General features: G+C 38.2%; 56 protein-coding genes, 3 tRNA genes and 2 other annotated features (1 of these 61 running past the window's edge). Of the genes, 23 read left to right on the top strand and 36 right to left on the bottom strand.

The window, feature by feature from the left end:
• From dnaB to mscS, 10 genes are all read right to left on the bottom strand, one after another.
• Window positions 1-597: the 5' end (the start) of a replicative DNA helicase gene (dnaB, locus tag EV203_RS07065; protein WP_011026743.1), read on the bottom strand. The gene continues 738 nt to the left of window position 1, outside the view; only the first 597 of its 1,335 coding nucleotides appear in the window; its start codon is at window positions 595-597; its stop codon lies beyond the left edge, outside the window.
• A gap of 19 nt (window positions 598-616) precedes the next feature.
• Window positions 617-1,060 (bottom strand): 50S ribosomal protein L9, encoded by a 444-nt coding sequence (gene rplI / locus EV203_RS07060; protein ID WP_011026744.1) that lies wholly within the window; start codon window positions 1,058-1,060, stop codon window positions 617-619.
• Window positions 1,057-3,024, bottom strand: a complete 1,968-nt coding sequence (locus EV203_RS07055) for a DHH family phosphoesterase (protein WP_011026745.1) — start codon at window positions 3,022-3,024, stop codon at window positions 1,057-1,059. The genes rplI and EV203_RS07055 overlap by 4 nt, the downstream gene beginning before the upstream one ends.
• 12 nt (window positions 3,025-3,036) lie before the next feature.
• Window positions 3,037-3,945, bottom strand: a complete 909-nt coding sequence (locus EV203_RS07050) for a YybS family protein (protein WP_011026746.1) — start codon at window positions 3,943-3,945, stop codon at window positions 3,037-3,039.
• Window positions 3,946-3,949: 4 nt separating this feature from the next.
• Window positions 3,950-4,258, bottom strand: a complete 309-nt coding sequence (locus EV203_RS07045; protein WP_132039773.1) for a MazG-like family protein — start codon at window positions 4,256-4,258, stop codon at window positions 3,950-3,952.
• A 59-nt stretch (window positions 4,259-4,317) separates the two neighbouring features.
• Window positions 4,318-4,587: a 30S ribosomal protein S18 gene (gene rpsR, locus EV203_RS07040; RefSeq protein WP_011026748.1), complete on the bottom strand. Its 270-nt coding sequence runs from the start codon at window positions 4,585-4,587 to the stop codon at window positions 4,318-4,320.
• A 21-nt stretch (window positions 4,588-4,608) separates the two neighbouring features.
• A complete protein-coding gene (locus tag EV203_RS07035) occupies window positions 4,609-5,061 on the bottom strand; it encodes a single-stranded DNA-binding protein (protein WP_011026749.1) in 453 nt (150 codons plus the stop codon).
• A 30-nt stretch (window positions 5,062-5,091) separates the two neighbouring features.
• Window positions 5,092-5,379 (bottom strand): 30S ribosomal protein S6, encoded by a 288-nt coding sequence (gene rpsF / locus EV203_RS07030; protein ID WP_011026750.1) that lies wholly within the window; start codon window positions 5,377-5,379, stop codon window positions 5,092-5,094.
• 74 nt (window positions 5,380-5,453) lie between these two features.
• Entirely contained in the window at window positions 5,454-5,660 is a 207-nt protein-coding gene (locus tag EV203_RS07025; RefSeq protein ID WP_031314159.1) for a DUF951 domain-containing protein, read from the bottom strand.
• 10 nt (window positions 5,661-5,670) lie between these two features.
• Window positions 5,671-6,519, bottom strand: a complete 849-nt coding sequence (mscS, locus tag EV203_RS07020; protein ID WP_011026752.1) for a small-conductance mechanosensitive channel MscS — start codon at window positions 6,517-6,519, stop codon at window positions 5,671-5,673.
• Window positions 6,520-6,670: 151 nt separating this feature from the next.
• Between mscS and yyaC the strand changes: the two genes are divergently transcribed.
• On the top strand, window positions 6,671-7,231 hold the full coding sequence (yyaC, locus tag EV203_RS07015; RefSeq protein WP_011026753.1) for a spore protease YyaC: 561 nt from the start codon (window positions 6,671-6,673) through the stop codon (window positions 7,229-7,231).
• Here yyaC and cphA read toward each other — a convergent pair.
• The 17 genes from cphA to rpmH all read right to left on the bottom strand — a co-directional run bounded on the left by cphA (window position 7,228) and on the right by rpmH (window position 23,057).
• Window positions 7,228-9,867, bottom strand: a complete 2,640-nt coding sequence (gene cphA, locus EV203_RS07010; RefSeq protein ID WP_132039771.1) for a cyanophycin synthetase — start codon at window positions 9,865-9,867, stop codon at window positions 7,228-7,230. The genes yyaC and cphA overlap by 4 nt on opposite strands.
• Window positions 9,864-10,697 carry a cyanophycinase gene (locus tag EV203_RS07005; protein ID WP_132039769.1) on the bottom strand — a complete coding sequence of 278 codons (834 nt, stop codon included), beginning with the start codon at window positions 10,695-10,697 and terminating at the stop codon, window positions 9,864-9,866. The genes cphA and EV203_RS07005 overlap by 4 nt, the downstream gene beginning before the upstream one ends.
• 68 nt (window positions 10,698-10,765) lie before the next feature.
• Window positions 10,766-11,641: a YegS/Rv2252/BmrU family lipid kinase gene (locus tag EV203_RS07000; protein ID WP_132039791.1), complete on the bottom strand. Its 876-nt coding sequence runs from the start codon at window positions 11,639-11,641 to the stop codon at window positions 10,766-10,768.
• A 17-nt stretch (window positions 11,642-11,658) separates the two neighbouring features.
• On the bottom strand, window positions 11,659-12,162 hold the full coding sequence (locus EV203_RS06995; protein ID WP_022588267.1) for a DUF4446 family protein: 504 nt from the start codon (window positions 12,160-12,162) through the stop codon (window positions 11,659-11,661).
• A gap of 18 nt (window positions 12,163-12,180) precedes the next feature.
• Window positions 12,181-13,323 carry a cysteine desulfurase family protein gene (locus tag EV203_RS06990; protein WP_022588266.1) on the bottom strand — a complete coding sequence of 381 codons (1,143 nt, stop codon included), beginning with the start codon at window positions 13,321-13,323 and terminating at the stop codon, window positions 12,181-12,183.
• 178 nt (window positions 13,324-13,501) lie between these two features.
• The gene (locus tag EV203_RS06985; protein WP_132039767.1) at window positions 13,502-14,365 is read right to left on the bottom strand and encodes a ParB/RepB/Spo0J family partition protein; all 864 of its coding nucleotides are present in this window, start codon (window positions 14,363-14,365) and stop codon (window positions 13,502-13,504) included.
• A gap of 22 nt (window positions 14,366-14,387) precedes the next feature.
• Window positions 14,388-15,155, bottom strand: a complete 768-nt coding sequence (locus EV203_RS06980) for a ParA family protein (protein WP_022588263.1) — start codon at window positions 15,153-15,155, stop codon at window positions 14,388-14,390.
• 101 nt (window positions 15,156-15,256) lie between these two features.
• Window positions 15,257-16,063: a nucleoid occlusion protein gene (gene noc / locus EV203_RS06975; RefSeq protein WP_022588262.1), complete on the bottom strand. Its 807-nt coding sequence runs from the start codon at window positions 16,061-16,063 to the stop codon at window positions 15,257-15,259.
• Between the two features lie 74 nt (window positions 16,064-16,137).
• The gene (locus tag EV203_RS06970; protein WP_043884193.1) at window positions 16,138-16,584 is read right to left on the bottom strand and encodes an NUDIX domain-containing protein; all 447 of its coding nucleotides are present in this window, start codon (window positions 16,582-16,584) and stop codon (window positions 16,138-16,140) included.
• A 389-nt stretch (window positions 16,585-16,973) separates the two neighbouring features.
• Window positions 16,974-17,693, bottom strand: a complete 720-nt coding sequence (rsmG, locus tag EV203_RS06965) for a 16S rRNA (guanine(527)-N(7))-methyltransferase RsmG (RefSeq protein WP_009610967.1) — start codon at window positions 17,691-17,693, stop codon at window positions 16,974-16,976.
• The gene (mnmG, locus tag EV203_RS06960) at window positions 17,674-19,575 is read right to left on the bottom strand and encodes a tRNA uridine-5-carboxymethylaminomethyl(34) synthesis enzyme MnmG (RefSeq protein WP_009610971.1); all 1,902 of its coding nucleotides are present in this window, start codon (window positions 19,573-19,575) and stop codon (window positions 17,674-17,676) included. The genes rsmG and mnmG overlap by 20 nt, the downstream gene beginning before the upstream one ends.
• Before the next feature lie 8 nt (window positions 19,576-19,583).
• Window positions 19,584-20,966, bottom strand: coding sequence for a tRNA uridine-5-carboxymethylaminomethyl(34) synthesis GTPase MnmE (gene mnmE / locus EV203_RS06955; RefSeq protein ID WP_011026758.1), 1,383 nt, complete (start codon window positions 20,964-20,966; stop codon window positions 19,584-19,586).
• Window positions 20,967-21,068: 102 nt separating this feature from the next.
• A complete protein-coding gene (gene jag, locus EV203_RS06950) occupies window positions 21,069-21,689 on the bottom strand; it encodes an RNA-binding cell elongation regulator Jag/EloR (RefSeq protein ID WP_011026759.1) in 621 nt (206 codons plus the stop codon).
• Window position 21,690: 1 nt separating this feature from the next.
• Window positions 21,691-22,311 (bottom strand): YidC/Oxa1 family membrane protein insertase, encoded by a 621-nt coding sequence (locus EV203_RS06945; protein WP_011026760.1) that lies wholly within the window; start codon window positions 22,309-22,311, stop codon window positions 21,691-21,693.
• Between the two features lie 18 nt (window positions 22,312-22,329).
• Complete coding sequence (yidD, locus tag EV203_RS06940; protein WP_011026761.1) at window positions 22,330-22,539, bottom strand: membrane protein insertion efficiency factor YidD; 210 nt, start codon at window positions 22,537-22,539, stop codon at window positions 22,330-22,332.
• A complete protein-coding gene (rnpA, locus tag EV203_RS06935; RefSeq protein ID WP_011026762.1) occupies window positions 22,536-22,886 on the bottom strand; it encodes a ribonuclease P protein component in 351 nt (116 codons plus the stop codon). Before rnpA ends, yidD begins: the two co-directional genes overlap by 4 nt.
• 36 nt (window positions 22,887-22,922) lie before the next feature.
• Complete coding sequence (rpmH, locus tag EV203_RS06930) at window positions 22,923-23,057, bottom strand: 50S ribosomal protein L34 (protein ID WP_011026763.1); 135 nt, start codon at window positions 23,055-23,057, stop codon at window positions 22,923-22,925.
• Window positions 23,058-23,541: 484 nt separating this feature from the next.
• On the opposite strand from rpmH, the gene dnaA reads away from it, so the two are divergent.
• The 6 genes from dnaA to EV203_RS06900 all read left to right on the top strand — a co-directional run bounded on the left by dnaA (window position 23,542) and on the right by EV203_RS06900 (window position 30,085).
• On the top strand, window positions 23,542-24,873 hold the full coding sequence (dnaA, locus tag EV203_RS06925; protein WP_011024539.1) for a chromosomal replication initiator protein DnaA: 1,332 nt from the start codon (window positions 23,542-23,544) through the stop codon (window positions 24,871-24,873).
• A gap of 237 nt (window positions 24,874-25,110) precedes the next feature.
• On the top strand, window positions 25,111-26,223 hold the full coding sequence (gene dnaN, locus EV203_RS06920; RefSeq protein WP_132039765.1) for a DNA polymerase III subunit beta: 1,113 nt from the start codon (window positions 25,111-25,113) through the stop codon (window positions 26,221-26,223).
• 13 nt (window positions 26,224-26,236) lie between these two features.
• Window positions 26,237-26,443 (top strand): S4 domain-containing protein YaaA, encoded by a 207-nt coding sequence (gene yaaA, locus EV203_RS06915; RefSeq protein WP_011024541.1) that lies wholly within the window; start codon window positions 26,237-26,239, stop codon window positions 26,441-26,443.
• A gap of 10 nt (window positions 26,444-26,453) precedes the next feature.
• The gene (gene recF, locus EV203_RS06910) at window positions 26,454-27,548 is read left to right on the top strand and encodes a DNA replication/repair protein RecF (RefSeq protein ID WP_009610502.1); all 1,095 of its coding nucleotides are present in this window, start codon (window positions 26,454-26,456) and stop codon (window positions 27,546-27,548) included.
• 12 nt (window positions 27,549-27,560) lie between these two features.
• Entirely contained in the window at window positions 27,561-27,818 is a 258-nt protein-coding gene (gene remB / locus EV203_RS06905; protein WP_011024542.1) for an extracellular matrix regulator RemB, read from the top strand.
• Between the two features lie 11 nt (window positions 27,819-27,829).
• Window positions 27,830-30,085, top strand: coding sequence for a glycoside hydrolase family 31 protein (locus EV203_RS06900; RefSeq protein WP_132039763.1), 2,256 nt, complete (start codon window positions 27,830-27,832; stop codon window positions 30,083-30,085).
• Window positions 30,086-30,375: 290 nt separating this feature from the next.
• On the opposite strand, the gene EV203_RS06895 is transcribed toward EV203_RS06900, so the two are convergent.
• From EV203_RS06895 to EV203_RS06885, 3 genes are read right to left on the bottom strand one after another with little or no spacing between them, the layout of a single operon-like run.
• On the bottom strand, window positions 30,376-31,104 hold the full coding sequence (locus tag EV203_RS06895) for a type 1 glutamine amidotransferase (protein WP_009610492.1): 729 nt from the start codon (window positions 31,102-31,104) through the stop codon (window positions 30,376-30,378).
• Window positions 31,101-32,453 carry a Mur ligase family protein gene (locus EV203_RS06890; protein ID WP_009610495.1) on the bottom strand — a complete coding sequence of 451 codons (1,353 nt, stop codon included), beginning with the start codon at window positions 32,451-32,453 and terminating at the stop codon, window positions 31,101-31,103. The genes EV203_RS06895 and EV203_RS06890 overlap by 4 nt, the downstream gene beginning before the upstream one ends.
• A gap of 13 nt (window positions 32,454-32,466) precedes the next feature.
• Window positions 32,467-32,796 (bottom strand): tRNA-binding protein, encoded by a 330-nt coding sequence (locus tag EV203_RS06885; RefSeq protein ID WP_011024545.1) that lies wholly within the window; start codon window positions 32,794-32,796, stop codon window positions 32,467-32,469.
• A 169-nt stretch (window positions 32,797-32,965) separates the two neighbouring features.
• Between EV203_RS06885 and gyrB the strand changes: the two genes are divergently transcribed.
• Window positions 32,966-34,867 carry a DNA topoisomerase (ATP-hydrolyzing) subunit B gene (gene gyrB, locus EV203_RS06880; RefSeq protein WP_043884037.1) on the top strand — a complete coding sequence of 634 codons (1,902 nt, stop codon included), beginning with the start codon at window positions 32,966-32,968 and terminating at the stop codon, window positions 34,865-34,867.
• 13 nt (window positions 34,868-34,880) lie between these two features.
• On the top strand, window positions 34,881-37,304 hold the full coding sequence (gene gyrA / locus EV203_RS06875; protein ID WP_132039761.1) for a DNA gyrase subunit A: 2,424 nt from the start codon (window positions 34,881-34,883) through the stop codon (window positions 37,302-37,304).
• A 25-nt stretch (window positions 37,305-37,329) separates the two neighbouring features.
• Here gyrA and namA read toward each other — a convergent pair whose 3' ends face one another.
• Window positions 37,330-38,343: an NADPH dehydrogenase NamA gene (namA, locus tag EV203_RS06870; RefSeq protein ID WP_009610488.1), complete on the bottom strand. Its 1,014-nt coding sequence runs from the start codon at window positions 38,341-38,343 to the stop codon at window positions 37,330-37,332.
• Window positions 38,344-38,619: 276 nt separating this feature from the next.
• Window positions 38,620-38,870 (top strand) — a binding site (T-box leader).
• Between the two features lie 38 nt (window positions 38,871-38,908).
• Here namA and ilvN point away from each other — a divergent pair.
• From ilvN to ilvB, 8 genes are read left to right on the top strand one after another with little or no spacing between them, the layout of a single operon-like run.
• Window positions 38,909-39,412 (top strand): acetolactate synthase small subunit, encoded by a 504-nt coding sequence (ilvN, locus tag EV203_RS06865; protein WP_011024549.1) that lies wholly within the window; start codon window positions 38,909-38,911, stop codon window positions 39,410-39,412.
• Window position 39,413: 1 nt separating this feature from the next.
• The gene (gene ilvC, locus EV203_RS06860; protein WP_009610487.1) at window positions 39,414-40,409 is read left to right on the top strand and encodes a ketol-acid reductoisomerase; all 996 of its coding nucleotides are present in this window, start codon (window positions 39,414-39,416) and stop codon (window positions 40,407-40,409) included.
• A gap of 18 nt (window positions 40,410-40,427) precedes the next feature.
• Window positions 40,428-41,621 (top strand): 2-isopropylmalate synthase, encoded by a 1,194-nt coding sequence (locus EV203_RS06855; RefSeq protein ID WP_132039759.1) that lies wholly within the window; start codon window positions 40,428-40,430, stop codon window positions 41,619-41,621.
• Window positions 41,612-42,868: a 3-isopropylmalate dehydratase large subunit gene (leuC, locus tag EV203_RS06850; RefSeq protein ID WP_011024551.1), complete on the top strand. Its 1,257-nt coding sequence runs from the start codon at window positions 41,612-41,614 to the stop codon at window positions 42,866-42,868. The genes EV203_RS06855 and leuC overlap by 10 nt, the downstream gene beginning before the upstream one ends.
• Entirely contained in the window at window positions 42,868-43,353 is a 486-nt protein-coding gene (leuD, locus tag EV203_RS06845) for a 3-isopropylmalate dehydratase small subunit (RefSeq protein WP_011024552.1), read from the top strand. Before leuC ends, leuD begins: the two co-directional genes overlap by 1 nt.
• Window positions 43,353-44,420 carry a 3-isopropylmalate dehydrogenase gene (gene leuB, locus EV203_RS06840; protein WP_009610489.1) on the top strand — a complete coding sequence of 356 codons (1,068 nt, stop codon included), beginning with the start codon at window positions 43,353-43,355 and terminating at the stop codon, window positions 44,418-44,420. The genes leuD and leuB overlap by 1 nt, the downstream gene beginning before the upstream one ends.
• 4 nt (window positions 44,421-44,424) lie before the next feature.
• Window positions 44,425-46,095 (top strand): dihydroxy-acid dehydratase, encoded by a 1,671-nt coding sequence (gene ilvD, locus EV203_RS06835; protein ID WP_011024553.1) that lies wholly within the window; start codon window positions 44,425-44,427, stop codon window positions 46,093-46,095.
• On the top strand, window positions 46,092-47,750 hold the full coding sequence (ilvB, locus tag EV203_RS06830; protein ID WP_011024554.1) for a biosynthetic-type acetolactate synthase large subunit: 1,659 nt from the start codon (window positions 46,092-46,094) through the stop codon (window positions 47,748-47,750). Before ilvD ends, ilvB begins: the two co-directional genes overlap by 4 nt.
• A gap of 27 nt (window positions 47,751-47,777) precedes the next feature.
• Here ilvB and ytvI read toward each other — a convergent pair whose 3' ends face one another.
• On the bottom strand, window positions 47,778-48,842 hold the full coding sequence (gene ytvI, locus EV203_RS06825; protein WP_011024555.1) for a sporulation integral membrane protein YtvI: 1,065 nt from the start codon (window positions 48,840-48,842) through the stop codon (window positions 47,778-47,780).
• Between the two features lie 102 nt (window positions 48,843-48,944).
• Complete coding sequence (locus EV203_RS13390) at window positions 48,945-49,115, bottom strand: hypothetical protein (protein WP_022588566.1); 171 nt, start codon at window positions 49,113-49,115, stop codon at window positions 48,945-48,947.
• 129 nt (window positions 49,116-49,244) lie between these two features.
• Between EV203_RS13390 and lepB the strand changes: the two genes are divergently transcribed.
• The 4 genes from lepB to EV203_RS06805 all read left to right on the top strand — a co-directional run bounded on the left by lepB (window position 49,245) and on the right by EV203_RS06805 (window position 51,606).
• Entirely contained in the window at window positions 49,245-49,775 is a 531-nt protein-coding gene (gene lepB / locus EV203_RS06820; RefSeq protein WP_011024556.1) for a signal peptidase I, read from the top strand.
• A gap of 50 nt (window positions 49,776-49,825) precedes the next feature.
• Window positions 49,826-50,019 (top strand) — a binding site (T-box leader).
• 39 nt (window positions 50,020-50,058) lie between these two features.
• A complete protein-coding gene (gene serS, locus EV203_RS06815; protein WP_009609894.1) occupies window positions 50,059-51,336 on the top strand; it encodes a serine--tRNA ligase in 1,278 nt (425 codons plus the stop codon).
• 74 nt (window positions 51,337-51,410) lie between these two features.
• Window positions 51,411-51,499: transfer RNA gene (locus EV203_RS06810), tRNA-Ser, on the top strand.
• A 12-nt stretch (window positions 51,500-51,511) separates the two neighbouring features.
• Window positions 51,512-51,606, top strand: a tRNA-Ser gene (locus EV203_RS06805).
• A 53-nt stretch (window positions 51,607-51,659) separates the two neighbouring features.
• On the opposite strand, the gene EV203_RS06800 is transcribed toward EV203_RS06805, so the two are convergent.
• Window positions 51,660-52,874 (bottom strand): LCP family protein, encoded by a 1,215-nt coding sequence (locus tag EV203_RS06800; RefSeq protein WP_009609883.1) that lies wholly within the window; start codon window positions 52,872-52,874, stop codon window positions 51,660-51,662.
• Window positions 52,875-53,066: 192 nt separating this feature from the next.
• Between EV203_RS06800 and EV203_RS06795 the strand changes: the two genes are divergently transcribed.
• Together EV203_RS06795 and EV203_RS06790 are read left to right on the top strand one after the other, a co-directional pair.
• On the top strand, window positions 53,067-55,805 hold the full coding sequence (locus EV203_RS06795; protein ID WP_009609912.1) for a UPF0182 family membrane protein: 2,739 nt from the start codon (window positions 53,067-53,069) through the stop codon (window positions 55,803-55,805).
• A gap of 53 nt (window positions 55,806-55,858) precedes the next feature.
• Window positions 55,859-55,935 (top strand) — tRNA-Arg (locus EV203_RS06790).
• Window positions 55,936-56,019: 84 nt separating this feature from the next.
• Here EV203_RS06790 and EV203_RS06785 read toward each other — a convergent pair.
• Together EV203_RS06785 and EV203_RS13780 are read right to left on the bottom strand one after the other, a co-directional pair.
• Window positions 56,020-57,141: a site-specific integrase gene (locus EV203_RS06785; protein WP_132039757.1), complete on the bottom strand. Its 1,122-nt coding sequence runs from the start codon at window positions 57,139-57,141 to the stop codon at window positions 56,020-56,022.
• A 63-nt stretch (window positions 57,142-57,204) separates the two neighbouring features.
• Window positions 57,205-57,450 (bottom strand): phospholipase D family protein, encoded by a 246-nt coding sequence (locus tag EV203_RS13780; protein WP_279432256.1) that lies wholly within the window; start codon window positions 57,448-57,450, stop codon window positions 57,205-57,207.
• Between the last annotated feature and the right edge of the window lie 221 nt (window positions 57,451-57,671).

Here is a 57,671-nt window from a genome sequence, read left to right as displayed (position 1 = left end):
AGAAGGCTGAAATCCCGCTGTCTTGGCATCTAAATCTGGAAAACCCGAAGGTATACCTGTAAGCTTTCCTTTGTTTTTATAAAGCTCTTCAATTTTATAAAAAGTATCCATTAAAATGTCTTTCATTGAAGAAAAAGTAGTGGTATTCCTTCCCTGGGCTATGTCGAATATTTTCTGTTCGGCAATATCTAAAACAGTTTCCACGTCGTCTTCCTGATAGCTTAGTTCCATAATCTCTGAAGATGCCTCAATAAGCCGCCTTAAAGTAGCTTTTTCTTTTATAAGTTTAGCGTAATAGGAGACATTGGCTGTGGTAATTACGCTGGAAGTGAGGCTTGCAAGGTATTCTATTCCGCCCACTACTTCCAGCATGTCCCTTTTCCTTAGCTCATCCACTACTGTAACAAGGTCGACTGGTATGTCCTTTTCAAACATTTCCATTATTACGTCAAAAAGTTTCTTGTGGGATTCTTTATAAAAATCCTCTGCTCTTAATATCTCAGACACTTCTATTATGGCTTCTCTGGACAAGAGCATTGAACCTAAAACCGATTGTTCTGCCTCTATGTTTTGGGGAGGGATGCGCGTCCTGTCCATTCATATTCCCCCTCACTTTTCACTCGGCTACCACATCCACCTGCACTTTTGCTGTAACTCCCTGATACAATTTTATCTCGGCATAGTAAGTGCCAGTTGTCTTTATATTTTCAGGAAGGACTATTTTCTTTTTGTCAATTTCAAATCCCTTTTCTTTTAAGGCTTCTTCTACATCTTTTGAAGTAACAGAACCAAAGAGTTTGCCATTTTCTCCTGCTTTTACTTTCAATGTCACTCCCACTTTAGAAAGTTTTTGAGCCAGTTCCTTTGCCTGCTCTAATTCCTGCTGCCTCTTTCTCTCTTCTGCCTTTTTCTTTTCATTTAACATTTTTAAATTTGACTCTGTAGCTTCAATTGCAAGTCCCTTAGGAATCAGATAATTCCTTCCATATCCGTCGCTTACATTTACAACCTCTCCTGCCTTACCCACATTTTTTACATCTTTTACCAATATAACTTTCATCTATCTTCACCTTCCTCTTCAAAGTATTCTTTTATAGCCTGTTTCAATTCATTTAACACTTCCTCCATAGGCTTTTTAACCTGTGCACCGGCGACAGTCAAATGTCCTCCTCCACCCAATTTTTCTAGTATTATTTGTACATTTACATCTCCCATGGAACGGCCGCTTATGGCGACATCCTCTTCCCTCTGCAGAAGGACAAAAGAAGCTTTTACTCCTTTTATTGTCAAAAGTTCATCAGCCGCCTGTGCGATTATTAAATTGTTGGCAGCAGGAGGGCTTATAGCTATTGCAATGCCATTGTCAAGTATTTCTGCATTTTTTACTATAGTCGCTTTTATGATGTAGGAAGCCAAATCGTTCTGGAAAAGCTGTTTCACAGAAGTTGTATCTGCTCCTTTTTTTCTCAGGAAAGAAGCCGCTTCAAAAGTCCTGGAACCTGTTCTAAAAGTGAAGTTTTTAGTGTCAACAGCTATTCCAGCAAGAAGAGCTTCTGCCTCAATCGGTTTTAAATCGACTTTTTCTACAATATACTGGAGTATTTCAGTCACAAGCTCACTGGCAGAAGAAGCATATGGCTCTAAGTAGACTAACACAGCTTTGTCAATGAATTCTTTACCTCTTCTGTGGTGGTCAATTACAACAATTCTATCAATCAATTCTACAATTTCGGGGTAGCTGAGATAACTTGGCCTGTGTGTATCCACCACTATTAATAAGCTGTTTTCATCTATCATGTTTTTCACTTCTGAACTTTTTATAAACAGGTCTTGATACCCATCTGTTGCCTTTATTTTCTTCACAAGCTCATCTATAGCCACATTGGATTTGTCCAGGATTATATAAGCTTTTTTACCCAAATCCGCACAAGCTCTGTACATCCCAATAGCCGCACCTAAAGAGTCAAAGTCCATAAAATTGTGCCCCATTATAAAAATGGTAGAAGATTCTTTAATAAGTTCTCTTAAGGCGTGGGCTATAACTCTTGCTTTTACTCTTGTCCTTTTTTCTACAGCCTGTGTCCTTCCGCCGTAAAAAGATATTTTGTCTCCTCTTTTTACAACAGCCTGGTCTCCTCCCCTCCCCAGCGCAAGGTCTAAAGCAGAAGAAGCGTACTCGTTTAAAGTGAGAAAATCGTCAGCTTCTGCCCCTACGCCTATGCTCAAGGTGAGAAGGACTCTCATTTCCTCTCCAGTTTCTCTTATTTTGTCTAATATGTCAAATCTATTTTCTTCCAGTTTTTTTAATTCTCCTTCTTTAAAAATTGCAAAGTATTTGTCGTCATCATATTTTTTCAAAAAGGCTTTTATAGAAGAAGCCCATTCTGAGAGTTTTTTCTCTATTTCAGAAGAGATGACGGCTCTTTTTACATCTTCCACGCTCATCAATGCTTCTTCGTAATTGTCAATCATTATATGAGCTACAACAGGCCTTGAAGTTGCCAAGCTCTTTTTCAATTGTACATAGTCTGTATCGTCAAAAAAGAGCAAGGTAGCACTTGTATCTCCCTCTCTTTTTTTCTTGAAAGAGGATTCTATTTTCAAGACAGAATAGTATCTGCCATTGAATTCTATCTGCCCTTTTAATTCTTCTGTTTTTGCTGTGACATACTTTTTTATGAGCTTTTTTATCTCTTCATTTTCATTAAAGGTTTGAGAATAATGGGTGTTATACCATATAATTTCTCCTCTGTCATTTAAAATAACAGCAGGAAGCGGAATCTTTGCCAAGACAGTTTTTGAAGCCTTGTCCACACTGAAAAATATATCCTCTATGTACCTGTCAAGCTCTATCTTTTTCCTCTTTACCCCATAGTATTCTGCCAAAAGTATGTATAAAAGGATGATAAAAGAAATAGAAGCGATTATTTTGTTGTAATAAAATAAAAACCCTATTAAGAAAGCAGATAGCAAGAGGTTTAAGATGTTTATGGAAGATATTATCCTATAAAATTTTTTATCCACAAAGACACCTCTTTACCTTAAATATTTCCTAAGGTCAAGGCTCGTATCAGCTATCCCCACAACCGCCAAAAGCCAGGAGGTCAAAGGGAAAAAGAGCAAAAACACCAGCAACAAGTTCGCTCCCCACGAGTTCATGTTTAATTTTCGGGTGAGATAAAATTTTATTAACGCCAGTCCCCCTACAGTAAAGCCAAAAGATAAAAGAACTACTATATTGGTAATTATCAAATTAGGTTCTTTTGTAAAATACTGATACAGCAAGGCTACGATAAAAATCCAGCCAGTGATATAAGGCATTTTCCACTCATCAAAAGGAGGCAATGGCTCTATATTAAAGTGCTGCGTTTTCAATATCCTGTAAACTAATAAATAGTTTAGCCAAACCATGAGCAAAACAGCAATTATTAAAGAAGCAGGTATTGTCATCTCCAGCATCTGCTTTATAGAAAGCAGGTTAGACTGTATCATGGAAAAATTAGGATGACCCTTGTAAGATGATGATATATTCGCAACTGCGGCATCGATGGCTTTAAAAAAGTGCGCCATTATGTCTACATTAAATGCCAGTTTGAGTAAATAAAATATCCCGACCATGCCAACAATTGAAAGGGCAGTGACATCAAGAAGCACCTCACTAGCTTTTCTCTTTTTAGAGATGAGGTAGCCCATTAGAAATCCCTGTAGCGCGAAAAAAAGAGCAGTAAAAGCAGTCCCCAAGTCTATAAAAATGACATCTGCTGTAAAGACTATAAAAGAAGCGGCAATAGCGTAAGATTCAGAACCGCGAATACAGGCTATAGCAATGGGGGCCGGAATCAGGAAAAAGAGCAAAAAAAGTGGTGGAAAGTATGCCCCTAAAAGGCTCAATACTACTGCCAAAGCCGCCATCATTGCCGCATTTGTGAGTTTTCTAGTATCCATTAAATCACTCCCGCTTTCGACTTTTAACATACTTCAAGAGCTCAGAAAAATTATATTCTACATCAAAGTTTTTATCAACAATTAAAGATTTCAATTTTTTTGTAAATGCCTCATCTATCTCTTCAAACCTGTAACCTATTTTATCCCCCAAAAGATAAGTGTAAATTAAAATATCTACAATCCCGTCTAAAAGGGCATCTCCTTCTTCTGCATCAATAAAAGACTTTAGCAGATTATAGATTTTCCCCAAAATTTCTACTTTTAAGTTCTCTATCTCCCTTATATTTTTAGCAATTTCCAAATCGCTTTTCATCTTTCCTCCGCCCTTTTTAGTAAACTAAAAGAGGGCATAGCCCTCTTATAATTATACCATTATTCTACTGTATATGGTAGCAGTGCAATTTGCCTTGCTCTTTTGATCGCTTTAGTGAGCTGCCTCTGATGTCTTGCGCAATTTCCTGTTATTCTCCTCGGCAAAATTTTGCCTCTTTCTGTGATATATTTGCGAAGTCTTGCTACGTCTTTGTAGTCAATTCTATCTATGTTATCTGCGCAAAAGGCGCATACTCTCTTTTTCTTTTTGTTTCTTCTATTTTTAGCAGCTGCAGCTGCCGCAGTTTCATTGGTATTTGCCGTCGTCACTTTCAAACCTCCTTTCTTCCTTTAAAAAGGCAAGTCATCTTCGCTCTCTATAGGCGTAAACCCATCAAAATCGTCGGGGATGTCTTCGAATAGCTTATCAAAATCTTCATCCAATTCTTTCTCCTCTTCTGGAGCGCTGCCACTACCAAAGCCAGATTTAGGCTCTAAGAATCTCACATCATCTGCTACCACTTCAGTGACCCAATGGCGGTTACCACTGCTGTCATCCCATGTCCTTGTCTGTATACTCCCTGTAACCGCTACTAGTCTCCCTTTTTTTAGATTGTTAGCACAGATTTCCGCCAGCTTTCTCCACGTGACGATGGGTATAAAATCTGTAGGCCTTTCCCCGCTCTGGCTCACATAGTTCCTGTTAACCGCCAGTGTAAAGGTAGTAACAGGAACCATGTCAGAGGTATACCTCATGACAGGGTCTTTTGTCAAGCGGCCTATCAGAATTACTTTATTTAACATTTTTAACCCACCTTTTTATATTAATAAAAATTAATCGTCTGTCCTTATTATAAGGTAGCGCAAGACTCCATCAGTAATCCTATATACTCTCTCCAATTCGCGTGAAACATCTGGGCTACTATTGAAATTCATTAAAACATAATAACCCTCTGACTTCTTTTGAATAGGGTAAGCCAGTTTTCTTTTACCCCATTCATCAAAATTGGTAATTTCCCCGCCTCTTTCTACTATGAGGTTTTTGAACCTCTCAATCAAGCCCTTTCTTTCTTCCTCATTCAAATCTGGAGAGAGTACATACATAGTCTCGTATGACCTCATCTTTTCACCTCCTTCTGGACTAAGCGGCCCTATTTGCAAAATAGGGCAAGGCGGCAATTTACATTCCTATTCTATCATTGTCCCGATGGATTTTCAACTGTTTTTAAAATTTTTTTGATGCTCTTTTCAAACTTAGCCCTCGGCATTAACACCATCCTGCCACATTTCAAGCATTTTATCCGTATATCCATGCCAACCCTCAAAATTTCCCACTCGTCAGACCCACAAGGGTGTTTCTTTTTAAGCTTCACTATATCACCAACGTGCAAGTCTTTAGGCAAAGCCATCACCTCAATTAGTTTTCTTTTCTGAAAGAATGACGGTTGTGCGCGGGTAGGGGAAAGATATGTTCTTCTGGTCAAACATCTTTTTAACTCTGTAGCGGATGTCTCTTTCCACCGCCCATTTTTGCATAGGCTGGGTCTTTGCGTAAACCATTATGACAAGCTTTGAATCCTGCATATCTGTTATCCCTAATACTGTCGGGCCCTCTATTAAGTCGTCCCTCGACTTCTTTACTTCCTCGCATATCTCTTGAAGCCCTTCTATTATCTTGTCTACGTCCTCATCTATCGGAAATGCTATATTGACCACTGCCATCATGCTGTCTTTTGTGAGATTAGTTACCATCTTTATTTCTCCGTTCGGTATTATGTGAAGGCCATCAGAAAAGCCACGAATTTTTGTAACTCTTAAACCAATCTCCTCCACTGTACCGGAAATCCCATTGATGGTAACATAATCCCCAACAGAAAACTGGTCTTCAAAGATTATAAAAAAGCCTGAAATCATGTCTTTCACCAGATTCTGCGCTCCAAATCCTATGGCAAGGCTTCCGATACCTGCAACAGCCAGTAAAGAGGTCATATCTATGTTGAAAAGTTTGAGAATAGAAGCTCCGGCGAGAAAATAGATTATATACCTGACAGCATTTTTTGTAAGAGATGTCAGAGTGTCTATTTTCCTCTGAGGCAATTGAATTTTGGATTTACTGTACAACTTATAAAACCTATATATTAGAAAATCAGCAAACTTAATGCCAATGAAGGCAATGATGAGTATTTTTAGCACATCTAATAAAAATTTTACTGCTTTTATGTCATAAATTTCTACTAGCTTGTGGTATATATCTGCCCACATTTTCTCCATCACCTTGTTTTTCTGTTTTATCTTTATATTACACGAATCTACTCTTTTTTTCAACCGCTGCTTTTAGATTAAATTGAGTGTATGTAAATTTACACATTTGACAAAAATATATTTAAGACTACTGCAGAGAAAGGGGTATTAAATGGAGTTCATAAATATAGAAGATAAAAACGCCTTTGAAAATTTTTACAGAACATTTCAATTTTACTTCAAAAACCTCTATAAAGAACCTTATAGAGAAATAATACTCCTTTGCATAGGAACAGACAGGTCTACAGGAGATAGCTTGGGGCCCCTCACAGGCCATAAGCTAAAGCCGCTTTTGAGAAATAAAGCTCATGTCTTCGGAACTTTGGAAGATCCCCTTCATGCGAAGAACATAATTGATGTTTTAAAAGAGATAAGAAATACTTTTTATATGCCCTTTACAATAGCTATTGATGCTTCTCTTGGCTCATTAAAACACGTAGGCCACATTTCCATTGGAAAAGGCCCCATAAAGCCAGGGGCAGGAGTGTCAAAAGAGCTCCCCCCTGTGGGAGATATGTTTGTCACAGGTATAGTAAATATATCCGGTTTCATGGAGTACATGGTTTTGCAAAACACCAGGCTTAGAACTGTAATGAAGATGGCAGACATAATTGCAGCAGGTGTTTTTAGAACCATAACAGAAATAAGCGAGAAAAGCAAAGTAAGGGCTTAGGAATAGGCCCTTACTTTGTTTTCATCTTCCATGTTTTTAATCTGCCTGTTTTTTACAAATTCTTCTATAACCTTCACCAGAGGCTCATATTTCTCATAAAACACCACAATTAAATCTCCAGCCTCTGCACTGTGCATAGCCGCTTTTAAAGCTTCTGTCTCTTTCAGGATGATTTTTATATTCTTTTTATCCATTCCCCCTTTTATAGCGCCTTCTTCTAAAATTTTTGCCACCTCTCCCTGTTTTCTGCCTCTTAAATCCTCATCCTCTTTTATATAGATGAAGTCAAATCCTCCTCCACACACCTCTCCTACTTTAAATATGCTGGAATCCATTCTGTCACCGGGAACCCCTATAACACCTATTAGTCTATTTGCATCGAGTTTTCTTGCTGCTTCTATGACTTTTTTAATTCCTTCTACATTGTGGCCATAGTCCACCAACACTCGGAAACTGCCAATGTTGAATAGGTTGAATCTTCCTGGATTGTGGGTGGTGTCAGGATAAAACGTCTTTATCCCTTTTGCTATTATGTTGATTGGCACCTTTACTCCATAAGAAGCGGCAATTGCAGCAAGAGAATTTTCAATATTGTGTAAAACTTTCCCTCCTAATGTAGCGGGAATTTCTTCAATTCTTACCACAGGAACTATCTGCCCATTGGCAATAACAATAACTCCTTCTTTTACATACACAGCTATCCCGCCATTTTCAATATGTCTTTTTACAGTTAAGTTGTTGTCATACATAGAGAAGTATATTATTTTCCCTTTAGCTTTTTTTGCAAGATAAGGGGTCATCGGGTCATCCGCATTCAAAACGCTATAGCCATCGTCCTTTACTGCTTCTACCACAAGAGCCTTTACAAAGGCCAGATCTTCCAGTGTATTTATACCATCTATCCCTAAGTGGTCTTCTGAAATATTTGTTATAACTCCCACGTCTGCCAGGTCATATCCCAATCCTTCTCTTAAAATGCCTCCTCTTGCTGTCTCTAAAACTGCCGCATCTATGTTTTTATCTGCAAGGCAAGTTCTAGCGCTTTTGGGGCCTGTATTATCTCCCTTGTATATGCATTTATCGTCAATGTATATGCCATCTGTTGTAGTCATTCCCACTGTATATCCATAGGTTTTTAGGATATGGGCCACCATTCTGGTCACTGTCGTCTTTCCGTTAGTGCCTGTTATAGACACAATTGGAATTGTAGCTTTGCTTCCTTTAGGAAACAGCATGTCAACAATGGCTTTTGCAACATTTCTGGGCTTGCCCTTGCTAGGATAATGGTGCATTCTTATGCCAGGCGATGCATTTATTTCTATTATAGCCCCATTGGTTGCAGATAGAGGTTTTCTTATATCTTCCATAGTAATGTCTATTCCTGCTATGTCAAGTCCTATAGCTTTTGCTGCTCTTACTGCAATTTCTATGTTGTGAGGGTGTATTTCGTCAGTTCTGTCTATGGCAATTCCTCCAGTGCTCAAGTTAGCACTTTCCCTTAAGAAAACCTTTCTACCTTTCCTTGGCACATCATCAAGGGTAAGCCCTTGTTTCTGAAGCACCATTTTTGACACAGCATCTACTGTTATTTTGGTGAGGGGTTTTTCATGGCCATTTCCTCTTAAAGGATTTTTATTCTCTATCTCAATAAGCTCTTTCACTGTGTGAACTCCGTCCCCTATAACGTGGGCAGGAATTCTCTCCGCAACAGCCACGACTTTCTCGCCCACTACCAGCACTCTGTAATGTCTTCCTCTAATTTGCTTTTCCACCATCACAAGGTCACTGTAATTTTTGGCATTTCTATAGGCTATCACCACTTCTTCTCTGTTTGAGATATTGAGGTGAACTCCTTTCCCCTGATTCCCATTGTAGGGCTTTATGACAACGGGATAGCCCAGCTCTTCTGCAATTGAAATAGCTTCTTCTTCATTGTAAGCTACATCTCCTTCTGGAACTGGAAGGCCGTGGTCTTTAAGTATTTTCTTGGTCAGGATTTTGTCTGAGGCGATGTCAACAGCGATACAGCTCGTATTCTGAGAAATAGTCCCTTCAATCATTTTCTGATATTTGCCATATCCTAATCTCAGTATGCTCCCATTTCCAACTCTTGTAACCGGTATCCCCCTTTTTAGTGCTTCCATTTTTATGGCCATTGTGCTAGGCCCCAGCTCTACTTCTGCAATTATATTGCTAATTTTCTCCAACTTTTCCTCCAAATCTATTTTCTCGCCTCTTATAAGCTTATTTACTAAATCAACAGCTAACTTTGCTGCCCTTATTCCGCATTCTTCTAAGCTATATTCAAATATAACATTATACAGGCTTCCTTCAACATTCCGCGCTCTTCCAAACTTAACGTCATATCCCAGCACGTTTTGAAGTTCTAAAATTATGTGTTCTGTCACATGGGGAAGGTATGTGCCCTCTTCCAGCCTTTTTGCAAAGCCGCCTTCATAGCCGTAAGAGCAGGTATGTTTTTTTAATCCGGGAAGAAGATTAAGGAGAGTTTCATTGAATCCGGGTATATCTTTTGTAGGGATTTCCTCCCCTTCTATGTCTACTGTCATTTTTATCACGGGTCTGTGGCTGTATACATTCCTTCCCCTGTACACCCTTATTTCCTTTATTTTCATATTTTATCCTCCTCAATCGCAGGTTCAGACCGCCACCTTTTTAAGTCAAATTGATAACCTGACGGCAAGATGTGAATGAGCACATTTGTCAGAGCCAAAATCTCATCGGGCTTCGATTCAGAGACATTTGAATGAGTAAGCCACCTCCCGTCCACTACTGTTACAGCATTATTGCCAATCACTTTAAAGCGATTTTCCTCCACCACTATCGCCGTATCCTCATCAATTCCTATGCCCAAATTGCTCGGATTCTGTGCTATTGCAGCAAGAAGCCTCCCTATGCGACCCCTTTGAGCAAAATGCTGGTCTATTATTACATTCTTTAACAATCCCAGCCCTGGTGCCATCTTTATAGTGCATTTCCTAGGGGAATCATCGTCATTCCCCTCTACAATCATCGTCTGAGACATCACAGATGCTCCTGCACTCGTCCCGACTATCAAAACCCCCTTTTCGTGCATGTCCCTTAGCATATCATCTATGCCACTTCCTCCTAAAATGCTTGTTATCCTCAACTGGTCTCCTCCTGTAAAAAACACGCAGTCGCAGTTTCTCAATAAGCCTTTGGCATTTTCTATTTCTTCTTTTTGCCTGGAATTTATATTGACTATCCGGACCTCTTTTGCCCCCAATCTTTTAAAAATTGTCTCGTACATTTCTCCTACTTCCTCGGCCTTTTCCGTCGCTGTAGTCATCACAACTATCTTGCTTTTTTCTCCGCCTGCTAAACTTACAACCTCCCTCAAAATTTCACATCTGTCCTCTTTATCTTCTGCTCCTCCTATTATGACAAGCTTTCCTACTCCTTCTTTCACCTTCTCTTCCTCCAAAAAATAATTAAACTCTCAGGTTTCATAATTTATTATTCCTGAGAGTTTATTTCAATATACCCTTAATTTCAAAGGGTACATAATTTTATGGCATTTTCTTCTACTTTTATTTCAATTTTACTGCTATAAAGTATTTCTCCGTCAACAGTTATAGGTATTTCTTTATCGGCCTCTATTTCTACTTTCTTTGTCCTATAAGTTTCCACCAAACTTTTCAAGTGCACATGTTTTCCAAAAATAACCAATGGAAGCAGCACCAAAATCTTTAGCTTGTTCACTCTTCCCACTATCATCACATCCAGACACCCATCGTGGGGGTCAGCTCCCGGCAAAAGTTTTATGCCGCCAGCGTAATAGCTCAAAACTCCTGCAGCAAAAATCGTTATATCTTTCTTTATCTCTTTTCCATCCATTTTTATCTTAACAGAATAGGGCTTGTACCTAAAAAGGACATTTAAAAGAGCAACTAAATAGGCCCAAATTCCCGAGAGAAATTTTTTGAACCGAACAGCCAAAGCTGCAGTCTCAGATGCAATCCCTGTGCTGGCAATATTCCCAAATGTTAATATGCCATTTATCAAGGCTGCGTCTATGACTTTTACATTTCCCATTATCAAAACATCTATGGCTTTTTCTATTTTTTTGGGTATATGGAAAAACCTAGCAAAGTCATTGCCTGTCCCTACAGGAATCACTCCCAAAGCAGCAGGAGTCCCTTTTATGCCATTGACAACTTCTAAAACTGTTCCATCTCCACCTACAGCTACCACCACTTTAAAGCCGCTTAATGCAGCCTTTCTTGCTAAGATTTTGCCGTGCCCTGCGTACTTTGTTATAAATATTTTGTAATCGATTAATTTCTTTTTCATAATTCTTCGTATTTCAGGAATTTTCCTGTAAGCTCTTCCTCCCCCTGCCACAGGGTTGACAATGAAAGCGATCAAGCTAATCACTCCCCACACTACAATGCTTTTCTCTTCGCCCTCTCAATAGCTTGTACCTCTTCTGCAGAAAGAGGGTACTTGGAATGCCCTCTCTCTATAGGTTTTGCGAAAGTAGCCGTCTCATTTCGCCCATAAATACCCGATAGAACTACTCCATTGTCTTCCTCATCCAAGAGAGCAATAGAATAACTCAAATCAGAACCTACATCTGGAAAAGCATTGTACCTCACTATCCCCACTTTTTTAATGGCCCTTCTCCCCTCTTTTTCTAGAGCATTTACTTTTACTCTTATTTGATTGATGTCATTTCTTATCTCTTCCTTCTCAACTAAAATTCTTTGAAGAAGGTCAAAAATATCTCCTTTTTGCAGAGTGTCTATGACTTTTTCATAAGTCCTTTTAATCTTTAAAAATTTGGCATTCAAAATCAATATCAATATCAACTCAAAGATTGCTAAAACCGCCAGTGCCAATGTAAAAAGTGGAAGATTGCTGTATACAAGTTCTAAAAAGTTCTGCATATCCTCTCCTCCAGTTCTTTAAAAGTTTTTTTGAATAATTGTTTCAATAGCTTCTACCGCTTTAATTATTTCCTCTTCCGTGTTAAAGTATCCAATCCCAAACCTCAAAGTTCCGCTCTTTAAAGTACCTATAGTAGAATGAGCCAGTGGTGCACAGTGAAGCCCTGCCCTTGTAGCAATGTCAAATTCTCTATCCAGTATATGGCTTACTTCTCCAACATCCATCCCTTCTACCGTTATTGAAACTACCCCCACTCTATCATCTATTTCTTGAGGACCGTAAACTCTCACCTTTTTTATCTCTCTCAGGCCCTCTATAAGCAATTCTGTAAGTTTGAGCTCATGCTCCCTAATTGAATTTACGCCTACTTTTTTTACAAACTTCACTCCTTCTTTAAGGCCAGCGATACCCGGAGTGTTCAATGTCCCACTTTCCAGCTTGTCGGGCATCAAATCGGGCTGAAGTGTAAGTTCAGACCTACTTCCTGTACCTCCTTCTTTTAATGGAACAAGCTCTATACCTTCTTTGACATAAAGCCCGCCTGTACCCTGGGGTCCATAGAGTCCCTTATGCCCTGGGAAAGCCAGCAAACTTATATTATATTTTTCGACATCTATAGGTAAAACTCCTGCTGTCTGAGCGGCATCCACTAAAAAAATTAAATTCATTTCCCGGGCAATATTTCCTATCTCCTCAATTGGCATGATAGTACCTGTGACGTTAGAAGCGTGAGTAATTGCAATCATTTTTGTGTTCTTTTTTACGGCTCTTTTAATATCCTCAGGGTCAATCTTTCCTTCTTCGCTCCCTTTGACTATTGTAACTTCTACTCCTTGTTCCTTTAGTCTGCTCAAGGGTCGTGCGACGGAATTATGTTCCATACTGGATGTTATCACATGGTCTCCTTCTTTTAACACGCCTTTTAGAGCTATGTTCAACGCTTCTGTGGTATTTAATGTAAAAACTACCCTCATAGGGTCTTTGATATTGAAAAGAGAAGCTATCTCTTGCCTCGCTTCAAAAATTACCCTGCTGGCCTCCAAAGCCATTCTGTGGCCTCCTCTTCCCGGATTGCCACAGTTTCTCAACATTCTGTCTACTTCCAAATATACCTCTTCAGGTTTAGGCCAGGTAGTAGCAGCATTGTCAAAATATATCATTCCCCAATTCCCCTTTTAATTATTTTCTTTAATTTAATATATGCACTTACATCTTCAAAGGGATTACCTTCTACTATAATTTTATACCTATTCATAATCCTTGACAACAAAAATAAATTAGGGGACCTTATAAAAGTCCCTCTCCAACTTTTGTATCAATTTGCAAAGCATATTATTATCACTTTTCAAAACCGTAAATAATATCCAAAATTCTAGTCAGGTCTTCTTCACCATAATACTCAATCTGTATAATGCCTTTCTCTTTCCCTTTTTGAAGTATCTGAACTTTTGTTCCTAATAGACTGCAGAGATTATCTTCTATTTCCCTTATATGTACATCTATTCTTTTATCTTTTCTTTTTTCTTTTGTCTTTTCACTTCTACTGAGGAGAGTTTTCACGAGTTTTTCTGTTTCCCTTACATTGAGTCCATCTTCCACTATCTTTTTTGCTGCTTCATATTGAAGAGTCTTGCTCGTTATAGATAAAATCACCTTTGCATGTCCCACTGTTATTTTCCCTTCTATCAGCATTTCCTGCACCCTGTCGTCCAAATTCAAAAGCCTTATGCTGTTAGCAATGACTGACCTGCTCTTTCCTATTTTTTTGGCAATTTCCTCTTGAGTCAAATTAAACTGTTCCATCAAAGTCTTATATGCTTTTGCTTCTTCAATGGGATTTAAATCTTCTCTTTGGAGATTTTCAATGAGAGCAATTTCCATAACCTGTAAGTCATCTAAATCTCTAATTATAACCGGAACTTCCTTTAACCCTGCAATTTTTGCCGCTCGCCATCTCCTTTCTCCTGCCACCAGCTGATAGCCCGTTCCCTGCCTTCTTACAACCAATGGCTGTACAATACCGTGTTCCTTTATAGAATCTGCCAATTCCCTTAAACTTTCTTCGTCAAAATGCTTTCTCGGTTGGTATTGATTAGGAAATATTTTATCTATCTGAACCGTTTCTACCCCTTGAGCCTCTTCCTCTCTGTATTCCGGAATAAGCGCCTGCAAGCCTCTTCCCAGACCTTTTTTCCCCGCCACTCTAACACCACCTTTTAAAATTTTATATTCCAGCCCTTTCTATTACTTCTTCAGCCAAATCTTCATATGCTTCAGCCCCTTTGGAAGTAGGGTCATAGAGGGAAATTGGCTTTCCATAACTTGGGGCTTCCCCCAGCCTTATATTCCTGGGAATAATAGTCCTGTACACCTTCTCTTTAAAAAATTTTTTTACCTCGTCCACTACTTGAATAGAAAGGTTTGTCCGAGCATTGAACATCGTAAGAACTACTCCTTCAATCTCCAAAGAAGGATTTAAACTTTTTTTCACCAGGTTTATAGTATTCATAAGCTGAGTCAGGCCTTCCAAGGCATAATATTCGCACTGTATTGGCACAATTACAGAATCAGCAGCTGTGAGAGCATTTATTGTCAAGAGCCCCAATGAAGGAGGACAATCTATAAGAATATAGTCGTATTTTTCTTTCACGCTTTCTATAGCCTTTTTCAATCTGTATTCCCTGGAAATCATTGGCACAAGTTCAATCTCTGCTCCTGCCAACTGTATACTCGAAGGTACAATATCCAATCCGTACTGTTCAAGCTTTAATATGGCATTTTCTATTTCTTCCTCGTCAATTAACAAAGTATATGTAGTGTAATCTAAAGAAGCTGGATTTACTCCAAAACCGCTTGTCATATTGCTCTGTGGGTCTATATCTATGCAAAGAACTTTTTTCCCTTTGACCGCCAACGCATATCCCAAATTTACAACAGTAGTGGTTTTACCTACTCCTCCTTTTTGATTAGCAACAGCAATTACTTTTCCCACTTTTCCACCCCCTGTTTATCAGGACCACCTTCTCACGTCTATTATATCATTGTTTATAATAATGTTCCACATGGAACATCTAACAGGGGGTGAAATTTAATTTATTTTTTAGGAATTCTTATTACAAATTCCAAATACTCATCCTCTTCTCTTTGTGTGTACTCGGCATTCACACCAGACCTTTTCATGGCCTCCACAGTCTGTTTAATAGTGTTGACAAAAATTCTAATGTCTTTGTAAAACTTCATCATTTTCTTTCCATTCTTTTGAGAAACCTCTGGCCTTTTTGTTATCTTATCAATCATTTCCTGGACTAATTTTTCTGTTTGACTCACATTGAGCTTCTTTTTTACTATAACTTCCAATGCCTTTTTCTGAAGTTCCTCATCAGGAAGCCTCAAAAGTGCCCTAGCATGTCTTTCTGTCAAATCGTTCTCTAAAAGTTTTTCCTGTACTTCTTTGCTGAGTTTTAAGATGCGAAGTTTATTGGCAATTGTGGACTGGCTTTTCCCCAGCACTTTTGCAAGTTGTTCCTGCGTGAGATGATGGTCATTTATTAAATTGTAGTAGGCCTGAGCTTCTTCAATAAAATTGAGATTTTCTCTTTGCAAATTTTCAATCAAAGACAAAATTGCAGAATCTTGGTCGTGAGCATTGATGACTATTGCAGGAACTTCTTTAAGCCCTGCTAATTTAGAGGCTCTTAACCTTCTCTCCCCAGCTACCAATTCATAGGAATTGTTGCCCACCATTCTCACTGTAATAGGCTGCAGCACCCCGTAAATTTTAATGGATTCAGCCAATTCTTCTAAATTTTCTATATCAAAAGTTTTGCGAGGCTGGTACGGGTTAGGCCTTATAGCTTCAATAGGCAAATAGACAATCTCTAAAGCCTTATTGGACACCATTTCTAACACCCCACTCCATTACTCTTCCCCTTTAAATTATATATTCGACAAAAATAAGGAAAATCCTTCTAAAATTATAAAAAAGTTTCAGGTATTGGAATTAAGCAATCTAGAAATCCTTCCCTCTGTATGAGGTCTGCCAGCTTTCTGGGATACACTTTGTAATTTTTTAATTCTTCAAAATCCACCCACTTGACCTCTTTTAAAACCTGCTTCTCCTTTGGCAGTTCGGGATCTTCTCCTAATTTCATTTCTCCGCCTATAATTGTAGAGTAAAAGTAGGTGACATAGTATATGTCGTATTCCTGAATATAGCAAACTCCATGAAGTTTTACATCATAACCTGTCTCTTCTTTGCATTCTCTAATAGCTGCAGCTGCAACAGATTCATTTTCCTCAACCCTCCCTCCTGGAAAAACCCACGCCTCATTTTCTCCATCACTGTGTTTCACAAGCAAAACCCTGTTATTCTCTACAATCACAACTCTCGCAACAAGCAGGCTAGCGCGAAATTTTTTCATTTCCATCCCTCATTCTATCAACATCTATATAATGAATTATAACATAAAAAGCTGTCCCTCAAATTAAAATTAAAACTTAAAATAAAAAAGCGCCCACAAAAGGTAAGCGCCCAGACTGTTGACAAAATAAAGAAGTGGCATTTTGTGTGTAAATGCGACTTGTTGTCAAAGCGGTAACTAAACTTGGCGAACTTGAGGAGCGAAGGCGGGGCGAGCAAAGCGAGCGGCCACCTGAGCCTGAAAGGCGAATTGGCCGGTACCCCGCCTGAGCCCGAAAAGTGAGCCTTAGTTTAGTCGCTTTGCAACTCTGGAGCATTAACACAAAATGCCACTTAAATAAGAAAGACTTTGTCAACAAACTGAGCGCCCACAAAAGGTAAGCGCCTATATTACAAAGGTTTTGTCCTTATGGCTTTTTCCCTTCGAGGATACTTTGAAGGCAGGACATCAACCTTTTTCACTACAATCAAATGGTGAAGAATATCACTAAAAGGAAGCCTCACTTCAATCACATCTTCAATCTCGCATTTAAGCTCTTCTAAAGCATTCTTGCACTGATATACTTCTTCTATATCTCTTCCCTTCATCGCAATAAAATGTCCTCCCACCCTCACAAAAGGAACAGCATATTCCAGTAAAATATTGAGAGGAGCCACGGCTCTTGCAGTAGCAATATCAAATTTTTCTCTAAACCTTTCAACTTTTCCCAGTTCTTCTGCTCTTCCGTGTATTACTTCAATACCCTCAAAAAGAAGAACTTGAGAAAGGAAATTTAAAAAATTTACTTTCTTTTTGGATGCTTCAAGAAGAGTAAGTCCAATTTCAGGAAAAACTATTTTTAAAGGAATCCCTGGAAATCCAGCCCCTGTTCCTATATCTATAACTTTTTCTCCCCCTTTTATTTTGCCGCTTTTTATAACAGAAAGGCTGTCCAAAAAATGCTTTATCACAACTTCCTCTTCCTCAGTAATTGCCGTTAAATTCATCTTTTGATTCCATTCCAATAAAAGAGAATAAAATTTTTGGAAATGTTCCACATGGAACATTTCCAAAGTAATCCCTAAACTACTCGCTCCTTGTACTAGCATTTCAATTGATTTTTGCTTCATCGGACCTCTTTCTCCTCATCTGTTGTAGGTATATTAAAAGCACAGAAATATCAGCAGGAGAAACCCCTGAAATACGGGATGCCTGTCCAACAGAAGTAGGCCTTATCTTTGAAAGTTTCTCTTTTGCTTCATTGCTGAGCCCATGAACTTGATAGTAATCTATGTCCTCTGGGATTTTTTTATTCTCCATTGCTTTAAACTGCTCTACCTGCCTTAACTGTTTTAAAATATAGCCCTCGTATTTTATGTTTATGTCTATCTGCTCCGCAACGCTATCCAAAATGTCATCAGGCCTTGTTGGGTCCAAAAATTTAGTGGATTTGTAGTCAATTTCAGGCCTTTTCAATAAGGTGTACAGGTCAACTCCTGAAACTAAAGGAGTACTTCCCCTTGAAATTAAAAAGTTGTTTACTTCTTCTGTCGGCCTCACCATGACAGTGGGGAGTCTCATCATCTCTTTTTCTAACTGTATTTTCTTCCTCAAAAATTTCTCATACCTTTCTTCCGTCACAAGCCCTATTTCTTTTCCTATCTCAGTCAATCTGAAGTCCGCATTGTCCTGCCTTAAAATCAATCTGTACTCAGCTCTTGAAGTAAGCATCCTGTAAGGCTCATTTGTACCTTTTGTAACTAAATCGTCTATCAAAATTCCTATATAAGCCTGAGACCTATCTAGAATTAGAGGCGGTTTTCCTAAGATTTTTAAAGCTGCATTTATGCCAGCCATGAGCCCTTGTGCTGCTGCCTCTTCGTAGCCAGAAGTTCCATTCACCTGTCCTGCAAAATACAATCCTTCTACCAACTTTGTCTCAAGCGTAGCTTTAAGCTGAGTAGGATCTATACAGTCGTATTCTATCGCATAGGCTGGCCTCATAATCTTCGCATTCTCAAGTCCAGGAATAGTACTTAGAATTTCCATCTGAAGGTCTTCAGGGAAGCTAGAAAACAATCCCTGAATGTACATTTCGTAAGTATCTCTTCCCTCTGGCTCCACAAAAATCTGATGCCTGTCTCTGTGGGGAAATTTCATCACTTTATCCTCAATGGAAGGACAATACCTAACTCCCACTCCTTCTACTTCTCCGGTGTACAGAGGAGCTCTGTGTATATTATCCCTTATTATTTTGTGAGTTTTTTCATTGGTGTAGGTGAGCCAGCAGGGAATCTGCTCTATCTCAATCTTATCATGCATGAAAGAAAATGGAGTTATAACCTCATCGCCAGGTTGCATAATCATCTTAGAAAAATCGACAGTTCTTTTATCAACTCTGGGAGGAGTGGACGTATTGAATCTCATCATTTTAAAACCCAATCTCTTTATAGCTTCTGACAACTCCTTCGCCGGGAAAAGGCCACTTGGACCGCTTTCAAATCCAACCTCTCCTATTATGACTCTGCCTCTCAAAAAAGTTCCTGTAGTTATTATGCAGGCTTTACATTTATAAATAGCTCCAAGTTTTGTCACAACACCTACTACCTTATTATTTTCCACTAAAATATCTACAATCTCCGCCTGCTTTATATCCAGATTTTTCTGCCTTTCTAAAGTGTGCTTCATATTCGCCTGATACAGTTTCTTGTCCACCTGTGCTCTCAAAGACCTGACAGCAGGACCCTTGCTGGTATTTAAAGTCCTCATTTGAAGGAGAGATTTGTCTGTATTTACAGCCATTTCTCCCCCTAAAGCATCTATTTCCCTTACCAACTGTGCCTTAGCAGGGCCACCTATAGATGGATTGCAGGCCATAAGAGCTATAGCATCTAAATTTGTCGCAAAGCCAACCGTTGCAAGTCCCAGCCTTGCAGAAGCGAGAGCTGCTTCGCTTCCCGCATGTCCCAATCCAACAACGCATACATCATATTCTCCTGCAATATACCTCATACCTCCACCTACTTTCCTACACAGAATCTTTCAAAGATCTGATTTATCACGTCCTCTGTTGCCGTCTCACCTGTAATCTTTCCTATCTCATTTAGCGCTCCATTTACATCAATCGTTATTAAATCTTCGCTATAACCTTTTTCAATTGCCTCTATGACGCTTTCCATGTGTTTTTTTGCGTTTATTAGCACTTCCCTGTGCCTTGCATTTGTAATTATCTCTTCCTCCGTAGCAGAAACCTTCCCTTTGAATACCAAATTGTATATCTCGCTTTCCAGCTTGTCAAGTCCTGTCCTTTCTACAGTAGAAACCTCTACTATTATACCATTTCCTACTAATTTTTTTAACTCCTCTTCATCAATTTTTTTAGGCAGATCTACTTTGTTGAGAACAAATATTATATTCTTTCCCGAAAGAATATCAAAGATCTCATAATCTTCTTTTGTAAGGTCTCTTGAAGCATCCAAAACAAATAAAATAAGGTCAGCTTCTGCCAGTACTTCTTTGCTCTTTTCCACTCCTATTTTTTCCACCAGTTCATCTGTATGCCTTATTCCTGCAGTGTCTATGAGCTTTATTGGAATTCCTTTTATATTCATGTACTCCTCTATTACATCCCTTGTGGTCCCAGGGATGTCAGTGACTATAGCTCTATTTTGCTTTAAAAGAGCATTTAAAAGAGAGGACTTCCCCACATTAGGCTTTCCTATTATAGCTGTCTTGAGCCCTTCCCTTATTATCCTTCCGCTTTCAGAAGAAGCAATCAAATATTCTATGTCATTTAATATGTCTTTTGCCCTTCTTTTAATTTCCTCTCTTTCAAGCTCTTCCACATCCTCTTCAGGAAAGTCAATCAAAGCCAAAAGATGACTCAAAAGTTCCATTATCTTGTTTTTCAAATCTTTCATCTTCTGCCCCAAAACCCCTGCCAGCTGCTTTTGAGCATATCTATTAGCAAGCATAGTTTTAGATGTTATAATATCAATCACAGCTTCTGCCTGTGACAAATCAATCCTCCCATTTAAAAAAGCTCTTTTAGTAAACTCCCCTGGTTCAGCAAGGCGCGCTCCATGTTTTAAAACCAGTTCTAAAATCTTTGAGCTTACTACTATACCCCCATGGCAGTTAATTTCCACTACATCTTCTCTAGTGTAAGTATTGGGCTTCCTCATGACAGTTACCAGCACTTCATCGTAAACTTCACCCGTTTCAGGGTCTACAATATGACCATAGTGGATAGTGTGGCTTTTAACAGATTTTATATCTTTTTTTCTGAAAGGTCTAAAAATTTTTGAAATTATTTCTAAAGCTTCATCTCCACTTATTCTCACTATTCCAATTCCCGCTTCTCCAGGGAAAGTAGAGATAGCTGCAATTGTATCAAATTCCATTTCCATCACCAGCCTCAGCTAACTTCACAATCACATAAAATAATATACCAATTTTTCAATCTTTTCAATCAAGAAAAAATAAAAAAGACCCCGCAAAAGGGCTCATTTCAAAGCAATTATAACTCTTCTGTTGGGTTCCTCTCCTTCGCTATAGGTCTCCACATAGGGGTGGTCTTGCAAAGCTAAATGAATTATTCTTCTCTCATTAGGAGTCATGGGCTCTAGCTCTATGCTCTCCTTTGTCTCCATCACCTTTTTAGCAAGCTTTCTAGCAAGTCGAGTGAGAGTTTCTTCTCTTCTTTTTCTGTAATTTCCTGCATCTAAAATTATCCTTCTGTATCTCTCATACCCTTTGTATTTGCTTGCCACCACATTTACTAAGTACTGCAAAGCATCCAATGTCTCTCCTCTTCTTCCTATAAGCAGTCCCACATTCTTGCCTTGCAAATTGAACTTTATAGTATCCTCTGTCTCCTCAATTTCAAAAGTGATATCCAGTTTCATCGCATCTATTACCTGTTTTAGGAAATTTTTAGCAGACTCCTTTATCACGTCTTTTAAAACTACTTTTACAATGGCCTGCTTGCTGATAAGGCCTAGAAAACCTTTTCCCCCTTCATCCAGCACTTCCACTTCTACCATATCTCTCGGGACGCCAAAATCTTTAAGCGCAAGATTTATGGCCTCCTCCACTGTTTTACCAGTTCTTATTAATTCTTTCAATTCAGGATTCCCCCTTGAGCGTTTTGGTCTCCCTCATGAAAATATACTGCTGAACTATCTGGAATATATTGCTCGTAACCCAATAAATCCCCACTCCAGCCGGCAATGTGACAGTAATCCAACCCATGAAAAGAGACATCATTATATTCATAGAGTTCTGACTCTTATCTGTAGCGACCATAGCAGAAGATATATAAGTAGTTACTGTAGCTAAAATTGGAATTATATAATAAGGGTCTCTCTCAGCTAGGCTGTGCATCCACAAAAAAGATGCTGTCGAAAAGGCTGGATAGGTTCTAAGCATCGTAAAAAGCGGCCATAAAATTATTAAAGGCAAAAGCATTGGAAGACAACCACCAAAAGGATTTATCTTTTTCTCCTGATAAAGCTTCATGGTTTCCATATTGAGTTTTTGGGGGTCCTTGCCGTACTTCTTCTTGAGCTCTTCCACCAAAGGTTGTATTTCTTTCATTTTCTTCATCATAGCCATCTGCTGAATGTAAAAAGGCAAAAGAAGAATTCTTATGAAAACTGTAAAGACTATTATAGCTACGCCGTAATTGCCCACGTAATGGTGAATAAACTCTAAAAGCTGTCCTAAATACATAGCAATTGTTGCCATAGTATACCTCCAAAACAGTTATTTTACAGGGTCGTATCCTCCAGGGTTAAAGGGATTACACCTCAAAATCCTCCAAATTGACATCAATCCACCCTTTAAAAGTCCATATTTAGAAATAGCCTCTATAGAATACTGAGAGCAAGTAGGATAAAATCTACAGGTCCTTGGCTTCATAGGGGAAATATACTTTTGATACAATCTTATTAAAAAAATTACAAAATTTTTCATCTTTCTTTCTCCTCATACAAGGGTGTCTTTTTGAGCAATTTTTCTATAGACTCCTTTAAAGTATGAAAGTCAGCCTCCGCAATCTTGCCCCTCGCCACAAAAACCACATCATAACCTTGCCTGAGATTGGAATTTAAAAGCCGGAAACTTTCGTGCAAAAGCCTCTTTACCCTATTTCTCACTACACTTTTACCAATCTTCTTACTCACAGAATATCCAGCTCTGTTGACCTGTAACCCATTTGGCATGTAGTACATAACTATAAAACGATTGGCAACAGTTTTTCCATTGGAGTAAACTCTTTTAAACTCCTGTGTCTTTTTCAATTTCGTCAACTTTTCCCTCATCTATACCTCCACATGGCAAAAAAGGCCATTCCGGCCTTAAGCTGTAAGTCTGTGTCTCCCTTTTAATCTTCTTCTTTTTAATACGTTTCTTCCTGCTTTTGTAGACATCCTTTTTCTGAACCCGTGGACTTTCTTTCTATGTCTTTTTTTAGGTTGATAAGTGCGAAGCATCACTACCCCTCCTAGAACCTAAAAAATGCTATAAAAATTATAACGTTAATTGGATATGATGTCAACAAAGACTTTATCAACAGGTCAGAAATTATCTACAGGAAGATGTAGATAAAAAATTTTTTCTTATTGATAATCTGTTGATAATTTGCTATTATAGAAGTAAACCTGTTGATAACTTAAATAAATTGTAGCCACAAATATAACAACTTATTCACAGGTTGTTGATAAGTTTGTGGATAAGTTGTTATTTCAGTGTTAATGGACCTATTTTATTTTTAAAAAACGGCGATAGGTCAATTTTTTTGTCGCATTTTTTATATACAGCTATTTTATCAACAGGACCTTGAAAACTGTTTTTTCAAAAAGCGATTTCAACAAAATTAAAAATTACTTATCCACAAAATAGTTGTGTCGATAATATAGTATGCCACCCTTTTTAATTAAATTATCCACATTATTCTTTAGCCTAGGAGGTCATACAATGTATGGTGATTACCGTCAAATTTGGGAGAGGATAGTAGAAGTTATAAAAAGTGAGCTAACCCCCACCAGCTACAATACTTGGCTTGTTCACATAAAGCCTTTAGCCTTTGCAGAAGACACCTTGTTTTTGAGCACTCCTAACACATTTACAAAAAATATAATAAATGGAAGATATATTAATATAATTTACGATGCAGCTTCCAAAGTCACAAATAGGTTTATAGAAATAAAGATACTTTCAGAAGACGAAGAAGAATACAGAGAGATAAAAGAGTCAATTGAAAGAGAAAATTCGTCCGAATCAACTCTTTTGTCTACTCTAAATCCAAAGTACACCTTCGACACATTTGTCGTAGGAAATAGCAATAAACTAGCCCATGCCGCATGCCTTGCAGTAGCTCAATCTCCAGCAAAAGCGTACAACCCTCTTTTCATTTATGGAGGAGTTGGACTTGGAAAAACTCACTTAATGCACGCTATAGGACACTTCATCAACAAGAACCACGCAGGTTACAAAATAATGTACGTAACGTCCGAAACGTTTACAAATGAGCTGGTGAACTCCATCAAGGACGATAAAAACGAAGAATTCCGCAATAAGTATAGAAATATTGATGTCCTACTAATAGATGATATTCAATTCATAGCAAATAAAGAACGAACTCAAGAGGAATTTTTCCATACATTTAATACCCTGTACGAAGCAAATAAGCAGATAGTTATATCAAGCGATAGACCCCCAAAAGAGATTCCGACTTTAGAAGAAAGGTTAAGGTCGAGGTTTGAATGGGGCCTTATAGCTGACATTCAGCCACCAGATTATGAAACTAGAGTGGCAATACTTAAGAAAAAAGCTCAATCAGAAAACCTCAATATCCCGGATGAAGTGCTAGCTTATGTTGCAGAAAAAATACAGTCAAACATAAGAGAATTGGAAGGAGCTTTAATAAGGATAGTTGCCTTTGCAACTCTTACAAAGTCAAACATAGACCTAGAGCTCACCAAGCATGCGTTAAAAGACATTGTGTCTAACAAAACAAGAGAAATAACAGTAAAGCTCATTCAAGAAGAAGTGTGCAAATATTACAACATAAAGTTAGAAGATTTTAGGTCAAGAAAGAGGACAAAAAATATCGCATATCCTAGGCAAATAGCTATGTACCTGGCAAGAGAACTCACAGACCTCTCTCTTCCAAAAATAGGAGAAGAATTTGGAAAAGACCACACCACGGTCATACACGCCTATGAAAAAATTTCAAATGAAATAAAGCAGGATGAATCCCTTGCAAGGCAGATTGAAGAACTTAAAAAAAGGATAAAAGGTTATTAACATATAAACAGGGATAACCTTGTTTATATGTTTTAAAATTCGCCTTCTGTGAATAATGTCGATAATTTTTAAAGTTTGTCCTCATTTTATCCACATTATTAAAACCACACATCACAACCTATAAATCTTATACTAACAAATTCACAATCTCTACTCTTACTACTACTAGATTTTGTTGTACAAAAATATTATATGCTAGGCCTTCAAAAAATATTCTCAAAAACAGGAGTGAAAAATATGAAATTTGTGTGTGATAAAAATTCATTGTTGGAAGGCGTCAATATAGCCATAAGGGGGGTATCCTCCCGTACCACCCTTCCCATATTGCAAGGAATAAAAATAACAGCAAGAGGCAATGTCATAAAGCTTTCAGGTACTGACCTCGAGATAGGGATAGAGTGTCAAATACCCGCAGTTATTGAAGAAGAGGGGGAGACAGTTGTTCCAGCAAGGATTTTTAGTGACCTCGTAAAAAAATTGCCTGAAGGAGAAGTGGAAGTAAAAAGCGATTCACAGAATACTGTAAATGTGGTTTCAGGAGACATAAACTTCTCAATTGCAGGAAGCAATCCAGAAGAATTTCCTGAAATACCTGAAGTATCAAGAGAAAAGTCATTTAAACTTCCCCAATCAATCCTCAAAGACTTGATAAAAAAGACAGTTTTTTGCGTCTCAGAAGAGCAGACTAGGCCAATTCTAACAGGGGTACTTTTTGAAGTATTTCCAAATGAGCTTAAAGCAGTGGCATTGGACGGATTTAGAATGGCCATATACTCTTATAAGTCGGAAAAGTCCTTTTTTGACGAAGAAGCGGAGAAGTACTCTCTTGTCATTCCGGGAGATACCCTCGATGAAATTTCAAGGATATTGGAAGATGAAGAGACAGAGGTAATAATATACCACACTTCCAACCAGGTGCTTTTCCAGATTGATAACACTAAAGTCATCTCAAGGCTTCTTGAAGGGAGTTTTATAAACTACAACGCTGTGCTCCCTAAAGATTTTAAGACAGAGATCACTATAAATAAAGATGTGTTTATGGAAAGCCTTGAAAGGGCATCTCTAATTGCTGAGAGCAAGAACAATTTAGTAAAATTTGAAATAGGAGATAGCTTTATTGTGATTTCTTCAAGTTCGGAAAAAGGAAGTATGTCAGAAAAGTTGGAAGTGGAAGTTAAAGGAATGCTTCTAGAGATTGCTTTTAACTCTAGATATTTACTTGATGCGCTCAAGGCAATTAATGAAGAAGAAGTAAATCTTTACTTCATAAACAGCATAAATCCGCTAATAATAAAACCAGTGGGGGAAAAGGAATACCTCTACATGATACTGCCGGTGAAGCTTAACTAAGAGGTGTTATTTGATGATAGAGATTCCCATCAAAACAGAGTATATAACTTTGGGACAGTTTTTGAAGTATGCAAAGGTGTGCGATACAGGTGGACAAGCAAAGAGATTTATCCAAGAAGGAAAAGTAAAGGTAAACGGAGTTATAGAGCTTAAAAGAGGAAGGAAACTTTATAAAAATGATATAATTGAAGTGGAAGGAAAGACTTTTGTGATAAAGTGAGGAGTCCATCTTGTACTTAAAGGAAATTTTTGTAGACAATTTTAGAAATTTAAAAAAGCAAAAATTAGAATTCTGTGAAGGAGTCAATTTGATATATGGGCTAAATGCACAAGGGAAGAGCAATCTTTTAGAGGCAATAAGGCTTCTCAGCATGGGAAGGTCCTTCAGAGGAAGTAAAATGTCTGAGCTTGTGAAATTTGATGAAGAGTATTTTTACGTGAGAGGTCTAGTCAGAAGTGCGGATTTTTATGAAAAGAAAATAGAATTTGGGTATAAGGTAAATGGAAACAAGGTTATTAAAGTAAATGGCAATAAGTTAAAGAGCACAGGAGAGATTTTGGGGCACTTTTTGACAGTTATATTTTCCCCTGAGGACATAGAGATAATAAAAGAAGGGCCTTCCCGCAGAAGAAAATATTTAGATGCTTGCATTTCCGTCATTGACAAAAATTATTTTTTTGACCTTCTTCAGTACAATAAAACCCTATCTAACAGGAATAGCTTGCTTAAAAAGATAAAAGAAGAAGGAAAAGGAGAAGATTTATTGGAAATATTTGATGAAAAGCTGGCAGAGTATGGAGCTAGAATAATAAAGGTGAGAAATAATTACCTTGAGAAATTAAAAAATAGCATGTCAAAATTTTTAATGGAAATTTCTAATGAAAAGTTGGAAATCATATATTTAAACAGCGCAGGAGTAAAGGAAGTGCACGAAGAAAATCTCATAAGAGAAAAGTTAAAAAATAGGCTGACTAAAAGTTTGACCCTAGATTTAAAATATCTGTCTACACAAGTGGGTCCTCATAGGGAAGATTTTAAGATATTGATAAATGGATATGATTCTAGGGTGTATTCGTCACAAGGGCAGAAAAGGACAGCTGCCCTGTGCCTCAAGCTTTCAGAACTAGAGATTTTAGAAGAAGAGACTGGAGAAAAGCCTGTTTTGCTTTTGGATGACGTGATGTCGGAGTTGGACGATAACAGAAAGAAATACATTTTAAAAAAGCTTGAAGGCTTTCAGTCTTTTATCACCCACACTTCAAAGTCAGATGTAGAGGGAGACTGTTGTTTTAAAATTTATGATGGAATTGTCATGAGAGAATAGGGGGTTTTTTAAATGTACATTCATTTAGGTGGAGACGTAGTAGTACCGGACAAAGAAATCATCGGAATTTTTGACATGAATATTGTCTCTACTTCCTCCATAACCCTTCAATTTTTAAAGATTGCTGAAGAAGAGGGATTTGTTGTAAATATTTCGAAAGAAAAACCAAAATCTTTCATATTGACTGAAAGGGATAAAAAAAGTATCATTTATCTATCTCCTATCTCAGCTGTAACGCTGATAAAAAGAGCTCACAAAATATTCGAATGAGGAGGCTTAAGATGCTTCAAAGAACTGTTGAGGGAATTGTAGTTAGATCCGAAGGCAAAAAATTAGAGTTGAGAGTGATAACAGACAAGATAGTCAACATTTTTGTCACTGACAAGGAAGAAAAGAGAAGAGATACAATTGCCATAGAAAAGAAAAAATATGACATTCCTGATTTCAATGTAGAGGAAAGCAAAGACAAGGTGCTTGTACTTACAAAAGACCTCAAAGTAGAAATAGATAAAAAAACATTTTTTATCACCTTTAAAGATAAAGATGGCGATGTGATTAATGAAGATTACGGGGAAGGTGTAAAGTTAGGCGACTCAAAGGTTAGGTGTTATAAGAAGCTTAGAGAAGACCATTTTTACGGCTTTGGCGAAAAAGCTGGTTATCTTGATAAAAAAGGTGAAAAGTTTGAAATGTGGAATACTGACGAATTTATGACTCACAATCAAACTACCAAGCTTTTGTATGAGTCATATCCCTTTTTTATAGGAATGAATAAAAAGCATACGTATGGAATTTTTTTAGACAACAGCTTCAGAAGCTTTTTTAACATGGGAGAAGAAAGCGAAGAGTACTATTATTTTGGGGCATATGGAGGGCAGATGAATTATTACTTCATTTACGGAAATGACATAAAAGAGGTAGTAGAAAATTATACATATTTGACTGGAAGGATTGAACTTCCTCCTTTGTGGGCTTTAGGAAACCAGCAGAGCAGATACAGCTATACTCCTCAGGAGAAAGTGCTTGAAGTAGCTAAGACTTTCAGAGAAAAAGACATACCTTGTGATGTGATCTATTTAGACATAGACTATATGGAAGGGTATAGGGTTTTTACCTGGAACAAGGATACTTTTAAAAATTATAAGGAAATGCTGAAAAATCTAAAGAGCATGGGATTTAAAGTAGTTACAATTGTTGACCCGGGAGTTAAAAGAGATTATGAGTATTTTGTTTATAGAGAAGGGATTGAAAATGATTATTTTGTCAAGGATAAGTATGGCATTACATATGTAGGAAAAGTGTGGCCTGGAGAGGCTTGCTTCCCAGATTTCCTGCAGGATAAGGTGAGGAAATGGTGGGGAGAAAAGATTGCTAATTTTGTAAGAGATGGAATCGATGGGATATGGAATGACATGAACGAACCAGCTGTTTTTGAAACTCCTACAAAAACTATGCCGGAAGATAATATCCATATTCTAGATGGGGAGAAAATAAGCCACAGAGAAGCTCACAATGTATATGCTAACTACATGGCTCTTGCGACTAAAGAAGGCCTTTTAAAGGAAAGAACTAATGAAAGGCCCTTTATCCTCACAAGAGCAGCATTTGCTGGAATACAGAGATATGCTGCCATGTGGACAGGAGATAATAGAAGCCTTTATGAGCACCTCCTCATGATGATGCCTATGCTTATGAACGTAGGTCTGTCTGGACAACCGTTTGCGGGAGCTGACGTAGGAGGGTTTGAGGGAGATTGCAGTGAAGAGCTTTTCATAAGGTGGATAGAAGCTGCTGTTTTTACTCCTTTTTTAAGAGTTCACTCTGCTATAGGGACGAAAGACCAAGAGCCGTGGTCTTTTGGAAAAAAGGCAGAGGATATTGCTAGAAAATTTATAAAAATAAGGTATGAGCTTTTGCCCTACATTTATGATTTGTTTTATGAAGCCTCGAAGAAGGGCTATCCTGTAATGAGACCTCTAGTTTTTGAGTATCAGGAGGATGAGAATACTCACAAAATTTATGACGAATTTATGCTTGGGCAAAATTTACTCATAGCTCCAGTATATCTCCCCTCCAAAGATAGAAGGGAAGTGTACTTGCCTTCAGGTATTTGGTATGACTATTTTATGGGAGAGAGGTACGAAGGGGGAAATTATTATTTAGTAGAAGCTCCCATCGATACAATTCCTGTTTTTGTAAAAGAAGGAGCTATAATTGTAAAACAAAAGCCCCTTTCATATGTGGAAGAAGATAGAATAGAGGAGAAGGTGGTTGAGATATATAGGGGAAATAGAGGAAAATATGTTCACTACGAGGATGATGGAAAAACCCTTGATTACAAGAAAGGAGTGTATAACCTCTTTGAGATAGAGTTTGAATACTTCGATGGAGAAATTGATATAAAATTCGATAAAGTGCACTTTGGATATGAGGATGGAGCAAAAAAGTATAGATTTGTACTAAAGAATTTTGATGAGGTAAAAAAAGTCAAAATAAATGGAGAAGAAGTAGAAGAGTATGAGATTGTAGTGAAATAGGCTGCATAAAGGCAGCTTATTGGCTTGTTGACAAAGTTCCCCTTATTTAAGTGGCATTTTGTGTTAATGCTCCAGAGTTGCAAAGCGACTAAACTAAAGCTCGCTTAAGGGCTCAGGCGGTGTCCCGGCCAATTCGCCTTTCAGGCTCAGATGGCCGCTCGCTTTGCTCGCCCCGCCTTCGCTCCTTAAGCTCGCTAAGTTTAGTTACCGCTTTGGCAACAAGTCGCATTTACACACAAAATGCCACTTTTTTATTTTGTCAACAGTCTGATAGGCTGCATAGAGGCAGTTTATTTTTTCATAAATCTTTTTATAAAAGCTTCTTTTGCTCTTTGTTCAATGGAATCTTCCAGAGGTTCAAAATTTATTTTCCCGTATTTTCTAGAAAGAGCAGTTTCAATCAATATGTCAGCCATTTCCGGATTTTTGGGAAGAAGTGGGCCGTGCAAATATGTGCCGTAGACATTTTTGTATACACAGCCTTCTTTTTTATCTTCACCATTGTTTCCATATCCTATTATTACTGTGCCTAGAGGGCTACAATTTCTTAAAAAAGTCTTTCCTGAGTGATTTTCAAAGCCTACCAGGTAAAATTCTTTATTAAAAAGATGGGCTTCCACTACAATATTTCCAATTAATCTTTTATTACTTGCCACAGTGTAAGCATCTAAAATTCCAAGCCCTTCTATTTTATTTCCTTCTAAAGTCTTGTAATACTCTCCCAGAAGCTGGTACCCTCCGCATATTGCTAAAACTGGCATGCCGTCTTCTATTGCTTTTATTAAATTTTTCTTTTTACTTTTCAAATCTTCGCTTACTATTTTTTGTTCTCTGTCTGATCCTCCACCAAAAAATAAAAGGTCTATGTCTGCAAAGTTTTCATTTATTCCTGCCTTTATTTCCTTTATTTCTACATCAATTTTTCTCCATTCACATCTTTTTTTTAGAGCGATTATATTTCCTCTGTCACCGTATAAGTTTAAAAGGTCGGGATACATGTGACCAATAGTTAGCTTCATTTTAATGCCCCCTGAGATTTGAGATATTTATTAAGGTCTTGTAAAGCAGTGTAATTTGGGAGGATTGCAATAAGCTCTTCTTTTGTTATATCCAAGATTTCTTTTACAGCTTCATTAAGTGGCATTATCTTTATTCTTTCAGTGTCAAAGCCAGCATATTTCACTCTTAAAGCCATGTCTTCTGCTCTTAGCCCTGAGGTTATTATGTGGTTTACTTTAGCTTTTGATAAGAATTCTTCTAAATTTACATCCCATAGCCAAGATACATCTCTTCCATCCGCATAGTTATCGTTTATTAAGATAAGAAGGTTTAGAGGTTTGTCAAATTGGGAGAGCATGTTTAATGTGCTTTCAAATCCTACGGGGTTTTTTATGAGATTTATTATAGCTTTTTTTCCTCTTATTTGGATTTTTTGTAGTCGTCCTTCTATAGGCCAGTAATTTTCTACTGCCTTTAAAATAGTAGAATCATCTAAATTAAGAAGCATTCCAGCAGATGTGGAAGCAAGGATGTTGTAAACATTGTATAAACCTACCAAGTTGCTTTTAACTGTAAAAATTTTATCTTTATAGGATAATTTAAACTTTATTCCATCTTCGCTTAAAAATATATCACTTGCTCTAAAATCAAGAGAAGGGCGCTTTTTACCGCAGTTTGGACAGTAGTAGTTTCCCAGGTGGCCGTAATATATCTTTTTGTATTCGTATTTTGTGCCACATACAGGGCAAAATTTTTGCTCAAAGGAAGAAGATTTGAGACTTTTTATATCATCCTCAATTCCATAGTATAGAACTTTTGCCTCTAAGTCCTCTCCTATAGAGGCAGTAAAGGGGTCATCTGCGTTTAAAAGGACAAAAGAATCTTTGGAAAGGTCTGAAAGAGCCTTTTTTACCTTATTTACAATAAGGTCTAATTCACCAAATCTGTCTAACTGGTCTCTAAAGAAGTTTGTGATTACAACCACATTTGGATTTATTTCATTTACCACAAAGCTCAAGTTTGCCTCATCTACTTCAAATACTGCGGCGTCTCTGTCTAGATTGCCCGTCAAACTACTGCTTTTTATAAGAGAAGTGGCTATTCCTGTTCTCATATTTGCCCCTTCTCTGTTGTGAACTACCTTTCTTCCGGAATAGGAAAGAAGGTGAGCTATAAGCCCTGAAGTAGTAGTTTTTCCATTAGTTCCGGTGACTATTACTTTGTTTTCTTTTAAAGGTTCTATCAGCTTTTTTATTAAGTGGTCATCTGCCATGAGGGCAATTTTACCTGGTAATGAAGTTCCTCCTTTGCCTGTAATTTTACAGGAGATGTTTACTAATTTTCCTATTGCTACCCCTAGCCCTTTCACTTTTTCCCCACCTTTAATAAACTTTATTTCCTACTTTTACTTCTCTTTCTGGCTGAAGTAAAACGACGTTTTCCTCTTTATCGTCAACGCCCAAAACTAATACTTCTGAAACGAAGTCTGCAATTTTTTTCGGAGGGAAATTGACAACACAGACTACTAAGCGGTTGTACAAGTCTTCTTTTTTGTAGAGCTTTGTTATTTGAGCGCTGGAGGTTTTTACGCCCAGCTCTCCAAAGTCTATTTTTAACTTGTAGGCTGGTTTTTTAGCTTTTGGGAAATCTTCCACTTCAATTATTCTTCCCACGCGTATGTCAAGTTTTAAAAAATCTTCATATGTGGCCATTGAATTCACCTCAATTTAAGTATATTATAATATAGGCAGATTTGTTAAGTATATTATAGTATAGGGAATAATAAAAATAAACATTTCCCGGGAAATTTTCTTTCAATTGAGCAATTTAAAAAAGAATGATAAAATAAAACTGTTGGATAAATTTTTGGAGGGCAGGACTATGGCAAAGGATGAAACTTACACTGCAAGTCAAATACAAATATTAGAAGGTTTGGAAGCTGTCAGAAAAAGGCCGGGGATGTATATAGGTTCTACTGGCAGCAGGGGATTACATCATCTGGTTTATGAAGTTGTTGACAACAGTATAGATGAAGCGCTGGCAGGCTACTGCAAAAATATAGTGGTAACTATTCACAAAGATAATTCAATTACAGTGGAAGACGATGGAAGAGGTATTCCAACAGATATACACCCAAAGGTTGGCAAGCCCGCAGTTGAAGTAGCCCTTACTATGCTTCACGCTGGAGGAAAATTTAATAACGATGCCTACAAGGTCTCTGGAGGGCTCCACGGCGTTGGTGTTTCTGTAGTTAATGCTTTGTCAGAGAGGTTAGAGGTAATAGTAAAGCAGAGGGGAAAGGTTTTTAGGCAGGTGTATGAAAGAGGAGTGCCAAAGACTCCTCTTGAAGTGATAGGGGAAACTGAAGAGACAGGGACTATTATTACTTTTAAACCTGATAAGGAAATTTTTGAAGAAATTGTATTTGATTATGATATTTTAGCCCAGAGATTGAGAGAATTGGCTTTTTTAAACAAGGGCATAAATATAAAGCTTATAGATGAGAGAGATGGAAAGGAAGAAGTCTTCAATTACGAAGGGGGCCTTATAGCTTTTGTAAAGTATTTGAACAGAAATAAAGAAGTCCTCCACGAAGAGCCGATATACATGGAAGCAAAGAACACCGATTATGAAGTAGAAGTGTGCATGCAGTATAATGATAGTTACAATGAGAACATATACAGCTTTGCCAATAATATTGACACAAAAGAAGGAGGAACACACTTAATAGGCTTTAAATCAGCTTTAACCAAAGTGATAAACGATTATGCTAAAAAGTATGGGATGATAAAGGACGGAGAAAAAAATCTGCAGGGAGAGGATGTAAGAGAGGGCCTTACTGCTATAGTCAGCGTGAAGCTTAAAAATCCGCAGTTTGAAGGGCAGACAAAGACGAGGCTCGGAAATCCTGAGATGAGGTCTATTGTCGAAGGAGTAGTTACAGAAAAACTCTCTGCTTACCTTGAGGAAAATCCTTCTGTTGCCAGAATAATTGTTGAAAAGGCTCTGCAGGCTGCAAGAGCAAGAGAAGCAGCAAGAAAGGCGAGAGAACTGACAAGAAGGAAATCAGCTCTTGAAAATACAGCCCTGCCAGGAAAACTGGCGGACTGCTCAGAGAAAGACCCTTCAAAATGCGAGCTTTTCATAGTAGAAGGAGACTCGGCAGGAGGTTCTGCTAAGGCAGGCAGAAACAGTAGATTCCAGGCAATACTCCCTTTAAGAGGTAAGATTTTAAATGTGGAAAAAGCTCGACTTGATAAAATTCTCTCTAACGAAGAAATTCGCTCTATAATAACTGCTCTTGGAACTGGAATTGGAGAGGATTTTGATATAAGCAAGTTAAGGTATCACAAAGTGATTATAATGACAGATGCCGATGTGGACGGAAGCCACATAAGAACGCTTCTTCTCACATTTTTCTTCAGATTTATGAAGCCACTTATTGAAAATGGACATATATACATTGCTCAACCGCCCTTGTATAAAATTACAAAGGGTAAGAAGGTCTACTACGCTTATTCGGACAGGGAATTGGATAAAATTTTGAGTGAGATTGGGAGAGAAAACATTGTAGTGCAAAGGTACAAAGGTTTAGGTGAAATGAATGCAGACCAGCTCTGGGAAACTACAATGGACCCAGAAAAAAGGACAATGCTTAAAGTCACCCTTGAGGACGCCATTGCTGCCGATGAAATTTTTACTATACTGATGGGAGACAAAGTAGAGCCCAGAAGAGAATTTATAGAAAAATATGCTAAGACAGTAAGGAATTTGGATATATGAAGAGGTGAAATGGATGAACGAAGAAATGGACAAGGTCATTCCTGTTGATATAGAAGATGAGATGAGAAATTCCTATATTGATTATGCGATGAGCGTGATTGTAGGAAGAGCCCTTCCTGACGTGAGGGATGGTTTAAAACCTGTTCATAGAAGAATTCTTTATGCCATGAATGAGATGGGTTTGACACCAGACAAGCCCTATAAAAAGAGCGTAGCAGTAGTTGGTGAAGTTTTGGGGAAATACCATCCTCACGGAGATGCTGCTGTATATGATACGCTTGTCAGGCTTGCACAGGACTTTTCCATGAGAGAGGTTTTGATAGACGGGCATGGAAATTTTGGCAGCATAGATGGAGACCCTCCTGCCGCAATGAGGTATACAGAAGCTAGGCTTTCCCGTATCGCTCTTGAAATGCTTACAGATATAAACAAGGAGACTGTAGATTTCGTTCCAAACTTTGATGAAACTTTGAAAGAGCCCGTGGTTTTGCCTTCTCGCTTTCCAAACTTACTGGTAAACGGATCTCAAGGAATTGCAGTAGGAATGGCTACAAATATACCTCCTCACAATTTAGTAGAAGTTATAGATGGCATTGTTGCCTATATAGACAACCCTTACATCACAGTGGATGAACTGATGAAGTACATTAAAGGACCAGATTTCCCAACAGGAGGTATAATCCTAGGTAGGGACGGAATAAAGGAGACGTATGAGACAGGTAGAGGCAAAATTATCGTCAGAGCAAAGGCGGAAATTGAAGAGCACAAAGGCAAAACGAGAATTGTAATCACAGAAATTCCTTACATGGTTTTAAAGGCTAAATTGATTGAAAAAATTGCTGAATTGGTGCACAACAAGCAAATAGAGGGAATTGCTGACTTAAGAGATGAATCTGACAGGAATGGAATGAAAATTGTAATAGAGCTAAAAAGGGATGTCAACCCAAAAGTTATACTTAACAAATTGTACATGCATACTCAGATGCAGCAGACCTTTGGAGCTATAATGTTAGCTCTGGTAGATGGAGAGCCAAAAATACTCAATCTCAAGCAGATTATTGAAAAGTACGTAGACCATCAGGCTGATGTAGTGACAAGAAGAACTAAATTTGACTTGAAAAAAGCGGAAGAAAGAGCGCATATTTTGGAAGGTTTAAAAATAGCTCTCGACTACATAGATGAAGTGATAAACATAATAAGAAGTTCTAAAACAGAAGCTATTGCTAAAGAAAATTTGATGAAGAGATTTGGACTAAGCGATAAACAAGCACAAGCAATAGTTGACATGAGATTAGGAAGGCTGACAGGGCTTGAGAGGCAAAAAGTAGAAGATGAGTTAAAAGAACTCATAGAGAAGATAAAAGAGTTGAAAGAGATTTTAGCAGATGAAAGGAAAGTGTTGGAGATAATAAAGAAAGAGCTTTTAGAAATAAAAAATAAATACGCATCTCCAAGAAAGACAGTTATTGTAGCAAAGGAAGAGGAATTAGATTTTGAAGATTTGGTTCAGCTGGAAGATGTAGTAGTTACTATGACCCACTACGGGTATATAAAGAGGATGCCTCTTGACACCTATAAGTCTCAAAAGAGAGGCGGTAAAGGAATTTTAGGAATATCTACCAGAGAAGATGATTTTGTGGAAGATATATTCATAACCACTACCCACGATAGGCTGTTGTTTTTCACGAATAAAGGGAAAGTATATAGTTTGAGGACTATAGATATTCCTGAAAGTGGGAGACAAGCCAAAGGAACTGCTATAGTAAACTTGATACAGATTTCTCAAGGTGAAAAGGTCACGGCAGTTATTCCTCTTAAGAAGTCAGACGACATAAAGTATGTCCTTATGTGTACCAAAAAGGGCATAATAAAGAAAACTTCCATTGAAGAATTTAAATCTATTAAGAGAAATGGAATAATTGCCATAACTCTGGATGAAAATGATGAGCTCATAAATGTAAAGTTGACAAATGGAGAAAGAGAGGTAATAATAGGTACTGCCAAAGGATATGCGATAAGGTTCAACGAAAAAGATGTAAGGCCAATGGGAAGGGTTGCAAGAGGAGTGATGGCTATATCGCTAAGAGAAGACGATGAAGTCGTGGAAATGGATTTGGTACATCCTGACGGAGAAGTTTTGACTGTTACAGAAAAGGGATTTGGCAAGAGAACTGATTTAGAAGAATATAGAATCCAAGGAAGAGCAGGTAAGGGAATAATTGCAATGAAACTTAGCAAAAAAACAGGAAAACTCGTCTCCATAAGGTGTGTCCAACCGGAAGATGAGTTTATGATAATCTCTGCTAACGGAATTTTGATAAGAATGAAAGTAAAAGATATATCAAAAATGCACAGAGACACTCAAGGAGTCACCCTTATGAAATTAGAAGACGGAGATAGAGTGGTCTCTACGGCAAGAATTGAAAGTGAGGAATAAAACTAAGCCCTCAAGTTTTGGGGGCTTAGTTTTTAAATGCTCTTTCATATTGTTTTGGCCAGTCTTCCTTTGAAGTGTATGTATGCAAAACCCAATAGGGATTTCTTAAAAGTTCTCTTCCCAGTGCAACCAAGTCAGCCCTTTCATTTGAAAGAATTTCTTCTGCAAGTTCTTGTGTCGTTATTAATCCTACTGCACAGGTTTTTATATTGCAGCGCTTTTTAATTGTTTCAGCATATTTAACTTGATATCCGGGATATGGGTTTATATCAACATTTAAAAGTCCCCCACTGCTTACATCAATTACATCAACTTTGTCTTTTATCATATTGATATATTCTACCATCATATCTATGTTTATTCCGCCTTCAATGTAATCGTCTGCAGATACGCGCACGAAAATAGGTTTGTTTTGAGGCCAATTTTTTCTAACTTCATCTATCACTTCAATTAAAAATCTTGCTCTATTTTCAATACTATTGCCGTATTCATCTTTTCGTTTATTTGAAAGAGGAGAAAGAAATTCATGAATTAAATAGCCGTGAGCTGCATGTATTTCCACCACATCATAACCTGCTAAGTTGGCCCTTTTGGCAGCTTCTCCAAAAGCTTTTACTATAGATTTTATTTCATCAATGGTTAATTCTCTTGGGAGTTTGTACTGGTCTCCTGCTTTAATAGGGGAAGGTCCTACAACATCTTCATAGGGTATATTACATTTTCTTCCTGCATGAGCAAGCTGTATTCCCATTACAGCGCCATTTGCTTTGCAGATGTCTACAATTTTTTTTAATTCTTCAGCTTGCTCATCATTCCATATGCCAAGGTCACGGTCAGTTATTCTTCCTCTGCTTTCAACAGCTGTAGCTTCTTGCATAATGAGTCCTACTCCACCAATAGCCCTTGTGGCATAATGAACTATATGCCAGTCATTTGGCATTCCCTCAGTAGAAGCTGTATACATACACATGGGAGACATCATGATTCTGTTTTTTATTGTAATATCCTTTATCTTTAAAGGTGTATGTAAAATACTCATAAACACCCTCCTTTCTGGAACTTTCTGATTTTAATCATAATACATATCTTTTTAAAAACCAAATTTAGCAAAAATATTTAAGCTACATGTGATTAAAGCAATTTTTAATGATAGTTAAAAAATAAGCAATTTTTTTGATACCTTTTTAAAATTTTTTAGTAAATGTAAACGATGGATTTTTGGAAATTTACAAACAATTTAGTTGACTAAAGTAAAAGAGGCTGATAAAATAACAAGTAACTCTCATGAAAATTTACAGTTTCAGAATGATAATGAAGAAAAGCGATGAAGGAGAGGGGTATGTGCTAAGGCTCAAGAGAGCCGGTGGTTGGTGCGAACCGGTGCCAAGGCACATATTAGATCGCTCTGGAGCTGTATAGCTGAACGGTCCTTTGAAAAGGACTCATTAGGCTATACCGGGGGTGCCCGTTACAGTTCAAGTTTGCAAAAACTTGGTGAGGCTATTTGCCGTGAGGCAATAGCGAAGACAGGTGGTACCGCGTGGATGAAAAGTCCCCGCCCTGTTACGCAGGGCGGGTAAAGTTTTTAAGGGGGGTGATGCTTTTTGCACATTATCTCAGTTCTAGTAAACAACCATCCGGGCGTTTTGTCAAGGGTGGTAGGACTTTTTTCAAGGAGAGGCTACAACATAGAAAGCCTTGCTGTAGGTACAACGGAGAGAGAAGACATATCCAGAATTACCCTCACAGTTTTAGGGGATGATTACACTGTTACTCAGATTATACGCCAGCTCAACAAACTTGTGGATGTAATAAAAGTGCAGAACATAGGAAAAAGGGATAACGTATCAAGAGAACTTCTGTTAGTTAAGGTAGGTTATGACTCAAATACGAGAAACGACATAATGCACATTGTGGAGACTTTCAGAGGGAGAGTTATAGATATTTCGCTGGATTCACTTATCATAGAGATGACAGGGGATCCAGAAAAAATTGAGGCGTTTTTGAATTTGATCAATAAGTTTGATGTGAAAGAGCTTGTAAGGACAGGACTTATATCTTTGGAAAGAGGTAATAAAACATTAAAGGAATATGAGGGGGAATTGTGATATGGCAAAGATGTACTATGACCAAGATGCTGATGCAGAAGTTCTTAAGGGAAAGAAGATTGCGGTTATAGGTTTTGGAAGTCAGGGACATGCGCATGCGTTAAATTTGAGAGATTCCGGTTTTGATGTAGTGGTAGGACTTTATGAGGGAAGCAAGTCAAAAGAAAGGGCAGAAAAAGAAGGGCTTACAGTGTTAACCGTTGAAGAAGCGGCAAAAGTGGCAGATGTGATAATGATGCTCATACCTGATGAAAAACAGGCAAAAGTGTATAAGGAAAGCATTGAGAAAAACCTCACAGAAGGGAAAGCTTTAGCTTTTGCTCATGGATTTAACATTCATTTCAAGCAGATAGTCCCTCCTGAGAATGTAGATGTGTTTATGGTAGCCCCAAAGGGGCCTGGGCATTTAGTGAGGAGGATGTACCAGGAGGGGAAAGGGGTGCCATGTCTTGTAGCGGTACATCAAAACTACACAGGTAAAGCCCTTGACATAGCTTTAGCTTATGCCAAAGGAATAGGAGGAACAAAAGCAGGTGCTATAGAGACTACCTTTAAAGAGGAAACTGAGACAGATTTGTTTGGAGAACAGGCTGTGCTTTGCGGAGGCTTGACTGAACTCATGAAAGCTGGATTTGAAACGCTTGTGGAGGCAGGGTATCAACCGGAGATCGCTTATTTTGAGTGCGTAAATGAGATGAAGCTCATAGTTGACCTCATATACGAAGGTGGGTTTAGCTACATGAGGTATTCAATTTCTGATACAGCAGAGTTTGGAGATTACATGACGGGTAAGAGGATAATAACTGAAGAGACGAGGAAGGAGATGAAGAAGATTCTGGAAGAGATTCAGACGGGCAAGTTTGCAAAAGAATGGCTTTTGGAAAATCAGGTGGGAAGACCGCAGTATAACGCGATTAAAGAAAGAGAAGCAAACCATCCAATTGAAAAAGTTGGAAAAAGTTTAAGGGAAATGATGCCATGGCTTAGTAAAAAATAAAAAGGGGGTAGGTTAAAAATGGGGGTTAAGAGAGTTATAGTTTTTGACACTACTTTAAGAGATGGTGAACAGACGCCAGGGGTAAATTTTAACAGCAGGGATAAGCTTGAAATTGCCTATCAGCTGGCAAAGCTTGGGGTAGACGTGATAGAAGCGGGATTTCCTGCAGCTTCCAATGGGGATTTTGAGGCAGTAAAGAATATTGCTGACTACGTAAAAGGCGTAACCATTGCTGCGATGGGAAGAGCTGTGAAAGAGGACATTGACAGGGCCAGCAGTGCTCTTAAAAATGCAGAAAAGTCCAGATTGCACGTCTTTATAGCTACTTCTGATATACACCTTCAGTACAAGTTGAAGATGACAAGAGATGAGGTTCTGAAAAAAGCAGTTGAAATGGTGAAATACGCTAGAGGGAAGTTTGATGAGATAGAGTTTTCAGCAGAGGATGCCTCAAGGACTGATTGGGACTTTTTAGTGAAAGTGTTTAGCGAAGTAATTGATGCAGGAGCCCATATTATAAATGTGCCTGATACGGTAGGTTATGCTATGCCGAGGGAGTATGGAGAGCTTATAAGGTATATAAGAAACAATGTTCCAAATATTGATGGAGTAATAATAAGTGCGCATTGCCACAATGATTTAGGGCTGGCTGTAGCCAATTCTCTTTCTGCTATAGAAAATGGAGCAACTCAAGTAGAGGTTACTGTGAACGGGATAGGAGAAAGAGCAGGAAATGCTGCTATGGAAGAAGTTATAATGGCTTTAAATACCAGAAAAGATTATTTTGGACTTGTACACGGCATAAATACAAAAGAGATATACAATACGAGCAAACTAGTTAGCGAACTCACAGGGATTAAGTTACAGCCAAATAAAGCTATAGTAGGAGCTAATGCTTTCAGGCACCAGTCCGGGATACACCAGCATGGAGTCATAAACAATAGATTAACTTATGAAATAATGAGACCAGAGGATATAGGAGTTGTTCCTGACACTTTCGCTTTAGGTAAACTTTCAGGAAGAAACGCTTTTGAACTTAAAGTAAGGCAACTGGGCTACAACCTTTCTCCCGGTGAGATAAGTGAAGCTTTTAGAAAGTTTAAAGATTTAGCCGATAGGAAAAAGACCATAGTGGAAGAGGATATTCGATTTGTTGTAGAGGAGACTATAGAAGAATTTAGGAGCTTTAGGGAGGGAGAAGCTTGGGCTTAACTCTTACACAAAAGATTTTATCGGCAAAGGCGGGCAGAGAGGTAAAACCTGGAGAATTGATAGAGATAGACGTGGATATGGTGCTGGGAAATGATATAACGGCACCTGTTGCGATAAAAGAGTTTGAAAAAATAGGGGTAGATAAGGTTTTTGACAACACAAAAATAGCTTTAGTGCCAGACCACTTTGTGCCGAGCAAGGATATAAAATCAGCGGAGCAGGTAAATGTAATGAGAAAATTTGCTAAAAAATATAATATAGTTAATTTCTTTGAAGTGGGAAGGATGGGCATTGAGCATGCCCTCCTTCCAGAACAGGGCCTTGTTCTTCCAGGTGATGTGGTGATAGGAGCCGATTCTCATACCTGCACTTACGGTGCTCTTACCTGCTTTGCTACAGGAGTGGGAAGCACCGATATGGCTGCGGCTATGGCCACAGGGAAAGCCTGGTTTAAGGTGCCTGAGGCAATAAAGTTTGTTTTAAAAGGAAATCTCGGCAAATGGGTGAGTGGAAAGGACGTGATACTCTATATCATTGGCAAGATTGGAGTTGACGGGGCTTTATATAAATCCATGGAATTTACAGGGAATATAAAAGCTTTGTCAATTGACGACAGGTTTACAATTGCAAATATGGCGATTGAAGCAGGAGCAAAGAATGGAATCTTTGATTTTGACGAGATTACAGAAGCTTATGTTAAAAAGAGGGCAAAGCGAGAGTATAAAGTTTTTGAAAGGGATGAGGATGCGGAGTACAGCGAAGTAATTGAAATAAATCTTGATGATATAAGGCCTCAAGTGGCGTTTCCCCATTTGCCTGAGAATACGAGAAGTATTGATGAAGTCGGAAAAGTTAAGATAGATCAAGTAGTTATAGGGTCCTGTACAAATGGAAGGCTTTCTGACATGGAGATAGCTTACAGGATTTTGAAGGGCAAAAAGGTTCATCCAGATGTAAGGCTTATAATTTTCCCGGCTACACAGGAGATATACTTGGAATGCGTGAAGAGAGGGTACATTGAAGAATTTATAAAGGCAGGAGCGGCAGTTTCAACTCCTACCTGTGGTCCATGCCTTGGAGGGCATATGGGAGTCCTGGCAAAGGGAGAAAGAGCTTTAGCTACTACAAATAGAAATTTTGTGGGAAGGATGGGACATCCTGAAAGCGAGGTTTATCTCGCAAGTCCAGCAGTTGCAGCGGCTTCAGCAATAGCTGGCTACATTGTAAGCCCTGAGGAGGTGGAATGATGCAGGGCAAAGCTATAAAGTACGGGGACAACATCGACACAGATGTGATAATACCGGCTAGATTTTTAAATACCTCCGATCCGAAAGAATTAGCAGAACACTGCATGGAGGATCTGGATAGGGAGTTTAAAAATAAGGTAAAAGAAGGGGATATATTAGTCGTAGGAGAAAATTTTGGCTGCGGTTCCTCAAGGGAGCACGCTCCTCTTGCCATTAAAGCTTCTGGAATTTCATGTATAATTGCCAAGTCTTTTGCCAGGATTTTTTACAGAAATGCCATAAATATAGGACTTCCTATACTGGAATCTAGAGAAGCTGTGGATGGCATTGAAGAAGGGGATATAGTTTCTGTGGATGTAGATAATGGAATAATTAGAAATGTCACAAAAGGGACAGAATTTAAAGCACAGCCATTTCCGGAATTTATAAAAGAGATAATAAAATATGGAGGACTTATAAATTACGTGAGAGAGAAGGTGCGTTAATGTACAGGATAGCAGTTTTGCCAGGAGATGGGATAGGTCCAGAAGTGATAGAAGAAGGTTTAAAGGTTTTAAAAGCTGTGGAAGAAAAGTACGGGCTCAGATTTGATATAAAGAAATATCCTTTTGGAGGAGAGGCTATTGACAAGTATGGGGAGCCTTATCCTGAGGAGACGCGAAATGGCTGCCTTTCAAGTGATGCAGTTCTTCTGGGGGCTGTAGGGGGACCTAAGTGGGACGGTTTAGAGGGAGATAAAAGACCTGAAGCAGGTCTTCTGGCCTTAAGGAAAAGTTTGGGGGTGTACGCGAATTTAAGGCCGGCGGTTTTATACCCTTCTTTAAAAGATGCTTCTCCTTTAAAGAATGAACTTTTGGAAAAAGGGCTGGATATACTTGTCGTAAGAGAGCTCACAGGCGGAATTTACTTTGGACCAAGAGGAAAAGAGGCTATAGGATATGGATTTAGGGCTTATGATACAGAAGTTTATGAGACGCAGGAGATAGAAAGAATTGCAGTTATCGCTTTTGAGGCGGCCTTAAGGAGGAGAAAAAAGATTACATCTGTCGACAAGGCAAACGTGTTGGAATCTTCAAGGCTTTGGAGAAAGACTGTAGAAGAAGTTGCTAAGAGGTATCCTGAGGTGGAGCTAAACCACATGTACGTAGATAACTGTGCGATGCAGCTTGTGAAAAACCCTTTCCAGTTTGATGTGATTCTCACCAATAATATGTTTGGAGATATTTTGAGCGATGAAGCAGCGCAAATCGTGGGCTCTATTGGAATACTCCCTTCTGCCAGCTTAAGAGGAGATAGGGTTGGACTTTATGAGCCAATACACGGGTCTGCTCCGGATATTGCCGGAAAGAAAATAGCTAATCCTCTTGCCACAATTTTATCTGTTGCGATGATGCTTCAGTATTCATTTGGCGAGGAGGAGGCTGCACAGGATATAAGAAAAGCGGTGGAAAGAGCTTTGGAGGAAGGCTTTAGAACAGCAGATTTGGGCAAAGGAATTGTGCTTTCTACAGAAGAGATGGGAGATAAAGTTGTTGAGTATATAAAGGGGTGATATTTTGAGAAGCGATGCTGTAAAAAAAGGGGTGGAGAGGGCACCTCATAGGTCCTTGCTTTATGCCTTAGGGCTTACTGATGAAGAGCTAAAAAGGCCTATAATAGGAGTGGCCAATTCAAAAAATGAAATAATCCCAGGGCACATTCACCTTGATAAAATAGCAGAAGCGGTGAAAGCAGGTATAAGGATGGCGGGAGGAACGCCTGTTGAATTTTCTACCATTGGAGTGTGTGATGGCATTGCCATGGGTCATGGAGGGATGAAGTATTCTTTAGGGAGCAGAGAAGTGATTGCTGACAGCATAGAGATAATGGCAATGGCTCATGGCTTTGATGGAATTGTACTCATACCCAATTGTGACAAGATAGTACCAGGCATGCTTATGGCGGCGGCAAGGCTTGATATTCCAGCGATTGTAGTAAGCGGCGGCCCCATGCTGGCAGGTATTTGTGATGGCACGACTTGTGACTTGAGCACAGTTTTTGAGGCGGTAGGAGCATTAAAGGCTGGCAAAATAACAGAAGAGGAATTTTACAGTATAGAAAGAAATGCCTGTCCTACTTGCGGGTCCTGTTCAGGAATGTTTACAGCAAATACAATGAACTGCCTTACAGAAGCTTTAGGTTTGGGACTTCCTGGAAATGGAACGATACCGGCGGTTTACTCTGAAAGGATAAGGCTTGCAAAGGAAGCCGGGATGAAAATAGTAGAGCTTGTTGAAAGAAACATAACTCCTTCACAGATACTCACAAAAGAAGCATTTGTGAATGCTTTTAGCCTGGACATGGCATTAGGAGGGTCTACTAATACGGTCCTTCACCTAAAAGCCATAGCTCATGAAGCAGGAGTAGATATACCTTTAGAAGAGATAAATGACATAAGCGATAGGGTTCCAAACCTTTGCAAGTTAAGTCCTGCAGGGAAATACCACATAGAAGACCTTCACTTTGCAGGGGGAGTTTCTGCTGTGCTAAAAGAGCTTTCAAAAGCAGGCCTTTTACACCTTGATGCTTTGACAGTGACAGGTCGGACTCTTGGAGAAAACATAAAAGATGCAAAAGTGCGAAATAGGGATGTGATAAGGACCATAGAAGATCCTTACAGCAAGACAGGAGGAATAGCAATATTATTTGGAAATATAGCTAGGGAAGGGGCTGTTGTGAAAGCTTCTGCTGTCTCACCAGAGATGTTAAGACATGAGGGACCGGCTAGAGTATTTGATTCAGAAGAAGAGGCTATTGAGGCGATATACGGTGGAAAGATACAAAAAGGAGACGTTGTGGTTATAAGGTACGAAGGGCCTAAAGGTGGTCCAGGCATGAGAGAAATGCTAAGCCCTACATCCGCCCTTGCAGGTATGGGTCTTGATAAGGACGTCGCCCTAATAACGGATGGAAGGTTTTCGGGAGCGACAAGGGGGGCTTCTATAGGGCATGTCTCTCCTGAGGCGATGGAGGGAGGAGAGATTGCCATAATTGAGGATGGAGACATTATTGAAATTGACATTCCAGCGAGGAAGATAAATGTCAAATTGAGTGATGAGGAAATAAAGAAAAGGATGGCAAATTGGAAGAGGCCAGAACCCAAGATAAAGAAGGGTTATATGGCGAGGTATACAAGAGAGGTGACTTCGGGGAGTAAAGGAGCGGTATTTAGGGAGGGAGGAGTATGAAGCTAAAAGGGGCTCAAGTTGTGATAGAAGTTTTAAAGGAGATGGGGGTTGATAATGTATTTGGAATCCCTGGAGGAGCAGTTATTCCGATTTACGATGCTTTGTATGACTCTGACATAAGGCATATTTTAGCAACACACGAACAAATGGCTGCTCATATGGCAGATGGATATGCTAGGGCTACCGGAAAAGTTGGGGTGTGCATTGCAACTTCAGGGCCAGGAGCTACTAATTTAGTTACAGGGATTGCCAATGCTTATATGGATTCTGTTCCGGTTGTCGCTATAACCGGCCAGGTTCCAACTTACCTGATAGGAAAGGACGCATTTCAGGAGGTAGACATTACAGGCATCACAATGCCTATTACAAAGCACAATTTTGTGGTAAAATCTCCTGAAAAGCTGGCAGATACTTTAAGGGAAGCATTTGCAATTGCAAAGAGCGGAAGGCCAGGGCCGGTTTTGGTGGACATTCCAAAGGATATACAAAATGCAGAAATAGAGTATGAAAGAAAGGGAGAGATAGAATACAAAAATGGAATAAAAGAAATTATTTCTGAAGAGAGCTTGTCAAAGGCGGTGGAGTTGATTTTAGAAAGCAAGAAACCTGTTATCTTTGCAGGCGGGGGAGTGATATGGGGAGAAGCCTGTGGGGAACTTTTGGAATTTGCTGAAAAGACGAATATCCCTGTTGCAACTTCACTGATGGGGTTAGGATGCTTCCCCGGAGACCATCCTCTATCTTTGGGACTTATAGGTATGCATGGAAGCAGATTTGCAAATTTAGCTGTATATCACTCAGACCTTGTGATAGCTGTAGGAACGAGATTTAGCGATAGAGTGGCAGGAAAGGCCGGAGGGCTTGCACCAAAGGCCAAATTTATACACATTGACATCGATGCAGCAGAAATAGGCAAAAATGTAGAAGTGGATGTGGGGATAGTTGGGAAGATAAAGAAGGTATTAAAGCTTCTTGCAGATAGAGTTCCATCTATGGAAAGAAGAGAATGGTTAGAGGAAGTAGAAGAATTAAGAGTGAAACATGGGCTTAGATATAAAAAAGACGACATGTTAAGGCCCCAATGGATAGTAGAAAAAATTCAAGAGCTCTCAAATGATGATCTCATTATAGCTACAGAAGTAGGGCAAAATCAAATGTGGGCAGCACAGTTTTACAAATTTAAAAAGCCTAGAACTTTTGTCACTTCAGGGGGATTAGGGGCAATGGGTTTTGGCCTTCCCGCATCAATAGGTGCGCAGGTGGGAAGGCCAGATAAAAGGGTTGTGAATATTGCAGGAGATGGAAGCTTGAGAATGAATATACACGCCTTAGAGACTGCTGCTTTCTACAATATCCCGGTTATTATAGTACTACTTAATAATCAGGCTTTAGGAATGGTAAGGCAGTGGCAGTATCTTTTTAACGAAAAGAGATTTTCTCAGACAGATTTAAATCCACACCTTAACTTTGCCAAAATTGCCAGTGATTTTGGAGTGGAAGGAATAAGAGTTACAACAAAAGAGGATTTTGAAAAAGCTTTTAAAAAAGCCTATAGCGAAAAAAAACCTTTTATGATAGAATGTATTATAGACAAAGATGAAATGGTGCTTCCATTTATTCCCGCAGGTGGGACTGTGGAAGATACTATTGCATAAAAAGAAAGGGTTTGTGACCCTTTCTTTTTATTTCCAAGGCGGGATAATTTCTGCTTTTTGAAGAGCTTTAAATACTACTACAAATACAGGCCCTATTACAAGTCCTATAGCGCCAAAAAGTTTTACACCTATAAACATAGATAAAAGCGTAACAAGAGGATGAAGTCCGATGCTCTGACCTACAATCTTAGGCTCTATCATCTGTCTTACAACTACCACCAAGCCGTACAGTATTAAAAGATATATCCCTACCATGTAGTTTTTCATTATGATGTTATAAAGCGCCCATGGTACCATGACAGCACCAGAACCTAGTACGGGCAATGCATCTACAATGGTTACAAGAAGACCCAATAGAAATGGATAGTCAAAACCTATTATTGCAAGGCCTATGGAGACTTCCAAAAAGGTTATAAGCATTATTGTTGCTACTGCTCGCAGATAACCGAAAAATGTCTTTAAAAGGTCTACCTGAATATTTTTTGCATGCTGTGCCCAATGAGATGGAATCTGCCTTTTTATAAAATCTAGTATAAGCTGTTTATCTTTGCTTATAAAAAAAGTAGCAACAAGTGTTATCAAAGTCATAAAGAAAAAGTTAGGCAATTTTGTTGCAAAATTCAAAAGCCATGTAGCAAGATTTTTTGCAAATAATGATACATAGTTTAAAATCGACTGCATGTTGCTTTCAATAAGGGATGTAATATTTGGGGGCAATGATATGTAATACATTCTTATTCTATCAACAAGATTTAAAATTATGTCATTAATAGTATTTGCATAATTTGTGCTTATTTCCGCAAGAGAACTTAGTTCATATATAAGTTGTGTTATTGATATTGCAATAAGTGATCCTATCACACCTATTAATATCAAAAGTAAAATAAAGGATGCTAGTCCTCTCGGCACCTTTAATTTTTTCTCTAAGAAATTTACACCAGGATCAATTATCACAGCGAGAAGCAAAGCCACTACAAACGGCATCAAGAAAGGAATAATTTTAAATATGATTAAGTAAAATATAATAAAGACAGCAACAATGAGTAGTGTTTTTTTTATTATATCACCGTATCTCAATAGAAAATTATTCACCGTTTTGACCTCCTTCCTTTTTATTATAATATGAGAATTGATAAAAGTCTATCATTAAGAGTAATTGTTGACTGTAATAAAAAAATCCGCCGAAACGGATTTTTAAAGGGCGGTTTTTATTTTTGCTATTTCTTTTGACTTTTGTGCAAGCTCACTTCTTGTTATAATTCCTTTTTCTACCAATAAATCTATAAGGGAAATTAACGCCAGCAAATTTTTATATTCTGTGTCTTTTATTTCAGCTAAAGTGATAAGATATTCAATTTCTCTCATTCTTATCTCCCCTTCATTTTGTGCTGATTTTATTATTGACAAATATTAGCAAAAATATACAAGGAAGATTAGAATTTATTTGAAGTTTATGCTATAATATCATTGTACTTTCAAGTGAGGAGAGTCAGTATGAGCAAAAATATAGGAAAAGAGATATTAAGCTGGATATTTACTATACTTCTCGCTTTCGCAATTGCCCTTTTCATTAGGACTTATGTGTTTGAGCTGGTGGATGTCCCTACGGGTTCAATGATGGACACAATACACATAAACGACAAATTCATTGTGAACAAATTTATATACAGATTTGAACCTGTCAAAAGAGGAGACATTGTAGTATTTCGTTTTCCTGACAATCCAAAAGTTAATTTTGTGAAAAGAGTGATAGGAATAGGAGGAGATGTCATAGAAATAAAAGATGGAAAACTCATAAGAAACGGAAAGGTTGTAAATGAGCCTTATGTAAAAGAACCCATGAAAGGAAATTTTGGCCCTTATGTGGTGCCTCCAGGCCACTATTTTATGTTGGGAGACAATCGGAACGAATCTATGGACAGCCGATTTTGGCAGCACAAATACGTATCAAAGGATCAAATTTTGGGCAAAGTAGTATTTAGGATATGGCCTCCAAATAGAATTGGCAGTATGGAGGGAAAATGAGGGTTGAAAATACTTTAATAAAGTAGTATAATAATTTAAAAAGTGAATAACTTTAGGCGATGAAGGGACGAGTAGTAAGTAAAGACTTTTAAGAGAGCTGGTGGGTGGTGCGAACCAGTAAGTTTTACTTACGAAATCCATCCTGGAGCTAGGGTGTAATGACCTTCGGGCGACCGTTAAATCATGTGGAGGGCCCAATTTTTGGGCCGAAAGAGGGTGGCAACACGGGGTTCCCGTCCCTTTGTGGGACGGGAATTATTTTTAGAAAGGAGGAGGGGTGTAGGTGCTTGACATAAAATTTATAAGGAGTAATCCAGATGTAGTCAGAAGGGCTATAGAATTAAAAGGAGAAAAAGCGGACTTGGACAGGCTGCTTTTACTGGATGAAAAAAGAAGAGAGATGCTTGTGGAACTGGAGGCTCTTAAAAATAAGAGGAATACAGAATCAGACAATATAGCTCGGCTAAAAAGAGAAGGGAAAGATGCGTCAGAACTTATCGCTAAAATGAAAGAACTTTCAGATAAGATAAAAGACATGGAACAGGAATTGAGGGAAATAGAAGAAGAAATGGAAAAGATACTCTGGACAATTCCCAATATTCCTCATGAGAGTGTGCCTATAGGAGAAAGCGATGAGGACAACGTAGAGGTTAGAAGATGGGGAGAGCCCAGAAAGTTTGACTTTGAACCTAAGCCCCATTGGGAAATAGGTGAGGCTTTGGGAATACTGGATTTTGAAGCGGCTTCTAGGGTTACAGGTTCTCGTTTTGTATTTTACAAAGGGTTAGGAGCAAGGCTTGAGAGAGCTTTGATAAACTTTATGTTGGACCTTCACATAGAAAAGCACGGCTATAAAGAAGTTTTTCCTCCATTCCTTGTACATAGGAGAAGCATGTTTGGGACAGGCCAGCTTCCAAAATTTGAAGAAGATGCCTTCAAAGTAGAAGGCACAGACTATTTCCTGATTCCGACTGCAGAAGTTCCTGTGACTAACCTTTACAGAGAGACTATAATAGACGGAGAACAGCTTCCTATATACCACTGCGCTTACAGTGCTTGTTTCAGGCAGGAAGCAGGGGCTGCTGGAAGAGATACCAGAGGGCTTATAAGGCAGCATCAGTTCGACAAGGTAGAGCTGGTTAAATTCACAGAACCGGACAAATCTTACGAGGAATTGGAAAAAATGACAAGAGATGCAGAAGAAGTTCTGCAGGCTCTTGGCCTTCCTTACAGAGTGGTTGCTATATGCACAGGGGATTTAGGATTTACTGCATCAAAGAAATACGACATAGAAGTTTGGATGCCAAGTTATGGAAGATACGTAGAGATATCTTCCTGCAGCAATTGTGAGGACTTCCAGGCCAGAAGAGCCAATATAAGGTATAGGCCAAAAGGTGGAGGAAAACTCCAATATGTTCACACTTTAAATGGTTCTGGAGTGGCAGTTGGGAGGACTTTTGCGGCTATTCTAGAAAATTATCAGCAGGAAGACGGATCTGTAGTTGTGCCTGAAGTATTGAGGCCATATATGAAAGTAGATGTTATAAGGAAGGAAGAATGATTTCCCAGTATTTTACTGGCAGATAATATTGACAATAAGGCTGGGTTGTGATATACTTTATATCGTCCCAGCTGGGAGAGGTGTCCGAGTGGCTTAAGGAGCTGGTCTTGAAAACCAGTGACCCCGCAAGGGGCCGTGGGTTCGAATCCCACCCTCTCCGCCAGAAGCTCTTTGCGGAGAAGTACCCAAGTGGTGAAGGGGCGGTCCTGCTAAGACTGTAGGTCGGGGAAAAACCCCGGCGCGTGGGTTCGAATCCCACCTTCTCCGCCATTTACTAAGAAAATAAAAGCTGTGAAGCATACTTACTTCACAGCTTTTTGTTTTTATTTTGATTTGTCTTTTCCAAGTATTACAGTTACATCTACGCTTGAATCAGGGGTAATATCTTTTTCTACACAAATTATGGAAAGAGCGTTTGCTACTTTTTTTGCCTTTTCCTCATCAGTTCTGGCATATACGTGAGATGTGGAAAAAGTGGTTCCCACGACATTTCCTATTCTTACTACATCAAAACCTTGTTTTCTCAAAGTTTCAGCGCATTTTGAAGCAAGACCGGGTATATTCGTTCCATTTAATACTTCCACTTTTATGGCCTTATTTTTCTCTATTTCAGAAGGGTCAAAAGAGAAAGTAGTTTTATCTCCCAAAAACTCTGCTACTACTTCGGGAATTTTTGTGTTATCTGCGAAGAAATAGCTTACTCCATCTTTATAATCCGGTTCGCCAGGCAGAGTAAAAGATTTTATAGAAGAAGGCTTGTCTTTTACGAATTGATAAGCATACTTGGCAATTTCTGTTGCTGTGAGGTCTGTTTTTATGTGTTTGCTTACAGCAATGGCTAGAGAAGGAAGCTTTGGCAGAGTAGAAGGCTGTGTTAATTTTTTAAACAAGGCTTCTAAAAATTGATGTTGAGCCTTTATTCTCCCTAAGTCTCCATCAATGTAACCATGTCTATACCTTACAAATTGGATTGCTTTTTCTCCATCCAGCACCTGACGACCTTTTTTTAAATTGATGTGAAGAGGGGGATTAGCGCTGTTGTCGTCATACTTCATGTCAAAAGGAATATCTACTTCTACGCCGCCTATTGTATCAATTACTTTTTTAAAGCCTTCATAGTCTATGATGATGTAGTGGTCTATATTTATGCCGAGTAAATTTTCTACTGCTTTCTTTGTTCCTTCAATTCCATCTTCGGTAAAAGCGGCGTTTATCTTTTTATCCCCTGGAGAGTTATAACCTGGACGAGGATAATAGGTGTCCCTTGGAATTGATAAAATGCTTATAGTTTTATTTTTAGGGTTGTAGTTGGCTATAAATAACGTGTCAGATAAATTGTTTTCATCACTTCCCACAACGAGGACGTTTTTTGAAGAAAGGTCTTCCTCTTTTTTTTCTGGATTGTTCAAAGAAGCTATAGGATTTTCTTCTTGTACGGCAGGTACATGTATATTTTTATAAAATATGTAAGCACCTATTCCTACAGAAAGTATTATTCCCAGAAAAATTACGGCCAGTATTTTTACTACTTTTTTCATCTTCTGACCTCCTCGAGATTTTCATCCCCCTTTGTGCCATATCCTATTATATAACACTTCAGTTTGACAATGTCAATTAATACAATGTTACAAATTCTTAAATTTTTATTAATTTCGCAAAGTATTCCCTTATCGGTAATTTATAAAAGTGTGCTATAATTATAAAAGAAACTGTCAAAAGGGGTGCTAGATTTGAAAAAGCCTAATATAACACTTTTGCTGGCGGCTTTTTTGATTTTATTGGTTATTTCTGTGGGAAAAGAAATAATAAACTTTATAGTCGACTTGCAATGGTTTTCTGACCTTAATTATCTCACTGTATATTTTAGGAAATTTTTAGCTCAGCTAGAGCTAGCTTTACCTGTTTTTTTAATCATTTTTGTTTTCTTGTATTTTTATTCTGTAAAAGTAGTCAATGACTATGTGAATTTTGCTCAGGATATTGTTGTGAAAAGAAGTGCAGGTAAATATAAAAAAATAGGTGTTTACACCTCTCTTTTTGTAAGCTTTCTTGTAAGTTTATATGCAGCTTTGAGCTGGTGGAATGACTGGCTTTTCTTTAAAAATGCTGTCAGTTTTAATTATTCTGACCCCATTTTCAAAAAAGACGTGGGCTTTTATGTATTTAGATTGCCATTTGTTTACGACATTTACCGTCTTTTGATGGTTGTTTTAATTCTAGTAATATCTGCTACTGTTGTAGCGTATGTTCTCATGTACCTTTCAGATAAAACCAGATTTTATGAAATATCTGAAAGAGATGGCAATTTGTTCAGGGCGATATACAATAAGGAAATTCTAGAGAAGGCTTTTAGAGAAATAGCTCCTCTTGCTGCGTTTTTTTTCTTGCTTCTAGCGGTTGGATATTATTTTGCTAGATTTCAGATTTTGTATTCTACAAAAGGGAGAGTGTTTGGAGCAACATACACAGATGTCCACGTAACTTTGACATTTTACTACATCCTCTCTGCCCTCTCTGTTGTTGTGGCTTTTTTAGTATTCGTATTTTTGATGAAGAAAAATTTAAAATACGCCATAATTTCTGTGCTCTTATTGCCTTTATTTTCTCTTGTGATGGCTTTAACAGAAACAGCTGTACAGAATTTAATAGTGTCTCCAAATGAGCTTGACAAGGAAAGCAGGTATATAAGTTATAACATAGAGTACACGAGAAAGGGCTTTGGACTGGATAAAGTGGAGGAGAAGGACTATCCGTCGAAAAAAGAACTTACGTGGGAAGTGCTCCAGAAAAATAGGGATACTATAGACAATATAATGATTAACGATTATCGCCCTGTAAAACAGGCTTATAACCAATTACAGGCTTTAAGGCTTTATTATAAGTTTAATGACATAGACATAGATAGATACACAATAAATGGGAAGTACAAACAGGTATTTATAGCAGCCAGAGAAATAGACCAAGAAAATCTATCACCACAGGCTAAGACATGGATAAACCTGCACCTTAAATACACCCATGGCTATGGAGTGGTTATGTCTCTGGTGAATGATGTTACCCCCACAGGGCAGCCAGAGATGATAGTAAAAGATATTCCACCTACTACTTCTACTGATATAAGAATAGACAGACCCCAGATTTATTTTGGGGAGCTCACTAATGATTACGTGATTGTGAACACTAAAACAGGAGAATTTGATTATCCTTCTGGAGATAAAAACATCCAGACAAATTACAAGGGGACAACAGGTATTCCGATGACTTTCCCTAATAGAATCCTTTTTGCTCTTTATGAAAAGGAAGCGAGGATTCTTTTATCTGCTGATATAACGAAAGATAGCAAAATTTTAATTCATCGCAACATCCTAGAGAGAGCGAACAAGATAGCTCCTTTCCTTTTGTATGACGATGACCCGTATATAGTGGTAAGTGATGGAAAGCTCTACTGGATAATAGACGCTTACACTTATTCTACAAACTTTCCTTATTCACAGCCTTATGGTAATGTAGGAATTAATTACATTAGAAATTCTGTGAAGGTTGTGGTGGATGCTTATAACGGAGAGGTGGATTTTTATATCGCAGATGAAAAAGATCCCCTCATCCAGGCATATAAAAAGATTTTTCCTGGGCTTTTTAAAGACATTGAAAAAATGCCGGCAGGAATTCGCCAGCACATAAGATATCCTCAATTTTTGTTCGATATACAGACAGAAGTTTATAAAACTTACCACATGACAGACCCACAGGTATTTTATAATAAAGAAGATGCGTGGGATATTGCGAAGGAGAAGTTTGATAATGAGGTACAATATCAGGAATCTCAGTACATGATAATGAGACTTCCTGGAGAGCAAAAGGAAGAATTTATACTGATGATACCTTATACTCCTTCAACTAAAGCCAACATGGTGGCATGGATGGCTGCAAGGATGGACAAAGACAATTATGGTAAACTGGTAGTATATAAATTTCCTAAGAACACTATTGTATATGGGCCTTTACAAATAGAGAACATGATAGATCAGGATCCAAATATTTCAAAAGAGTTAAGTCTGTGGAATCAGCAAGGGTCTACTGTAAGCAGGGGAAATTTGCTGGTAATTCCAATAGATGATTCTATACTTTACGTTGAACCACTTTATATACAATCGCAAAATCAAAATGCTCTCCCTGAGGTAAAGAGGGTCATTGTAGCTTACAAGGACCAGATAGCCATGGAGCCCACTTTAGAAGAATCGCTTAAGAAGGTGTTTTTAGGAAATGCTACAGCTCCTGAAATTATTGAGAAAACTCAAGAAGAGACGAAAGGATCGGCAGAGGGGCAAAGGGAGTTGATAATAAAAGCTCATGATACTTATGAAAAAGCTGTGGAAGCTGTGAAAAAAGGAGATTGGGCTTCTTTTGGAAAGTACATGGAGGAACTCAAAGAGATTTTGAAGCTTCTCAAAGAAGGGGTAAAAGATTAAAAAGATTGAAAACTGAAGCGAAATATGCTATTATATTGATAGCAAAAATGATTGCGCCCGTAGCTCAATTGGATAGAGCGCCTGACTACGGATCAGAAGGCTGGGGGTTCGAGTCCCTCCGGGCGCACCATTTTGATAATCTTACAACCTCAATTTGCAAACATTTTGCAAACATCAAAAATTAACTCTCACCTTGTAGGTGAGAGTTGTTTTTTTAAGATAAATTTGATTCTAATTTTCTCAGTGCTTCTCTATCCATTTCTAAATCTACATGAGAGTAAAAATCTGCAGTAGTGCTTATCTGCCCGTGCCTTAATCTTTTAGAGATGGTTTTTAAGTCAACTCCAGAGCGCAGCATGAGAGTTGCATGTGTGTGCCTCAGGTCATGAAATCTTATAACCGGTATATCAGACTGTTTCTTAAGAATTTTCCTGAATTTTTTTGTAACATAATCAGGTTCTTTAAATCTTCCATCTTCCCAGACACTTATAAAACCTTCGTACTCAGTTACATATTTTTCGCCAAAAATCAGTTTATTCTGCAGCTGCTTGTTTTTTTCTTGTTTTAAGATTTGAACTAAAAAGTCTGGAATAGATATAATTCCTTTACTTGTTTCTGTTTTTGGTTCTTTAAAGATGAACCGCCCGTCTATTCTCTGTGCTGTCCGCCGCACAGTTATTGTTTGATTTTTAAAGTCTATATCTTCCCACCTTAAACCGCATATTTCACCCAGCCTTAGACCTGTGTACAAAGCAATCATAACATGGATGTATATTGGAGTATCTTTAAAAATTTTCTTTGCTTTTTTTACATGTTCAAAATTCCACGTTACAAATTCCTTTTTGTCTTTTTTAGGTGCTTCTACCAATTCACACGGATTTTTGGCTATATACTGCCATTTAACTGCAAATTTCAAAACCTGATTAAGAAGCCTGTGTACATAGTTAATTGTTGTGTTAGAAAGCTGCTTTTCTTTTAATGAGTTATAAAATTTCTGAATTTCCACGGGTTTTAGCTTCTGGAGTTCTATATGACCTAAATTAGGTATTATGTAATTATCAATAAGGGATTTGTTTGAGACAAGAGTTTTTGGAGCCCACTTAGGTTCGCCGTATATTTTGAGCCATTCATTGATGAACTGCTGTAGGGTTATCTTTGAAGGCTCTATAAATTCGTTTTTTTCAATTTTAGCTATAATTTCTGCTAGCGCTTTTTCAGCCTCTTTTTTTGTTTTAAACCCGCTTATCCACTTCTGCTTTCTTTTCCCATTTTCATCTCTTCCTACATCTACAACAATTGAATATGTAGATCCCCTTTTTCTTATGTGCCCCCTCATACTAATGCCTCCCTATAGATTTATTGTAAATTTACTATAAAATTGTTTTTTAAGCATTAAAGTTTAATTAATAGGTTCGTTGTAAAGCCTGTGCCCCAAAGATGAAATATCAATTTCATTGATTTGACTATTAGCTATATATTCGAAGTATTCGGAAAGAGCTTTTACTATATTTTCATCGCTTATAGTTATACATGATTCGTAATTTTTAAAAAATCCGGAAGACGTAAAATTTAAAGATCCCAAGAAGGCATATGAATCATCGATTATGTAAAGTTTGTAGTGTAAGAAAATACCATCATCATTTATAAATTTAACAAAGAAAGGGGTATAATACGTGTAGGTATATATTCTGGTAGAAATAATTTTTTTTCTTAGAAATAAAATTATGATTGCGAGTAAAAAATAAATTAATGGAGCATTCCTGTAATGAATAAAAATAAGGGAGAATGGACTTTGAAAAAATAAGTACCTCCTGATAAAATACAGAGTGTAAGTTTAAGAACTTACCTCGAATTATCAAAATAAAC

Origin of the sequence: Caldanaerobacter subterraneus (genome assembly GCF_004345675.1) — a bacterium.
GTDB classification, from domain to species: domain Bacteria; phylum Bacillota; class Thermoanaerobacteria; order Thermoanaerobacterales; family Thermoanaerobacteraceae; genus Thermoanaerobacter; species Thermoanaerobacter subterraneus.
The sequence above is the reverse complement of the archived record's forward strand: the minus strand, read 5'-3'. Positions and strand labels throughout refer to the sequence as shown.

Excerpts from the sequence above, each read along its gene's own strand:
- rplI (WP_011026744.1), bottom strand. The coding sequence starts at position 1,060 with ATGAAAGTTATATTGGTAAAAGATGTAAAAAATGTGGGTAAGGCAGGA.
- EV203_RS07050 (WP_011026746.1), bottom strand. The coding sequence starts at position 3,945 with ATGGATACTAGAAAACTCACAAATGCGGCAATGATGGCGGCTTTGGCA.
- EV203_RS07045 (WP_132039773.1), bottom strand. The coding sequence starts at position 4,258 with ATGAAAAGCGATTTGGAAATTGCTAAAAATATAAGGGAGATAGAGAAC.
- EV203_RS07035 (WP_011026749.1), bottom strand. The coding sequence starts at position 5,061 with ATGTTAAATAAAGTAATTCTGATAGGCCGCTTGACAAAAGACCCTGTC.
- rpsF (WP_011026750.1), bottom strand. The coding sequence starts at position 5,379 with ATGAGGTCATACGAGACTATGTATGTACTCTCTCCAGATTTGAATGAG.
- mscS (WP_011026752.1), bottom strand. The coding sequence starts at position 6,519 with ATGTGGGCAGATATATACCACAAGCTAGTAGAAATTTATGACATAAAA.
- yyaC (WP_011026753.1), top strand. The coding sequence starts at position 6,671 with ATGGAGTTCATAAATATAGAAGATAAAAACGCCTTTGAAAATTTTTAC.
- cphA (WP_132039771.1), bottom strand. The coding sequence starts at position 9,867 with ATGAAAATAAAGGAAATAAGGGTGTACAGGGGAAGGAATGTATACAGC.
- EV203_RS06995 (WP_022588267.1), bottom strand. The coding sequence starts at position 12,162 with ATGCAGAACTTTTTAGAACTTGTATACAGCAATCTTCCACTTTTTACA.
- EV203_RS06990 (WP_022588266.1), bottom strand. The coding sequence starts at position 13,323 with ATGATATATTTTGACAATGCTGCTACTACCTGGCCTAAACCTGAAGAG.
- noc (WP_022588262.1), bottom strand. The coding sequence starts at position 16,063 with ATGGTGTCCAATAAGGCTTTAGAGATTGTCTATTTGCCTATTGAAGCT.
- EV203_RS06970 (WP_043884193.1), bottom strand. The coding sequence starts at position 16,584 with ATGAAAAAATTTCGCGCTAGCCTGCTTGTTGCGAGAGTTGTGATTGTA.
- rsmG (WP_009610967.1), bottom strand. The coding sequence starts at position 17,693 with ATGAAGCAAAAATCAATTGAAATGCTAGTACAAGGAGCGAGTAGTTTA.
- mnmG (WP_009610971.1), bottom strand. The coding sequence starts at position 19,575 with ATGAGGTATATTGCAGGAGAATATGATGTATGCGTTGTTGGATTGGGA.
- mnmE (WP_011026758.1), bottom strand. The coding sequence starts at position 20,966 with ATGGAATTTGATACAATTGCAGCTATCTCTACTTTCCCTGGAGAAGCG.
- EV203_RS06945 (WP_011026760.1), bottom strand. The coding sequence starts at position 22,311 with ATGGCAACAATTGCTATGTATTTAGGACAGCTTTTAGAGTTTATTCAC.
- yidD (WP_011026761.1), bottom strand. The coding sequence starts at position 22,539 with ATGAAAAATTTTGTAATTTTTTTAATAAGATTGTATCAAAAGTATATT.
- rnpA (WP_011026762.1), bottom strand. The coding sequence starts at position 22,886 with ATGAGGGAAAAGTTGACGAAATTGAAAAAGACACAGGAGTTTAAAAGA.
- rpmH (WP_011026763.1), bottom strand. The coding sequence starts at position 23,057 with ATGCTTCGCACTTATCAACCTAAAAAAAGACATAGAAAGAAAGTCCAC.
- dnaA (WP_011024539.1), top strand. The coding sequence starts at position 23,542 with ATGTATGGTGATTACCGTCAAATTTGGGAGAGGATAGTAGAAGTTATA.
- dnaN (WP_132039765.1), top strand. The coding sequence starts at position 25,111 with ATGAAATTTGTGTGTGATAAAAATTCATTGTTGGAAGGCGTCAATATA.
- yaaA (WP_011024541.1), top strand. The coding sequence starts at position 26,237 with ATGATAGAGATTCCCATCAAAACAGAGTATATAACTTTGGGACAGTTT.
- remB (WP_011024542.1), top strand. The coding sequence starts at position 27,561 with ATGTACATTCATTTAGGTGGAGACGTAGTAGTACCGGACAAAGAAATC.
- EV203_RS06900 (WP_132039763.1), top strand. The coding sequence starts at position 27,830 with ATGCTTCAAAGAACTGTTGAGGGAATTGTAGTTAGATCCGAAGGCAAA.
- EV203_RS06895 (WP_009610492.1), bottom strand. The coding sequence starts at position 31,104 with ATGAAGCTAACTATTGGTCACATGTATCCCGACCTTTTAAACTTATAC.
- EV203_RS06885 (WP_011024545.1), bottom strand. The coding sequence starts at position 32,796 with ATGGCCACATATGAAGATTTTTTAAAACTTGACATACGCGTGGGAAGA.
- gyrB (WP_043884037.1), top strand. The coding sequence starts at position 32,966 with ATGGCAAAGGATGAAACTTACACTGCAAGTCAAATACAAATATTAGAA.
- gyrA (WP_132039761.1), top strand. The coding sequence starts at position 34,881 with ATGAACGAAGAAATGGACAAGGTCATTCCTGTTGATATAGAAGATGAG.
- namA (WP_009610488.1), bottom strand. The coding sequence starts at position 38,343 with ATGAGTATTTTACATACACCTTTAAAGATAAAGGATATTACAATAAAA.
- ilvC (WP_009610487.1), top strand. The coding sequence starts at position 39,414 with ATGGCAAAGATGTACTATGACCAAGATGCTGATGCAGAAGTTCTTAAG.
- EV203_RS06855 (WP_132039759.1), top strand. The coding sequence starts at position 40,428 with ATGGGGGTTAAGAGAGTTATAGTTTTTGACACTACTTTAAGAGATGGT.
- leuD (WP_011024552.1), top strand. The coding sequence starts at position 42,868 with ATGCAGGGCAAAGCTATAAAGTACGGGGACAACATCGACACAGATGTG.
- leuB (WP_009610489.1), top strand. The coding sequence starts at position 43,353 with ATGTACAGGATAGCAGTTTTGCCAGGAGATGGGATAGGTCCAGAAGTG.
- ilvB (WP_011024554.1), top strand. The coding sequence starts at position 46,092 with ATGAAGCTAAAAGGGGCTCAAGTTGTGATAGAAGTTTTAAAGGAGATG.
- EV203_RS13390 (WP_022588566.1), bottom strand. The coding sequence starts at position 49,115 with ATGAGAGAAATTGAATATCTTATCACTTTAGCTGAAATAAAAGACACA.
- lepB (WP_011024556.1), top strand. The coding sequence starts at position 49,245 with ATGAGCAAAAATATAGGAAAAGAGATATTAAGCTGGATATTTACTATA.
- EV203_RS06800 (WP_009609883.1), bottom strand. The coding sequence starts at position 52,874 with ATGAAAAAAGTAGTAAAAATACTGGCCGTAATTTTTCTGGGAATAATA.
- EV203_RS06785 (WP_132039757.1), bottom strand. The coding sequence starts at position 57,141 with ATGAGGGGGCACATAAGAAAAAGGGGATCTACATATTCAATTGTTGTA.